This is a genomic window from Comamonas sp. SY3 (assembly GCF_041730275.1).
GTDB classification, from domain to species: domain Bacteria; phylum Pseudomonadota; class Gammaproteobacteria; order Burkholderiales; family Burkholderiaceae_C; genus Comamonas; species Comamonas sediminis.
Map to the genome: position 1 here is coordinate 1 of NZ_JBGTYN010000010.1, position 57,671 is coordinate 57,671.

Genomic DNA, 57,671 nt, shown 5'->3' on the forward strand with positions numbered 1-57,671 from the left:
ACCCCACCAATCCGACCAACCCGACGGATCCTACAAACCCGACCAATCCAACCAACCCTACGAACCCGACCAACCCAACCAATCCTACGGATCCCACGAACCCCACCAATCCGACCAACCCGACGGATCCTACAAACCCGACCAATCCAACCAATCCGACCAACCCCACCAACCCTACGAATCCGACGGACCCTACCAATCCGACGAATCCTACGAACCCGACCAACCCTACGGATCCCACCAATCCGACCAATCCCACCAATCCCACGAACCCGACCAATCCGACGGATCCGACCAACCCTACGAACCCCACCAATCCGACGAACCCCACGGACCCTACCAATCCGACCAACCCTACCAATCCAACTAACCCAACGGACCCCACCAATCCGACCAACCCCACCAACCCCACGGATCCAACCAATCCGACCAACCCGACCAACCCAACGGATCCGACGACTCCTACGGATCCGACGGATGGGCATGGTCTGATCACCTCGGTGGAGGACGTACTGGGCGCGCTGGGCGGTGGCACCTTGGTGGCACCCGTCACGGACCTGGTCAATTCGCTGATCAACCCATCGACGGGAACCCTGGCAGTGGTGACCGGCGTGCTGGAGCAGCTGACCAATACCAATGGCGGTCCTCTGGGCGTGCTGACCGAGCTGGTCGATGGACTGGTCAATATCCAGGACCAGGGGCTCGAGCCACTGGTGGCGACGCTCAACCAGCTGATCGCCGGTCTGGGCGACCCGACCGCTACCGAAGGCATTCCCGGCGTGGTCAACCAGGTGCTGGGCGGCTTGCTGGGTGAGAACAGCCCGCTCGGTGAGCTGCTGGCAGGCGTTGGCGGCCTGCTGGGCGGCTTGCTGGGCGGCGGCTCCGGTACGCCTCCCGGTGGTACGGATGGCCCCGGCATCGTGACCACGGTGCAAGAGGTGGTGGATGGCCTGCTGGGCGGCACCGTGGCCGAGCCTGTGGGCCAATTGATCGACAGTCTGCTCAACCCCAGCGATGGCACACTCGCCACCGTCACCGGTTTGCTCGAAGGCCTGACCAGCGTGGAAGGCGGCCCGCTGGGGGTGCTGACCGAGTTGGTCCATGGCCTCACCCAAGTGGACGGCCAGGCGCTGCAGCCGCTGATCGGCACCTTGAACGAGCTGATTGCCGGTTTGGGCAGCATTGGCGAAGGCGGTATCAGCGGTGGCCTCATTGGCTCGATCGTCGGCAGCATCCTGGGTGGTCTGGTGCCAGGCGGTGGCGCCACTGACGGCGGCGTGGTCACCAGCGTGCAAGACGTGGTGGATGGCCTGCTGGGCGGCACCGTGGCCGAGCCTGTGGGTCAATTGCTCGACAGCCTGCTCAACCCTGGCAGCGGCACGCTTGCCACAGTGACGTCGGTGCTCGAAGGCCTGACCTCGGTCAATGGTGGCCCGCTGGGCGTGCTGACCGAGCTGGTCAATGGCCTGACCCAGGTCGAAGGCCAGGCGCTGCAACCTGTCATCGGCACGTTGAACGAGCTGATTGCCGGCTTGGGCAACGTGGGTGAAGGTGGCCTGGGAGGTGGCGTGATTGGCACCATCGTTGGCGGCGTGCTCGGTGGCCTGGTGCCCGGCGGCGGCGCCACCGACGGCGGCTTGGTCACGACGGTACAGGATGTCGTCGATGGTCTGCTGGGCGGCACGGTGGCCGAGCCTGTAGGCCAACTGCTCGACAGCCTGCTCAACCCTGGCAGCGGCACGCTTGCCACGGTGACCTCGGTGCTCGAAGGCCTGACCTCGGTCGAAGGCGGTCCGCTGGGTGTGCTGACCGAGCTGGTCAGCGGCCTGACCCAGGTCGAAGGCCAGGCACTGCAACCGGTCATTGGCACCTTGAACGAACTGATTGCCGGTCTGGGCACTATTGGCGAAGGCGGTTTGGGGGGCGGCCTGGGCGGCGGTCTGATCGGAACCATCGTCGGCGGTGTGCTGGGCGGTCTGGTCCCGGGCGGCGGCGCCACAGACGGCGGCTTGATCACCACAGCCCAGGATGTCGTCGACAACCTGCTGGGCGGCACCGTTGCTGAACCGGTAGGCCAATTGCTCGACAGCCTGCTCAACCCTGGTACCGGCACCCTGGCGACGGTCACCAACGTGCTCGAAGGCCTGACCTCGGTCGAAGGCGGCCCACTGGGCGTACTGACCGAGCTGGTCAGCGGTCTGACCCAGGTTGAAGGCCAGGGCCTGCAGCCTGTGATCGGCACGCTGAACGAACTGATCGCCGGCCTGGGCAGTATCGGCGACGGCGGTGGCGGCGGCCTCGGTGGCGGCCTGATTGGCACCGTGGTTGGCGGCGTGCTGGGCGGTTTGACGGGCGGCAATGGCGGCTTGCTCGGCGGCCTGACCGGTGAAGGCGGCCTGCTGGGCGGCCTCACCGGTGAAGGCGGTCTGCTGGGTGGCCTCACCGGAGAAGGCGGTCTGCTGGGCGGCCTGACAGGCGAAGGCGGTCTGCTGGGTGGCGTCGTCGGCGGCAACGGTGGCTTGCTGGGCGGTCTGACCGGTGACGGCGGCTTGCTTGGCGGGCTGCTGGGTTCGGGCTCGGGCGGTGCCGACGGCAGCGGTGTCGTAACCACGGCACAAAACCTGATCGGAGACCTGGTCGGCGGCACGGCCGCAGCCCCTGTCAACGTGGTGGCGGATACCTTGCTGGATCCACAAAGCGGGGTGTTGGCCCCTGTGACCAGCGTCGTGGAAAGCCTGACCAACACCGGCAGCGGCCCGCTTGGCGTCGTCACCTCGGCCGTCAATGGCCTGACCCAGGTGCCTGGCCAGGCGCTGGAGCCGGTGGTCTCTGCGGTGCACGAGGTTGTCGCAGGTCTGAGCGAAGGCACGGCAGGCGGCGCAGTCGGCGGCCTGCTCGGTAGCCTCACTGGAGAAGGTGGTCTGCTGGGAGGTCTGACTGGTGAAGGCGGCCTGCTCGGCGGCGGCGTCGGTGGCAATGGTGGCCTGCTCGGCGGCCTGACCGGTGAAGGCGGCCTGTTGGGTGGCTTGACCGGTGACGGCGGTCTGCTCGGCGGCGTCGTCGGTGGCAATGGCGGCCTGCTCGGCGGCCTGACCGGTGAAGGCGGCCTGCTCGGCGGCCTGACCGGTGAAGGCGGTCTGCTCGGCGGATTACTGGGCAACGGCTCCGGCGGTGCCGATGGCAGCGGCGTGGTCACCTCGGCACAAAACCTGGTCGGCGATCTCGTCGGCGGAACGGTGGCAGCGCCCATCAACGCGGTGGTCGATACCCTGCTGGATCCGCAAAGCGGCGTCCTGGCGCCGGTGACCAGCATCGTTGAAGGCCTGACCAACACCGGCAACGGCCCACTGGGCCTCGTGACCTCGGCGGTCGACGGCCTCACGCAAGTGCCTGGCCAGGCGCTGGAGCCGGTCGTCTCTGCGGTGCACGATGTGGTGGCGGGTCTGAGCGGCGGCGCATCGGGTGGCGCGGCCGGCGGCTTGCTGGGCGGTTTGACCGGCGAAGGCGGTTTGCTTGGCGGCGTGCTGGGTGGCGACGGCGGCCTGCTCTCCGGCGTCACTGGCGAAGGCGGCCTGCTGGGCGGCTTGACCGGTGACGGTGGCCTGTTGGGCGGTGTGCTGGGCTCCGGCTCGGGCGGCGCCGATGGCAGCGGTCTGGTGACCACCGCGCAAAACGTGGTGGGCGATCTGGTCAGTGGCACGGTGGCAGCACCGGTCAACGCCGTGGTTGATACCTTGCTGGATCCGCAAAGCGGCGTCTTGGCACCGGTCACCAGTGTCGCCGAGGACCTGACCAGCACCAGCGGTGGCCCGCTTGGTGTGGTGACCTCAGTCGCCGATGGCCTGACCCAGGTGCCAGGCCAGGCGCTCGAGCCGGTGCTCTCTACCGTGCACGAAGTCGTGGCAGGGCTGGGCGGTGCCACCTCGGGTGGCGGCGCAGCAGACCTGGGCGGTGTTGTTGACGGTCTGCTCGGCGGTGTGCTTGGCTCGACCGATGGCACCACGGGCGGCGTGCTGGCGGGCCTGACCGGCGACGGCAGCCTCGTCAGCGGCCTGCTGGGCGACAACGGCGTCGTCGGCGGCCTGCTGGGTGGCAACACCGGCCTGTTGTCCGGCATCACCGGTGAACAAGGCATCGTCGGCGGTCTGCTCGGCGGACAAGGCCTGCTGGGCGGCTTGCTGGGGGGCACGGCAGCGCCGCACTTCGTGGCCAGCAGCGCAGGCAGTGCGCTGCAGCCGGTGGCTACGGCCATCAGCAGCGTGACCAGTGGCGATGCACACAGCGTGCTGCCGCAGGACCTTCTGCACCACCAGGCAGCCTGATGCACAGCGCTCCCCGCGCTGAGCAGTGACCCGCTTGTGCCCCATGGGTTCGCAGCGCTTGCCTGGCAACAGGCAAGCGCCGGGCCCGATCAAGGATTGCCATGTTCAAACATTTACCTCTCTCCGTTGCCGCCGCACTGGCCTTGAGCCTCACCGCCTGCGGCACCAGTTCCACCACCGCCAAACGCGAGGAACACATTTACGCGCTGCCCAAACCGGCGCAAGCACCTGCCCAATCGGGCGTGGCGCCGGTCGTGGCCACCGCACAGCCCGGCAAAAAAGGCCCGGCCGATACCGCCCATATCGTCTATTTCGACTTTGACTCCTACACGGTGCGTCCCGCCGATCGCCCGGTTCTGGAAAGCCATGCCCGCTGGATGCGCAGCAACCCCGGCCAATCGCTGACGTTGCAAGGCCACACCGATGCACGCGGTGGCATTGAATACAACCTGGCGCTGGGCCAAAAACGGGCCGAGTCGGTGCGCAGCAGCTTGCAGACCTTGGGGATCGATCCCGCGCGCGTCGAAGCCGTCAGCTACGGCAAGGAGCGGCTGGCCGATACCGGCACCAGCGAAGAGGCCCACCAGCGCAACCGCCGGGTGGAGTTCGAGTACCGCTAAGCGCCGCACGGCATGGCGCGCAACCGCGCCATGCCGATTCTCTTGTCTCAGCCCCCTGGAGGCCCCGTGTTGGCGCACCAAGCACCCCACCGCTGGAGCACACAGCCCAGCCTGGTCCAGCAACTGGGCCTGGGCCTGGACTACCTGAAAACCCGCACCAGCCCGCTGCCCGAGCCCTTCGGTGATTGCATCCTGCTGCTGAGCGTGGCCACGCCGGGTGAGCCCGTGGCCACCTTCTATGTGCGGCGCGCCACCCTGGATGCCGCGTGGCGCGCAGGCTCGACCCAGGTGCGGCAATGGGCCTGGAGCCGCAGCCTTGACTGCCTGGAGTTGCGCATCGACTGGCCCTTGCAAATCAGCGCGTCGGAAGCCGCCGCCTCCGTTCTACCGGGGCCGCAGCCCGCCGTATCGGCCTGGGCGCTGGCCGATGAGAGCCTGGAGCAGGTCCAGCTGTTACCACCGCAGCACTGGCCTGCAACGGCGTCAGCGCCCCGCAGCTGGCTGGCGGCGGGCGCCCAGCAGCCAGACAGCCTGCCCCGCGCGCACTGGTTGCTGCATCTGCAAGGGCTGTTGGTCAACAGCGAGGGCAGCCTGACACCGTTGCCACGCGCGGGAGCCGGTCCGTCGCGCAGCAGCGGGCCGCTGGAAGCCGCAGCAGCCACTGCCGGCCCCCAGCCGAGAGATCCCAGTCTGGCGATACTGCAAGCACTGGCCGCGCCCGAGCCCGCCTCAGACAGTTGGAGCAGCGAGCGCTTGGACGCCTTTTGCGCGCGGCTTTATGCGCTGCTGCTGGTACAGCACCACTACCAGCAGCAGGCGGACGACGGCCCGGCAATGCCGCAGCGTGGACTGTCCCAACTGCTGGGTCGCGCCGCGCTGCAACTGTGCGAATACATCAGGGACGAACAGGCGGAGCGCGCGCAGCACCTGAACCATGCGCTGTGCCTGCTGGTACTGGCCCGCTATGCGCAGGCCGAGTCCGACGCGCTGGACAGCGTGATGCCCGCAATGGCGCAGTTGGCCCGGCGCATAACAGCCCATCAGCCGCTGCCCGAAAGCGACTTGCAACCCCCGTTGCCCACACCCAAACCGGCCGCACTGGCACCCGCCTGGCGCTTGGTGGCACTGACCGCCTATGCAGGCTGCCTGGGCGCCGCTGGGCCACTAGCTGCGGCAGGCACTGCCGTACCGGCGAGCAACACCGGCCTGCACAGTGACGCCAGCCCCGCCCGCATGGTGGCGCCCGAGATGGCGGCGCTGGAAGCACTGACCCGGCACTGGCTGCAGTGGCATCTGCTCGCCCATGGCGGTGCTTCTGCACCACAACCCGATTGGTCCGTGATTGCCGTGGCCGAGCTGGCCTTGCAACCGGCGATGGCCACCGCACGCCGCCATTTGCAAAGCTGCAGTTGGCTCGCAGCGCTGCGCCAGCCGTTGCGCGCCAACCTGCCGCAACGCATTCACCCGGAAACAGCGATGTTTCTACCGCCCGACACCCGCGAGTACACCGCGTTTATCGACCCCTTTGCGCATGCCGATCCGTCCCAGGCCAGCAGCTGGCGCAGCTACCAGTGGATTCACCATATCGCTGTCCCGCAATTAATCAATTTTTGATTAGCAAGCACTATTAATTTGTTGAACATTTACATAGAAAAAAACTTCAACCACTCCGCTCCGCCAATATTTAATCAAACCCTATATTAAGTATCTGGGCGGGTGACATTTGCCATAAAAAAATACAATTTCTTACCACCTACCATCCGGGATATGTTTGATAAAAATCAAAGTAAATTAGAGCAATGGGTGAACCAAACAGCGGTTGGTTCTACGACTTAATAACAAAAACAAATAAATAGATAAGAGTATTTGTGCAGTGCAGCAGTGGATAGCTGAGAGGAATTGGGAGAGACCTACATGATCGAGTACCTGCTACCCCGCGCCTTGGTGTCACGCACCGAAGCCACGGCGCAGGCCCAGGAGGCCGAAGCGGCGACCGCCAGCCCGTTTGCCTCTGCGATGGCGACTCGTTCGCCCATGCCAAAGGCCATTTGCACCAGGCCGTCTGGCTGTCCCTGCCCATCAGTCTGCTCGGCCTTCTGCCCTCCATCTTCCTGCTGCAGGTCTACAACCGGGTCATTTCACGCGGCGGCACTGCCACACTGACGGCCATGGTCGCCGGCGTGCTGTGCATGCTGGCGCTGGAGCTGTACCTGCGCCGCAAACGCGCCCGTGCGCTGCGGGAAGCCGGCGCCACAATCGACCGCGAAGTCTCGCAAAGCCTGATGCGCTCGATGCTGGGCCACCCCTTGTTGACCTTGGAGCAGCGCTCAGCCACCCAATGGCTGCAGCTGTTCCGCGATGTCGGCGCGATGCGTTCGTGCATCTCGGGCGGCGTGGCCTCGTCGGTGCTGGATTTGCCGATGGCCCTGCTCGCCCTGATCGTGATCGGCATCATCGCCTGGCCGGTGCTGCCGGTGATCGTCGTGGCCATGGTCATCCTGGCGGTGCTGGCCTGGTGGTGGGCCGATGAGGTGCGCAGCGGCCGGGTCGAAGAAGTCGAGCAGGCGCGCCAGCTGGACAGGGGTACGGCCGAGATCTGCAATGCACGCGGCACGCTCAAGGTGCTGGGCTATGACGCAGCAGCCCAGCAGGCCTGGCAGTCCGGCTATGACCGCTGGCTGGCCGAGAGCTTCGAGAAAAACGGCGAGATGGAAAACGCCAAGGAAACCAGCCATGTGCTGCTGACCTTGTTCTCGGTCGCCGTCATCACTGTGGGTGCCTTGGCCATCAATGCGCAGTGGATGAGCATCGGCAGCCTGATGGCCGTGAACCTGTTGTCGGGCAAGGCCTTGGGCCCGATTGCCCAGCTGGCCAGCAACTGGCGTTCGCTGGCCCGCGCCAATGAGGCCACTGCGCGCCTGCAGGATGCGCTGGAGGAGCCGCTGGAGCCCGATAGCCAACGCATCGCGCTGCCCCGGCCACGCGGTGTGTTCCGCCTGGAACAGGCCAGCTTCCAGTACCCATCGGGCCATCTGGCGCTGGACAACGTGTCGCTGCAGATCGGCCCCGGCGGCATCCATGCAATCCTGGGCCGCAATGGCGCCGGCAAATCCACGCTGGCCAAGCTGCTCGCCGGTCTATACCAGCCCACGCAGGGCACCATCTCGATCGACGAATATGACATGGCGCAGTTCCCGCGCAATGACCTGGGCCGCTGGGTCGGCTGCCTCGCGCAGCAGACCTACTGGTTCAGTGGTCCCATCGTCGATATCCTGCGCATGGTCAGCCCCGATGCCGATGACGGCCAGATTCTGGCGGCCTGCCAGCTGTCCGGTGCGCACGGTTTCATCAGCCGGTTGCCTCAGGGCTACCAGACGGTGCTTGGCGAAGGCGGCGCGGGCCTGTCCGCCGGCGAGCTGCGCAAGCTCGGTCTGGCCCAGCTCTTTCTGCGCAACCCTTCGGTACTGATCCTGGACGAGCCCAGCAATGACCTCGATTTCGAGAGCGAAACCGCGCTGCTGCAGACGCTGCGCCAGATTGCGGCCAAACACACCGTCATCATCGTCACCCATTCGCTGCGTGTGGCATCGCTTGCCCAGCATATCTACCACGTGCGCGGCGATGGCCAGGTCGACCAGGGCCAGCCCGAGCAGATGCTGCCGCTGCTCTTTGGCGTCAGCCACAAGCCAGCGGCTGCTGCCAATGAGGCCACCGCATCGCGCAGCGCTGCTGCCGCCGCCAAGCCAACACCGGCATCCGGCCCGGCCCAGGCCCAGGAGTTGGCATCATGACGGCCCGCTCCCTCCACGACCTGCCCCAGGTGCTGCAAAACCTGGAGCGCGCACCCGATCCCGGTACACCCGCACCCGGCCGCAACCAACGCCGTATCGCACTGGCGGCCTTGGCCGTGCTGGTGATGGTGGGCCTGTTCTACCCCGTGGAGAACGTCGTGGTCGCCGCCGGCCAGGTGATTCCGTCGGACCGTGTGCAGACCGTGCAGCACCTGGAGGGCGGCATTGTCACCACCGTGCATGTGAAAGAAGGCCAGGAAGTGCACAAGGGCGAGCCGCTGCTGGAGATTGACCTGGGCGGCAGCAGCCTGAACCTGGAGCAGCTGACGGCCCGCAGCGCCACTGCGCAGGCCAGCCGCACGCGCTTGACGGCCGAGAGCCAGGGCCAGGCACTCAAGGCCTCGGACTTCCCCAAGGAGCTGGAGAACAAGATCGTGCGTGCCGAGCTGGGCGCGTTCTCGTCGCGCGCGCTGGAATACCAGGGCAGTCTCGCGTCCAGCCAGGCCATGCTGCTGCAGGCCAGAGGTGATGTGGCCCAAAGCCAGGCCCGTATTGACGGTCTGCGCAGCAGCCTGGCGCTGCATGAGCAAGAGGCCGCCATCGCCCAGCAGCTGGCGGCCGAGCAACTGATCGGCCAGCTTGAAGTGCTGGACAAGCAACGCGCGCTGACCTTGGTGCGCACCGATCTGGCGGCCGCCACGCAAAGCCTGGTCAGCAACCGTGCCAAGGTCGAGCAGGCGCAGGCCAAGATTCTCGAAACCCAGGGCGCGTTCCGGCGCCGTGCCTCCGAAGAGCTGGCGCAGACCGAGCGCGAACTGCTCAGCCTGAGCGAGGACCTGTCCCGGGCGCGCAACCAGCGCAGCCGCACCGTAGTGCTGGCCCCAACCGACGGCGTCGTCAAAGGGCTGCGCAGCTCGGGTGCGGGCTGGGTGGTCAAGCCTGGCGAAGCCATCCTCGAAGTCGTGCCCGACAAGGACGAGGTCATCGTCGAAGCGCGACTGAACCCGGCCGACCGGGGCTATGTGCGCGCCGGCCAGGCCACCAAAGCCAAGGTCAGTGCCTATGACTACCTGCGCTATGGCTTTGTGCCCGGCAAGGTCACGCTGGTATCGGCCGATGCCGACCACGATCCGAACGTGCCCGATGCGCCTTCGTATTTCCGGATCCAGGCCAGCCTGGCCCAGCCCTGGGTCGGCCGCAAGGACAACCGCATCACCACCGGCATGCAGGCCGAGCTGGATCTGCTGCTGGGCCGCGAGCCCTTTATCTGGTACCTGCTGCGCCCCGTGCTGCATATCCAGAGCGAAGCTTTCCGGGAGCCTTGAGCCATGCGCCTCTTTGCCCCTCTTCTCCCCAGCTGTCAGCCAGCCCACTACCTGGCTGCGCAGCCCCGGCTGGCTTGCCCAGCACGTGCCGAGCCGCAGGGCTCTACCGTCTGGGGAATCGTCTGTGCGCTCACGATGGCCTTGGCGGGCAGTGATCTGCAGGCCCAGGGCTTCTCCGATGGCACCGTGCCCGCGCAGGACAGCAGCCTGCACGATGCCCCGCCGGTGCTGGAGATGCCGCTGCGCGTGCAAGGGGCTGAGCCTGCGCTTGAAAGCCCCGTTTCCGCGCCTGAAATGGCCAGCCATGCGGCACCTACGGCCTCCGCAGCCCGGCCTGCTCCAACGGCAAACACCCCCGTTTCCCCCGCCAACGCCAGCCCGGCTGCCGCATTGCAGATGGCGCCCAAGCTGATGCCCGGCACGCTGGCGGGCAACGCATCCCAACAACAACTGCTGGCCGCGCTCTACGCCATGCTGAGCGACCACCCCGATGTGCGCAAGGCGCGCGCCGCGGTGGAATCGGCGGGCTACGACACCCATACCGCTGAGGGCGCTCGCTGGCCCACGTTCAAGCTCGGCACCTCGGCCGGCAATGCGGCACTGCCCCAGGGTAAGCGCCGCAGCTCCTACACGGCAGTGAATGCCGAGGTGCGCATGAACCTGCTCGACGGCGGCGCCATCAGCGCCGGCATCGAATCGGCGCAGGCGATGGAAGCGGCCCAAGGCAGCGCCCTCTACACCACGCGCCAGAATGTGCTGCTCGACGCATTGTCTGCGTTGCTGGAGCTGCACCGCTTCCAGACCAAGGCCCGCATTGCCGCCGAATCGGCCGAGATCATCGGCCAGCTGGCGCGGGTGGAGGAGCGCCGCGCCGAGTTGGGTGCCGTCGGCCGCAATGACCTGCGCCAGGCCGCATCGCGCCGCGCCAGCGCCCTGGCCCAGCAAAATGCCCTCGAAGCCCAGCGCATCGATGCGCAGGCCCGCTTTACCCGTTACTTCAACTACATCCCCAGTCTGTCGTGGCTGCCCGAGCCCCAGGTGCCCAGCTTCTGGGTGCCGACCAATGAGCAAGCCGCGCTGCTGGCCGCCGAAAACCAAAGCGCCGAGCTGCGCGAGATCGCTCACCTGATCGCGCGCGCCCAGGCCGAGGTGGACCGCAGCAAGGCCCAGCGCTGGCCCACGGTTGCGGCCGTCGTCTCGCACACCCGCGATCCCAAGAGCGTGCTCTATACCGAAGGCACGCGCTATGGCGTCGAGCTGAACTGGAACTTTGGCAATGGCTTTGAGCTGCGCGACCGCATCCTCAAGGCCATCAGCGAGCTGCAGGCGCAGCAGGCCCAGCAAGAAGCCGTGCGCCGCCAGGTGCATGAGGCTGCCTCATCGGCCTGGGGCCGCTGGCAAGCGGGCCGCGCGCGCGAAACCCAGCTGCGCGACGCCTTGCGCGAAGCCAGCGCCGCCTTTGACGGCTACCGGCGCCTCTTGGAAGTGGGCCGGGGCAACCTGTCGCAGGTGCTAGATGCCCAGCTCGACGTACAGCGCCTCATGCTGGACGCCGCCGACGCCATGTATGACCAGCGCATCAATGAACTGCGCCTGACCCGCACCACCGGCCAGTTGCTGCCCCGCGACTTGCCCGAGCACTGGCTGGACCAGCTATTTGCCCAGCGCTCTGCGAATGCCCCCGCGCCTGCCGCTGCGCAGCGCCCCTTTGCCGGCCCTGGCCCCGCGCCCCTGGCCAGCAGCCGCGCAGCCCCTGCCCGGCCCGGCACACCCTCTACCGCCCCCCCTGTTTTGACGGCACAGCACCTGCCGCTGCGCCTGGACCACCGATGGGACGCGCAGCTGCTCAGCCAGCCGCAAGGCCCCGGTGCAGCACGCGCTCTGCGCTGGTAAGAGGTACGGGTTTCCACAGCGACAGGCGCTTGCCCACGCCTGCCACTGTTTTTCAGCTGGGCTATGTAAATGGAGAGCATCATGACCAACATCATCAAGAACTTCTGGAACGATGAAGAAGGCGCGACCGCCATTGAGTATGGGTTGATTGCGGGGCTGATTGCTGTGGCGCTGATTGCAGCGTTGAGCACGTTGGAAGGCGGTTTGAGTAGTCTTTTCAATGCCATCGGTGCAAAACTGAGTGGCATGACGGTCTAATCTCGTCATGGCATCCACTGCCTTCACCTGGATCCTGCTGCTATGGCTCATCGCCATAGCAGTGATGGACCTGCGCAGCCGAAAGGTGCGCAACTGGATGGTGCTGCTCGGCCTGGCAACCGGCCTGGCAGCACTGTTCAGAGGTGTGCAACCGTTCGATCTGTTGCCCTGGCAAGGCTTGGCGGGAATGGCGGTGGCCTTTGCCGCCTTGCTGCCGCTCTATGCCATCCGCTGGATGGGTGCAGGCGATGTCAAGTTTGCGGCAATAGCTGGGCTTTGGTTTGGTCTGTCTGCGCACCTGCTGGTGATCTGGCTCGGAGCCAGCCTGTTGGCCGGTTTCCATGGCATGGCAGTGCTGGCCTGGCGCAGCCTGGTACGCAGTCCCCAAGGGGCCATGCTGCAGGCCAAGCTGCCTGTGCGTTGGGCACCGCTGCTGCAACCCGCTACTACCACTGGAGCAGATGCCGCTGCATCCAACCGCCCATCAGGCCCCGCACGCAGCATCCCCTATGCAGGCTATATGGCGCTGGTGGCTATCGTGCTGCTGATGCGCAATGCAGGCCCCATCACCGGATAAAGGCGAGCAGATATGGCCTTCACACCTTATCCATTTTCCATGTGCTTTGCTGTCGCCCGCTGGGCCGCATGCGCTGCCGCGACAGCAAAGCATATGCCGCGTTCAACCTCCAGGAGCCTCCGACCATGAACCTCACCAAGATACTTGCCGGCCTGCTGCTGGTACTGGCCTTGGCCTTGGGCCTGGGCGCCTTGCTGCTGGGCCGCCAGACGGCCAACCGTCCCGTGGCACCCGTAACCGAGGCCAGCGGCACCTCTGCCAGCCAACCTGCCCCTACCCACGCAGTCGTGGTAGCAGCTAAACCCATTGCCGCAGGCCAGCGCCTGGTAGCCGACGATATCAAGATTGCGCAGTTGCCAGTGGCGGTAGCGTCCAGTTTCTCGACGACCGATGCACTGCTGGGCCGCACCACCACGATGGCTCTGGTGCCCGATGCACCGCTGTTTGAACAGCAGCTGATCAGCGGTTTGGCATTGCAGGTCGAACCCGGCCAACGCGCAGTGTCCGTCGGCATCCGCGAGGCCATGGCCGCTGGCCACCATGTGCGGCCTGGCGATTTTGTCGATGTGTTCTTTACCTTGGATGGCAAGACCGACGCCGCCGAGGTGGACAGCCAGACCCGGCTGCTGCTGGCGCGCACCCGTGTGCTGGCCTATGGCGCAGCCAGTGTGGAAAACCCACCGCCCACCCTGGCCCAGCGCCAGCAGGACGAGCAAGAGGCCGCCAAGACCGGCAGCAGCGCCAATGCGGCCCGGCGCAATACGCAAGATGCCCAGGCGGCGCGCAACGCAGCCACCGCCGTGCTGGCCGTTCCTTTGCAGGATGTCGAGCGCCTGACTCTGGCCGAGAAATACGGCCAGCTGAGCCTGGCGCTGCGCCACCCTGATGACAGCCGCGTGCCCGACCCGGCGCTGTTTGCCGCGCTGCCTACCGTGCTGCAGCCGGTAGCGGGCAAGCTGGCCAAGGGCGAGCAATTGCAGGACATGGACCGCTCCTTTGCCGGCCTGCGCTTCAAGGACCTGGCAACGGGCGCCGACAGCAAACCGGTGCGCCGCCCGCCCGCCGTCACGCACGCCAAGGCGCCTGCGGCACCTGCTGCCCCGTCCGTACCGCTGCGCACGGTAGAGGTCTACCAGGGCGCCAGCGCGCAGACCGTACGTTATTGAGGGCGACCGGGGTTGTCAGCCCCGGCCGTCCGCGCCACCACAGGCGCACACGGACCCGCAGGGCCCGGAACCAGAACGAGACAGACGAGGGAAACGACTATGAGAACCACTGCACTCGCATCCGCCGCCTGGCTGCCCCTGTTGGCCGGCACCTTGGCCGTGCAGGCCCAGCCGGTGGCCCCCGCTGCCATGAACGTGCAGCCCCTGGCACTGGTGCAAGGCCAGCAGCAGCTGTTCAAACCCGGTATCGCCATTGCACGCATCGCCATTGGCGACCCTGCGGTGCTGGATGTGCAGGTGCTGGGCGAACTGCCCCAGACCGGCAAGCCTGCCGCAGGCAAGGCAGCGGGCCAGCGCCCCACCCGCCATGCCGAGCTGCTGCTGACCCCCAAGGCTGCTGGCAGCACGACCTTGATGGTCTGGCCTACGCAGGGCGAACCGCATACCTGGAGCATCGTGGTCAGCGGCCCGCGCCTCTTGCTGGAGCGCCGCCTGCAGTCCCTCCCCGAGCACGCGCGTGCCTCGTCAGAACTGGCCGCCCTGGCCCCCAAAGGCACGCCATTGGCCGACCTGTCCAAGGTGGACGTGCGCAGCAATACCGTGCAGGTGGATGTACAGGTGGTGGAGTTCAAGAAATCGGCCATGCGGCGTGCGGGCGTGCAGCTCAACAGCGGTGGCGCCAATGACCATGGCTTCCAGTTCGGGGTCTACACCCCTGGCAGCAATGGCAGCAGCAGTGGCTCGTCCAGCGGCAGCAGTGGTGGTGGCAACGGCGGCGACAACGGCACCTCGGCCATTGCCAGTGCGATGAACCTGGTGCTCGGCTTTGGCCGCGCCTTCAGCGGCCGGGGCATTACCGCGCAACTGGGCTTTCTGGAAGGCAATGGCCTGGCACGTGTGCTGGCCAAGCCCACCTTGGTGGCCCATAGCGGCCAGACCGCGAGCTTTCTGGCGGGTGGCGAAATCCCCATTCCCGTGCCCAGCGGCGGCAGCAACAGCATTTCCATCCAGTACAAGGAGTTTGGCGTCAAGCTGCAGCTGACACCGACCATTCTGTCGAATGAGCGCATCGCCCTGAAGGTGGCGCCCGAGGCCAGCGACCTGGACTACACCCAGGGCGTCACCATCAACGATATCTCGGTGCCCGCGCTGCGCACCCGCCGGGCCGACACCTTTGTCGAGCTGGCCGACGGCGAGAGCTTTGTCATTGGCGGGCTGGTCAGCCGCTCGACCCTGTCCAACGTCAAAAAGGTGCCGCTGCTCGGTGACCTGCCCATCCTGGGCACCTTCTTCAAGAATCTGGATTACTCCCAGGAAGAGACCGAGCTGGTGATCATCGTCACGCCACGCCTGGTGCAGCCTTTGCCGGCAGGCACCAACCTGGAGGCCCTGCTGCCTGGTGCCCAGCAGGAACTGCCCAATGCTGGCCGCGTGTGGGCGCCCTATGCCGTGGGTGCGCCCTATGCCGACTCGCCCCTGCCCGGCTTTTCGTACTGATGCCATGAACAAGGATTCTCTCGCCCCCCACAGCGCAGGCCCCGCGCCCGAGAGCCCCTCGCTGGCCGACCTGCTGACGCCCCGGCCCGGCCAGGCACGGCCTGCGCCGGCAGATGCCAGCGAGCGCCCCGCGTTGCGCGCCGTGCCTCCCTCGCTGACACAGGTACCCGCGCATGCCGACCACACGGCCGACAGCGCCGCCACGGTGCCACTGCTGCTGGTGCAAGCGCCCGCGCCGCAAGGCGCACTGGCGCTGGTCTGGATGCAGCGACTGCTGGGCGGCGCCCAGCCCCATGTTGCCCCAAGCCTGTACACGGTAGCCGAGCAAGTGCGGCAGCTGCAGCCCCATGCCGTGCTGGTGCAGTTTGATGGCGCCAATGTCGATGCCGCTACGGCGCTGGTGGCGCAACTGCAGCAGGCATTCCCGCATATCCCTCGCCTGGCAATCGGGCATGCGCAGGAGGCCCCATGCCTGCTGGCCGCGCTGCGCGCGGGCGTACAGGATTTTCTGGATCTGGATGCACCGCTGGAGCCGGCCCAGCGCGTGGTCAGCCAGTTGCTGGCACGCCCCGCTGCCGTTGACCACCGCCGCGCGGACACCGCCCCGATCACCGCGCTGCTCTCGGCCCGCGCCGGCCTGGGCTGCAGCCTGCTCGCATCGCACCTGGCCTGGCAACTGCAAGAAGGCCTGAGCCCGGCCCATGGCGCCAAAGCCACAGCGCCCGCCAGCCATGCGGCCGATGCGCAAAGCTTGCACACCTTGTTGCTGGACATGGGGAGCTCGGGCGGGGACTGCGCCATCTACCTGAACACCCCGGGCGAGTTCAGCCTGGCCGATGCGCTCAGCCAGCAGCGCCGCCTGGACAAGCGCATGGCGGCCAGTGCGCTGTCGCGCCACCCCAGCGGCCTGCGGCTGCTGACGATGCCCCGCCATGCCACGCCGCCAGTGGCCGGCGAGATTGACGCGCTGGTCCAGCGCCTGGGCCAGTACTTTGAGCACCTGGTGCTGGATTTGGGCGCCGACACTCCGGTGCCGGTAATGGCCGAGGTGCTGCCGCAGGCCAGCGAGGTGTGGCTGGTTTGCGACCAGAGCGTGGCCAGTGTGGTCTGGACGGCCGAGCTGCTACAGCAGCTGCAGGCCATGGGCGTTGCAGCCGATCGCATCGAACTGCTTGTGAACCGCCATGACAGCCGCCTGGAGCTGGCGGCTACCCATATGGCGGCGCAGTTGCAATTGCCACTGTTGGGCCGCATTCCGGAGCGCCGCCGACCGCTGATGCAGGAGGTCAACCGTGGCCAGCTGCTGCAGGCGCAGCGCCGCAGCGAACCCTATGTGAAGGCCGTCGCCCAGCTGGCTGATCAGCTGCTGGCCGAGCACCACCCACAGCGCCCGGGCCACCGCAGCAGTGCGGCAGGCCCCTTGCTAACCCTTCTCCAGCGCCTGCGCGGCCACTGAACACGACCATGACCACCCCGGACTACACCAACGCCGCCACCGCTACCAGCGACAGCTTGCAGCATGCCCAGCTGCTCGCCGATCTGAAGAACCATGTCTACGAGCATTTGCTCAGCCGCATTGAGGAACTGGGGGCGGAGTTTGGCCGCTGGTCACAGGCGGCAATTGCGCAGTTTGTGAAGCTCGAACTCGACAGCTTTATCCGCCTGCATGCGGTGCCGGTCAACGAACAGGAGGCCCGCCAGGTGGGCGAGGCGCTCAGCCGCGAACTGACCGGCCTGGGCCCGCTGCAGCCGCTCCTCGAAGACCCGAGGGTCGAGGACATCCTCATCAATGGCTACCGGGATCTCTATGTCTCGCGCGGCGGCATGCTCGAGCGCGAGGCCTCGCATTTCAAGGACGACGAGCATGTGCTGCGCATCGTGCGGCGCATTCTGGCGCCGCTGGGCCGGCGGCTGGATGAATCCAGCCCCATGGTCGATGCCCGCCTACCCGATGGTGGCCGTATCAATGTGATCATCGGCCCGTTGGCCATCGACGGCCCCACGGTCTCGATCCGCAAGTTCCGCAAGGATCCGCTGACGCCCAAGGACCTGGTGCAGCTGGGGAGCTTTAACGAAGACATCTGCCGCATTCTGGAGATGGCGGTGAAGGCCCGCTGCAACATTCTGGTGAGCGGCGGCACCAGCTCGGGCAAGACCTCCTTGCTCAATGCGTTGGCCAGCTTCATCCCCAGCAACGAGCGCATCGTGACCATTGAGGACACCGCCGAGCTGGCCCTCAACCACAGCCATGTGGTGCGGCTGGAGAGCCGGCCGGGCAGCTTTGATGGCTCGGGCCATGTGAGCATCCGTGACCTGCTGGTCAACAGCCTGCGCATGCGGCCCGACCGCATCATCGTCGGCGAAGTGCGCAGCGGCGAGGTGCTGGAGCTGCTCCAGGCGATGAACACCGGCCACGATGGCTCCATGGGCACTATCCATGCCAGCTCGCCCCGCGAATGCCTCTACCGCGCCGAGATGCTGGCCGGCTTTGCAGGCTTTCAGGGCAGCGAAGTGAGCCTGCGCCGCCAGATTGCCAATGCGGTGGACTTCATCGTGCAGATCGGCCGCCTCTCCAACGGCCGCCGGCGCCTGTTGTCGCTGACCGAGGTGACCGGCATGACGGACAACATGATCTCCACCCAGGAACTCTACCGCTACGAGGCCCAGATCGGGCCCGATGGCCAGGAGCAAGACCAATGGGTGTCCATGGGCATCTCCCCCCATTCCCCCAAATTGCTGGCCTGGTGGCGCGCCCAGCAGCAGCCCGGCAGCAGCGGAGGGCCACGATGAACATCCACCCCGCCGTCCTGGTCATCGCCGCCCTCGCCTGCGCGCTGCTGGCCCTGGCGCTTTGGCTGTTCTCCCGTGCGCGCCAGCAGCAGGCGCGGCAATCGATTACCGGCCACCTGCAGCGCAGCCGCGATATCCAGCGCGATCTGATGGCAGGCGTTGCGGCAGCACCGATGCCTGGCATGGTGGCCGATCCGCGCGCCTCCACAGCCTTGGCGGGCGCACCCGGCAGCTCGGCGTCAGCACGGCAGTGGCTGTATGACCACCTGGGCTATGGCGCCTGGGGCATCAGCCCGCGTGGCGTGGTGATGATCGCCGGGCTGGGCCTGGTACTCGCATTTGTGGTTGCACTGCAAGCAGGCGCCTTGCTGGGAATGATGGTGCTGGGGGTCTATGCATTGCTGACCTGGTTTGGCATCTGGCACCGGGTGAGCAAGCGCCGCGCCAAGATGCTCTCGCTGCTGCCCGGCTTTCTGGACAATATGGTGCGCCTGATCTCCATCGGCAATTCGCCCCACGCAGCCTTCCAGTTTGCCAGCGGCAATGTGCCCGAGCCGCTGGGCAGTGCCTTGCAGCATGTCAATGCCTCGCTCAGCGTCTCGCCCGACCTGGGCCAGGCGATGACGCAGTTGGAGCGCACCTGGAAACTGCCCGAGTTTGGCCTGCTCGCCGCCGTGTTCCGCATGAGCACACGCTATGGCGGCCGGGTGGACCAGGTGCTGGAACGCGTATCGGCCTATATCCGCGACCGCCAATCGGCCGAACGCGAACTGCATGCGCTGTCGGCCGAGGTGCGTCTGTCCGCCTGGGTGCTGGCTTTGCTACCCATCATTGTCGGCACCTTGATCATGTTGCTCAACCAAGGCTACTTCATGCGCATGTGGAACGACGGCACCGGTCAGAAGATGATTTTTGCCGCAGCCGGCCTGGAGGTATTTGGTTCTTTCCTGCTGTACCGGCTGGCACGCCTGAAGTAAGGAAGGCCCAAGATGTTCCGATCCATTTGCCAACTACACCGCCACGACGCATCTCGGTCTGCGCACGTGTCCAGCGCAAGGAAGTGCCTATGAACGCCGACCAACTGTGGATCGCCAGCCTGGCGCTCGCTGCACTGGGTCTGCTGATGCTTGCCGGCAGGCTGCTGCTGCGCCAGCACCGCGCCGAACGCACCGGACAGCGGGTGGCACAGTTGCTGCAGCAGCGCGAGGCCATGGCGGCGGCGGTAGTACAGCCGTTCCCGATGCCGGGGCTGCAGCCGCTGGTTACCTCGGCAGTTCAGACTGAGCAAGAAGCAGCCCAGCAGGTGCTCGAACGCCTCCAACCACCGGCGTGGCTGGAGACAGGACTGGCCAAGGCGCTGTTCGCCCAAGAGGACCGCAAACTCATGGAGCAGGCGGGCATCGACATTGGCCGAGGTGGTCTCATTTTTGTGGGCTGCCGCACCGTGCTCTGCCTGTTGCTGCCCGCGCTGGTGCTTCTGCTTTTGCAACCGCAAGGTATGAAGGCCGTGTTCTATGGCTTTGCAGCGTTCAGCCTGGGCCTGATGCTGCCCAAATGGATTCTGCGCTCCAAGGCCAATAACCGGCGCAAGCAGGTGGTCGAGGAGCTGCCGCTGTTTGTGGACCTGCTGCGGCTGCTGCAAGGTGTGGGCCTGAGCATTGATCAGAGCCTGCACATTCTGGCGACCGAGTTTGGCAGCGTGCTGCGGGTGCTGAGCGCCGAGCTGGGCCTGGCCAACCGGCTCTACAGTTCGGGCCGCACACGCGAGCAGTCGCTGCAGCGCCTGGCCATGCTGGGGGCCGACGACGACATGAGTGCCGTGGTCAACCTGCTGGTACAGGTGGACCGGCATGGCGGCGCCGTGCAAGAGCCGTTGCGCGAGTTCAGCCTGCGGCTGCGTGAAAAGCGCCAGGCCAGTTTCAAGGAAAAGATCGGCACCATCACCGTCAAGATGACCGGCGTGATGGTGCTGACCTTGCTCCCTGCATTGATTGTGATCACCGCAGGCCCCGGCTTTACGGCGGTGATCCGCTCCCTGTCATCCATTGGAGGGCGATAAGCATGCGCCAGACCCACCGCAACACCCGAACACGGTCCCTACCGCTGCTGGCCTTGGCCGCAACGCTGCTGGGCGGCTGCGCCTCGAAGGGCCCGCAAGGCTATGGCGCTGCCGAGCAAAGCACGGCCGCCCAGGCGCAGCAGCAAATGGAAAAAGCCGCGCAGCTGACCCAGATCGATGCGCAGCAGACCTATCTGAACCTGATCCGCCAGATGCAGCAGGCCAACCAGTGGTATGCGTCGCTGGCACACACGCAGGCCTTTGAGCGCCAGTACGGCAGCCAGCCGCAGATCCGGCTGATGCGCGCCGATGCGCTGCGCAACACCGGGCAAGGCAAATTGGCCGAACAGGGCTACCAGGCCTTGCTGGCCGATCCTGACAGCAGCACGGTCGCACGTGCCCGGCGCGGCCTGGGTCTGCTGTATGCCAGCCAGGGCCAGTACCCCAACGCTATTGCACAGCTGGAGATGGCACGCCAGATCAACCCCATCGATGCCGATGTACTGAGCGACCTGGCCTATGCCCATATGCTGGATGGCCAGACCGAGGCCGCCCATCTGCCGGTGCTGCAAGCGGCGCAGTTGGCCCCCGGCAATGCGCGGGTGCAGCTCAACTTGGCCCTCTACCTGATGGCCAGCGACCAGAAGGCGCAGGCCTCGCAACTGCTGCAGCGGCTGAGCCAGCCCGCGGCCAAGAATGTGCCCGCGCTGATTGATGCGAACTCGATGCAGACCTTGCAGGCCCAGTTGCAGACGGTGCAGACCGCCATGCGCCGGCGCAATGGCGGTGAGTTGCCCTCGCCCACACCGGCTGCTGCAGCGCCATTGGTGGACAGTGCCGCGCTTGCCACCAGCCCGCTGACCGTTCCGGCTGCTGCCCCTGTTGTAACCCCGGCAGCAGCGCCATCCGAAGTGCCAGCGGCGGGACCTGGGCCTGCCTTGCCCACGGCCTTGCGCAGTACGGCCGCTGGCAACGACAGCCAACCCATCACCGCATCCCCGGCACGCCCCATCGCGCCTTAGCACCACCAGGAGTACTCCATGTCTCAGTCTCTTTCTCTCCCCACCTGGCGTTCCGTGCTGATGCTGGGCCTGGCTGCTAGTGCCGGCCTCTCGGCATTCGACGTGCATGCCGAATCCAGCCGCGCTGTGGTATCGGTCGAGGCCGAGGTGCCCAGCCTGGAGATGACACGGCAAGCGCCGGTGGTGCAGATTCCCGAGCGCGCCTCACCCGCCACGCAGCCCTATATCCCGCTGGCCACGGAGAACAGCAACCCGTCGCTGGAAAACCCGGTCATCTGGCGCAGCCGCCCCATCGTCATCGGCAATGCCACCGAGCGCCTTCTGGCCATGCAGACGGCATCACCGGGCGTTCACCCTCGCCCCATTGATGGCGAGCAGGCCAGCCGCAGCTACCAGCGCTATTTGAAGAGCTTCGAGACCAAGATCCCCGAGCGCTTTGAGACCGGCCTGGATGTGAAAAAGTAAGTCCCCGCCGTCCAGGAGCCCGCGATGCGCCCGCACCCCACCTCATCCATGCACCGCTGCAGGCACTCGCGCCAGCAGCGCGGGGTGTATGCGCTTGAGTGGGCCATCATCTTCCCGGTGTTCTTTGCACTGCTCTACGGCATCGTCTGCTACGGGCTGACCTTTCTGGTGCGCCAGTCGATGCAGTATGCAGTGGAAGAAGGCGCCCGCGCTGCGCTGCGCTACCCCAGCTCCACGATCATCGGCAGCAACCCGCCCACCTGGGCCTTCCGCAGCCTGCAGGCGCGCCGCACCACGGCCAACGCGCTCAACTGGTTGCCGGCCGAACTCCGACCGGCCGAGAGCGATATCAACTTCACGCTCTGCCACCTGACAGACACCGCCTGCAACCAGGACACGGCGTTGAACCCGGCGCTCGACTGCAATATCGAGACTCCCTGCCTGGTGCTGGTCAGCTACCGCATCGCCAACTACCGCCAGGGCGCCATTGCGCCGGCGATTCCCGGTTTCGGCCTGTTGCTGCCCGCCAGCCTGCAGGCCCAGGCGAGCCTGTTGGTGGACAGGAGGATGCTATGAAGCAGCTCCGCCTGTATCTGCACACCAGCGCGCAGCCGCGGCGCCAGCGCGGCGTTGCGGCCATCGAGTTCGCGCTGATTGCCGTGTTCATGGTCGTCATGCTGCTGGGCGTGACGGTGTACTGGCGCGCTTTCCAGGCGCAGCAGTCGCTCACCCGGGCAGCGGGCGATGGCGCACGCGCCATTCTGGGCGTGCTGGCAGCGGGGGTCAGCGACCCCTGCCATCCCACGCAGGCAGCGGCCAACCGCGCCACCATCCAGCTGCGGGTGGCGCAATCGGTGCGCTCCAGTCTGGAGCGCAGTGACATACCGGGCACGGTGGCAGACCAATTGACGGTGGGCGCCATCCAATGGCAAGCGGCCTGCCCGAGCACAGGCACCGGCAGTGCCACATTTGAGCTGCGCTACCAGCTCGCGCCACTGTTCGGCACGCAAAGCGCCTGGGTTACCGAACCACGGCAGCTCTATGAAAAAAGCGTGGTGCACTTTGCATCGCTGCTGTGAGGAGGATCAGCACCATGTCCGCCTATAGCGCCCCTTCCCTACGACACCCCATACCTGCGGCCCAGCGCGGCGCCGTGCTGGTGCAGTTTGCGCTGCTCGCTGCCGTGCTGGTCACCTTGCTGGGCACCGTGCAGATCGGCTATATGTACTACGCCAAGCGGGATCTGCAGCGCATCGCCGATGTGGCCGCGCTCGAAGCCGTCAACGCCATCACCTACGGCAACTCTGCGACCTGCGGGCTGGGCCGGACAGCGGCCAACCAAAGCGTGACCACCCAAATGCGCCTGTCGCTGAACAACGAACAGCGCACGATTGACTGCGGCCACTGGGACAGCAGCAAGGCCGATGCGCTGCGCTTCGGCCTCAACAGCAGCCCGATGAATGCCGTGCGCGTGCAGCTCCAAGGCGAGGTGCTGCAGCTGGTGCCTTTTATCGGCTCCCGGGTGGTGGCCGCCGCTGCCACCGCAGCCAAGGACAGCGAACCGGTGGCCGCGTTCTCGATCGGATCGCAGCTGCTGCGCTTCAACAACAATGGCCTGCTCGGGCGCATCACCGCGCTGGTGGGGCTGGATATACAGCGCCTCACCGTGCTCGACAAGGACGGCATCGCCAATGCCAAGATCACGCCCTCGGGCCTGCTCAAGGTGCTGGGGCTGCCCATTGGTGTCAATGACCTGGCGCTGCTCACCCCCAATGACCTGGCCAACGTCAATGCCTCGGTGATCGACCTGATCGACGCCGCGATCCAGGCCGGCAGCGACAGCCTGCTCAATGCCGAGGTGGATATCGCTGCCCTGGTCGATCTGCGCACCTACCTGGCCGCCTTCCAGATCGCGAACGTCAGGCTGCCACTGGGGGGAGACAAGGGCTTGCTGGCGATCATCTCTGCGGGCGGCGCGGCCTCGCCCATCGGCGCTGGGCTCGATGCCGCCATCGGCCTGGGTGACCTGGTGCGCACCCACCTGCTCGCTGCCAATGGCAGCAACAGCGTGGCGGTGGGCCTGGGGCTGCCGGGCATTCTGGATGCCAACCTGACCGTGGTGGAACCACCGCGCAACGCCATCGGCCCCGCCAATGGCCAGACCAAGGCGCGCAGTGCCCAGGTGCGTTTGACCGTCAATATCGGCGAGCAAAAGAATGTCAGCACTCCCGGCCTGCTGACGGCGCTGCTGGGCAATCTGCTGGGCATTCGGGTGCACATCCCCATTCAGGTGGACCTGGTGCGCAGCACCGGCACCCTCGAAGCCATCCAGTGCACGCCAGCGCGCAATGACCGGCGCGCCAATATCTCCGTGCGCTCGGCGATTGGCGATGTCTGCATTGGCCAGCTCGATGCCAACGGCGTGTGCCAAAAGACCGAGCTGGTGGACCTGAACCTGCTCAACCTGCTGGGCGGGCTGCGCGTCCAAAGCAAGCTGTCCACGTCCGTGCTGCAAGGCGCCACCTACTCCTCGGCGCCCAATGCCCAGGCCTGCCCCTACAACAACAGCAATGTGGACGAGTGCCTGGTCGGCATGCAGGTGGATGTGGAGCGCTCCAGCGGCCCCAATGGGCTGCGACTGGGCACCACCGTCAGCAACCTGTTGAAGCAGGTGCCAGGCTTGGTTGGAGACATTCAGAACGCCGAGTACTACGGTGTGCTGGGGGGACTGCTGGGCGGGCTGCTGGGTGGTTTGCTGGGCGGCCTCAATGCGCTGCTCAACGTGGTCGTCACGGTGGTCACTGCGTTGCTCGCCCCGCTGCTCAACACCATCGGCGGCGCACTGGACCTGCTGCTGCAGGGCCTGGGCATCGAGCTGGGCCGCGCCAATGTGGATTTGCTGGGCATCCAGTGCGACACCGCCCAGATCGTGCAATGAGGACAGGAGTGAGCGCAGCGACATGAAGAACCGAGGGAATAGAACGTGAATCAGAACGATTTGGTCATCTACGTCTGGGAAGGCCAAGCGGACATTGCAGAACGGGTGGAGCGCTGCATGGTCAACTTGGATGTGGACGTGGTGCGCGCCGATGGCCTGACCCTGTCGCCCGTGGTGGCACAGGGCGGCAACGCCATTGCCGTGGTCAGTGTGTCGGTGCTGGAAGGAGCGCGATTTACGCGCCAGGGGATCGAGGGCAACTTTGGCGGCATGCCGGTGCTGTGGGTCAGCGCCAAACCGCGTGGCGAAGGACCGGGCACCTATGCCACCGAGTACTCCCATGTGCTGCCCTTTGACTTTACCGGCGCGGAGCTGCGGGCGATGCTGGTGCGCATTGTGCGGCGGCTGCAAAGCACCAGGCACAAGCAGCCCCGTGGCGACGACATCATCGCCGAGGCCGAATGCATGCTGGCGCTGCTGCGCGATGTGGACACCTTTGCCGACTGCGAGCACAGCGTGCTGATCTTTGGCGAGACGGGTACCGGCAAGGAACGCATTGCCGAGCGCCTGCATGAGCGCAATACCCACTACGGCCAGGGGCCCTTTGTCGTCGTCAACTGCGGCGCCATCCCCGATGGCCTGTTCGAGTCGCTGTTCTTTGGACATGCGAAGGGCTCGTTCACCGGTGCAGTGACGGCGCACAAGGGCTTTTTCGAGCAGGCCAATGGCGGCACCCTGTTTCTCGACGAAATCGCCGACCTGCCGCTGTACCAGCAGGTCAAGCTGCTGCGCGTGCTCGAAGAGCGCACGGTGACCCGGCTGGGCGCCACGTCGCCGGTGGCGCTGGATTTCCGCCTGGTCGCGGCCACCAACAAATCGCTGCGCGAGCTGGTGCATGCCGGGCGCTTCCGGGCGGATCTGTTCTTTCGCCTGGCGGTGATCGAGCTGCAGATGCCCAGCCTGGAAGAGCGTGGCGAGGTCGACAAGCTGGCCATCTTCAACAGCATCCTGCGCAAGGTGGTGGGCGAGGAGATGATGGAACGCCTGGGTGGGCCGCCGATGTTCATCCTCGACGCGATTGCGCAAATGTATTTCCCCGGCAATGTGCGCGAACTGCGCAACCTGGCCGAGCGCGTTGGCGTGGCCGCCCGCCAGACCCAGGACTGGCATGCCGGTGGCGCCACCGAGCGGCTGCTGCTGCAGGCCCAGAGCCTGTCGGCCACCACCTTTCCGCTGGAGCCCCATGCCGCCGAACCGCTGCTGGCCGACCGCAGCAACTGGGACCTGGAGGAGCGCAACCGCATCATCGAGGCCTTGCATGCCAACGACTGGCGGCGCCAGCACACCGCGCAGCAACTGGGTATCAGCCGCAAGGTGCTGTGGGAGAAGATGCGCAAGTACCAGATCTCGGACGGTGAACCGCTGGTGCCGCTGGCACCAGCCGCCGCGCAAGCCAACGATAACCTGCCCCTGTGACCCTGCAAACCCAGCCTTTGCCGACCATGACAGACAAACCCCTGATCGTTTTTGTAGGCGCGGTGTACCCGAGCCAGTACAGCCTGCTGTGCAGCTACCTGCGGGCCCAGGGCCTGGCCGATGCGTGGTTCATGACCACGCCCGGCCACAAGGCCAACCATGAGAAGCACTGCGACCACCTGCTGTCCTTCCAGCCCGATGGACTGATCGTCGGCCCCCAGAGCTACTACTACTCGGACAAGGTCGAGCGCTCGGCGCGCATCTGCCGGGGCGTGCTCAAGGCGCTGGAAGACTTCGAGGCCGCGCAAGGCCGCAAGATCGATGTGGTGGTCGCCCATTCGCTGTGGGGCGCGCCCAACTGGCTGTATGGCGAGCTGGACGCCGCCATCATCAGCTACATCGAGTTTCCCAGCTACCTGGCCCACGGCTGGGATGCCGCCTACCCGCCCGACCAGGCGCAGCGCCTGGGCGACCGCAACACCGAGATGCTGAGCTTTCACCAAGTGCTGTGCAGCGACCTGACCATCGTGCCCAGCGCCTATGCGCGCTCGATGTTCCCGGCGCTGCTGCAGGACCGCATTGCGGTGCAGTTCGAAGGCTTTGACATCCAGCCGCCGCTGCGCAATTGGGGCGCGGCCAGCGAAGCAGCGGATGGGGCAGGCCGTGCCGACAAGCCTTTCACGATCGCCTTCTCGGCGCGGGATCTGTCCAGTGCCAAGGGCTTGGAGACCTATATCCGGCTGGTGGACCGCATGGTGCGCGAAGGCGATGGCCAGAACACCCGCTTCATCGCCATCGGCGATGCCAAGGCCTCCACCTACGGCTATGAGCAGCAATGGGTGGAGCGGCGCTACGGCGGCAAGGTGGAGAGCTTTCGCGACCATCTGCTCAAGGTCTACCCGGCAGCCGATGTGATCGAGTTCCCCGGCCACCTGCCCTATGGCCAGTTCTCGGCGCTGCTGGCCGAGGTTGATCTCTTCCTCTACCCACTGCGCTATGGCGTGGCCAACTGGGGCCTGATGGAGATCCTGGCGCGCGGCGGCTGCGTGATTGGCTCCAACTGGGGCTTTGCGCCCGAGCTGATTGCCCACAACGTCAACGGCCTCTTGCTGCCCGACAACGACGACGACTGGATCGACGCGATACGGCAGCTGCGCAACGACCCGGCCCGGCGCCAGCGCTATGCCCAGGCTGCGCTGGAGACCGGCAAGGCCTACCATATCGCCAAGGTGGCGCCCCGCTTTATGGCGCTGTTTCAGCGGGCGATGGCCAACCGCAAGGCGCCGCTGGTGGCGCCGCGCTAGGGCGGCATGGAGGACCTAGGCGCCCTGTGTCCACCTAGCGAAACCCTGGGCGCGCAACGCACAGGCCGGGCATTCGCCACAGCCATAGCCCCAGTCATGGCGCTCGCTGCGGTCGCCCTTGTAGCAAGTGTGGGTGTCTTCCTGCACCAGGGCCGTCAAGGCGTCGCCGCCCAGGTCCTGCGCCAGCTGCCAGGTCGCGGCCTTGTCGATCCACATCAGCGGCGTCTCCACCACCAGCTGCCGGCCCAGGCCCAGGCTCAGCGCCACCTGCATGGCTTTCATCGTGTTGTCGCGGCAGTCGGGGTAACCGGAGAAATCGGTCTCGCACATGCCGCCCACCAGCACCGTGCACTGGCGGCGGTAGGCCACCGCAGAGGCCAGGGTCAAAAAGACCAGGTTGCGCGCCGGCACAAAGGTATTGGGCAGGCCATCGGCCTGGTAGGCCAGTGCGGCATCCGTGGTCAGCGCCGTATCGCTGATCTGGCCGAGCACATCGATGTTCAGCAGGTGGTCATCCCCCAGCTTTGCCGCCCAGTGCGGGAACTGCGCGCGCAAGTGAGCCAGCACCGTGCTGCGGCATTCCAGCTCCACCCGGTGGTTCTGGCCGTAGTCGAAGCCAATCGTTTCCACATGGGCATAACGGCTCAATGCCCAAGCCAGGCAGACGGTGGAATCCTGTCCACCCGAAAAAAGTACCAGCGCCTTGGCGTCTTGCATGCTGCGCTTCTCCATCCATCAAAAATCTAAAAACCGGGCTTGTATGGGCAATGGCTCAGCTGCGCTCACCCCAGGCCGTGCTGGCATCGGTCAGCGCATCGCTGCGCGTGGCCGACAGTATCGCGTCGAGCAGTCCGGGAAAGCGTGCATCGAGGTCTTCGCGCCGCAGCGACAACAGGTTCTCGCGCCCCGCAGGGCGCTGCCAGATCACGCCGCTGCTGCGCAGCACGCGCCAGTGGTGCGTCATCGTGGATTTGGTCTGGTCGCGCAGCAGCGCCGTGCAGCTGCGCTCCTGGCCATCGGCCAGCACGCGCACCACTGCCAGCCGGGTGGGGTTGCCCAGCGCGGTGAGCACATTTTCCAGATGAATCTGCGCAGATTCAGGGTGGTGAGGAATCATCGGAGTCCATGCGCCACGGAGGCGCGCATCGATCGACCCGTCGGGCCGGGTAAAAGGCCGTCATTCTGCCTGGGTCAGCAGGGCTGACAGCCCGATGGGCGCTATTGTCCCCAAACCGCCAATACCCATGACGACAGTACGATTGTCATCGTACTATTAATATCGCTCTTTTCTGGCCCTGTGCCGGTGCTGTCCTGAAGGCACCGGATGTCGCAAAGTGGGAGCGCACAGGGCTGTAACATGCAGCTGAATCCAGCTGATATACCGACCCAAGGAGGTCAACATGGCCCGCCATACCCCCATAGAACGCTATCGCAACATCGGCATCTCTGCGCACATCGATGCCGGAAAAACCACGACGACCGAGCGCATCCTGTTCTATACCGGGGTGAGCCACAAGCTGGGCGAGGTGCATGATGGCGCCGCCACGATGGACTGGATGGCCCAGGAGCAAGAGCGCGGCATAACGATCACCTCGGCCGCGACAACGGCCTTCTGGTCGGGCATGGAACGCAACTTCCCGGCGCACCGCATCAACATCATCGACACCCCCGGTCACGTGGACTTCACGATCGAGGTCGAGCGCTCCATGCGCGTGCTCGACGGCGCCGTGATGGTCTATGACTCGGTGGGCGGCGTGCAGCCGCAGTCCGAAACCGTCTGGCGCCAGGCCAACAAGTACAAGGTGCCACGCCTGGCCTTCGTCAACAAGATGGACCGCATTGGTGCGGACTTCTTCCGCGTGCGCCAGATGATGGTGGACCGCTTGAAGGCCAACCCCGTGCCCATCGTGATTCCGATTGGCGCCGAGGCCGAGTTCTCCGGCGTGATCGACCTGATCAAGATGAAGGCCATCATCTGGGACGAGGCCTCGCAGGGCATGAAGTTCGAGTACCGGGACATCCCCGCCGAGCTGCAGGCCTCTGCGCAGGAATGGCGCACCAAGATGGTGGAAGCCGCGGCCGAAGCCAGCGAAGCGCTGACCGACAAGTACCTGAACGACGGTGACCTGCCTGAGGCCGACATCATTGCCGGATTGCGCCTGCGCACGATTGCGACGGAGATCCAGCCCATGCTGTGTGGCTCGGCCTTCAAGAACAAGGGTGTGCAGCGCCTGCTGGACGCCGTGGTCGAGCTCATGCCGTCGCCGCTGGATGTGCCTGCGGTGACTGGCCACAGTGAAGACGAGAACGACAGCACGGTGCTGACGCGCCGCGCCGACGATGGCGAGAAGTTCTCTGCCCTCGCCTTCAAGCTGATGACCGACCCGTTTGTGGGCCAGCTGACTTTTGTGCGCGTCTACTCGGGCGTGCTCAGCAAGGGCGACCTGGTCTACAACCCGATCCGTGGCCGCAAGGAGCGCATTGGCCGCATCGTGCAGATGCATGCCAATGAGCGCCAGGAAATCGATGAGATTCGCGCCGGCGACATTGCCGCCTGTGTGGGCCTCAAAGAGGTGACGACCGGTGAGACCCTGAGCGACCCGAGCGCGCCGATCATCCTGGAGCGCATGTCCTTCCCTGAGCCCGTCATTGCGCAAGCGATCGAGCCCAAGACCAAGGCCGACCAGGAAAAGATGGGCATCGCCCTGTCGCGCCTGGCCGCCGAGGACCCCTCTTTCCGCGTGCGCACCGATGAGGAATCGGGCCAGACCATCATCGCCGGCATGGGCGAGCTGCATCTGGAGATCATCGTGGACCGGATGAAGCGGGAGTTCAACGTGGAAGCCAATGTGGGCAAGCCCCAGGTGGCCTACCGCGAAACCATCCGCAATACGGTCAAGGATGTGGACGGCAAGTTCGTGCGCCAGTCGGGCGGCAAGGGCCAGTATGGCCATGTGGTCTTTACCCTGGAGCCGATGGAGTCCGGCGAAGGCTTTGCGTTTGTCGACGAAATCAAGGGCGGTGTGGTGCCACGCGAGTACATCCCCGCCGTGGAGAAGGGGGTGCGCGAGGCACTGACGACCGGCGTGCTGGCCGGCTACCCGGTGGTGGATGTGCGCGTGCGCCTGACCTTTGGTTCGTACCACGATGTGGACTCGTCCGAGCAGGCCTTCAAGATGGCGGCCATCTTTGGCTTCAAGGAAGGCATGAAGAAGGCCAACCCGGTCATCCTGGAGCCGATGATGGCGGTCGAGGTGGAAACGCCGGAAGACTATGCCGGCACCGTGATGGGCGACCTGTCGTCGCGCCGGGGCATGGTGCAAGGCATGGACGACATTGCCGGTGGCGGCAAGAGCATCAAGGCCGAGGTTCCGTTGTCCGAGATGTTTGGCTATGCCACGCAGCTGCGCTCGATGACGCAGGGCCGCGCCACCTACACGATGGAGTTCAAGCGCTACACCGAAGCGCCTGCCCATGTGGTGGCGGGCATTGCGACCCGGTCGAACCGATAAGGCCTGGGCCTGCTTTAGCAGGCCACTCAGTCCATAGGCAAGCAAGTCAGCAGGCACATCGCCCCCAAAGCGATGTGCCTGTTTTTTATGCGCCGTCCTCAAAAGCGCCAGGTGGCACCCAGCAAAGGCCCGGCCATCGTCACATCGATGCGCGTGCCGCCCCGGCGGTAGTCCAGGGTCAGCACCCGGTAGCCCAGCGAGACAAAGGCCTGCTCGCTCCACTGGTAGTTGACGGTGGCAGCGACCTGGTGCGTGGCCCGCGACCCTAGGCCAAAGCCACCCACATCGCCATAGGCAATAGCCGACCAGCGCGGCGCAATGGGGATATGGGCGCGCAGGCCAAGGACAGGGTCGACAAACCGCTTCTCGGGCGAGGCCTGCACCAGGCCGCCCGCCACATCGACCGAGGCCTTGACGCTCCAGGCGCGCAGGCCCGCCAGCAGATCCAGGTTGATATCGGCGTTGGAGACCGCACGGTAGCCCGCAGCCAAGGTGGCGGAGGCCTGGCGGAAGCTGCCCGATGCCGGCAGACCAAGCGGCAGCTTGCCCGAGCGCGAACTGGACGAATAGCTGATGTCGCCCAGCAGCACCAGGCGGTCCTTGCGGGCATAGCCGGTCAAAAAGAATGCGGCATCCAGGTCCTTCATTACGTCGGAAAACGACTTGTCCATCGACACCACACTGCCGCCTCGCAAGGGCCGCAGATCACCGCCCACCCCACTGGCCCAGACATAAGGTGTGAGCTGAACAGCCCAGGTGCCGGTGGCGCCCTCCTCTGCCGGTGCAGGCAGCTGCTGCGCCACAGCGGCCAACGGCAGGCCTGCGATGGCGGCCAGCGCTGCAAGGCGCCTCGCATTCGCACACAGGAGCACCCGGGGGTGCAAGGTGGAAGACCCTGGCATCGCTATCCCTCCATCTGCCAGAGCGGGAGGCCAGGGCAGTTTGTTTGATTAATAAAACTACTTATAGATCGAACAAATCATCGCACGGATCGGCGGCCATGCACAGCGATGGCAGAGCCCGGCCACCCCGCCACCCCCCGCCGGTTCGCCGGTTCGCCGGTTCGCCGGTCGCCGCCCCCGCTAACCTACATGCGCAAAGCGCTCTGCCAGCCAGTCGATGAACACCCGTACCCGTGCCGAAGGCTTGCGGCTGTAGGGATGGAGCACCGACACCGGCATGGGCGGCGGAGGCAGCTCGGGCAGCACCTCCAGCAGCTCGCCCTCTTCCAGCGCCCGCGCAATGCGGTAGCGCGGCACCTGCACCATCCCCAGGCCCGCCATCGCAGCACCGGTGTACAGGTCAGCGCCGTTGACGGTGATGCTGGGCTTGAGGCGCCGCTCCACCACCTGCTTGCCCACACAAAACTCCAGTGCCACCGGCCGGCCCGTGGCGCTGGAGACATAGGCCACGGCGGCATGCTGGGGCAGTTCATCCAGCGACGCAGGCAGGCCATGGCGCTTGGCATAGCCACGGCTGACCACGGTCACTTGGCGCAGCGACGCAACCTGGCGCCCGATCAGCGATGAGCTTTGCAGGCTGCCAGCGCGCAGCACGCAGTCCACCCCTTCGCGCACCAGATCCACCAACCGGTCGTCTTCGGCCATGTGCAGCTGCACCTCGGGGTAGCGGTTGGCAAAGTCACCCAGGTGGGGCATCACAAAGTAGCGCGCCAACGTGCCCTGCAGGTTGACCCGCAGCAAGCCCTGCGGCGGCGCGTGGCGAAAGGCGCTTTCCGCTTCCTGCAGATCGGCCAGCAGCCGGGTGCAGCGGCGGTAATAATCCTCGCCCTCGGGCGTCAAACGCACCTGGCGCGTGGTGCGGTCCAGCAGGCGCGCGCCCACGCGGGCCTCCAGCCGCTGGACCAGATTGGTCACCGTGGCGCGCGGAATCTGCAAGTCGTCCGACGCCTGCGCAAAGCTGCTGCGGTCCGCCACACGCACAAATACCTGCATCTCCTGAAAGCGGTCCATGGGCCAAAGGGACGCTGCAGCGTCCGGTAATTATTAAAGTAAACCGAATTATAAAATTCAAATCAGGGCAATGATCTTTTGAATGGAATAGTGAAAAATCCAGCCATTCCATCAACGACAGGAAAACAGACATGACCAAGCCCACATCCATCGCCCTGATCACTGGCGCATCGCGCGGCATCGGCGCCACCATTGCCCGCCGCCTGGCCCAAGAGGGCCATGCCATCGCCATCAACTACGCCAGCAACGCGCAAGAGGCCGAGGCACTGGCCCAGGCGCTGGTGCAAGAAGGTGGCCAGGCGATGGCCATCCGTGCCGATATCTCGCAGGCAGAGCAGGTCCAGGCCATGTTCGGCGCCGTCGAGCAGCAACTGGGCAAGATTGATGTGCTCGTCAACAACGCCGGCGTGCTGACCACCAGCCACCTGGCCGAAACCAGCGACGCGCTGTTTGCCAAAACCTTTGCAATCAACACCCAGGGCGTGTTCAACACCCTGCGCGAGGCAGCCACGCGCCTCAACGACGGCGGGCGCATCATCAACCTCTCGACCACCGCACTGGCGCTGAACATGCCCGGCTACGCCATCTACAACGGCAGCAAGGCAGCGGTAGAGGCTTTTACCCGCGTGTTTGCCAAAGAGCTGCGCGGCCGCCAGATCACCGTCAACGCGGTGGCCCCGGGACCGGTCGCGACCGAGCTGTTCTTTGCCGGCAAGAGCGAAGCGCAGATCGAACACTTTGCCAAGATGCCCCCGCTGGAGCGCCTGGGCGAGCCCGAAGACATCGCCGCCGTGGTCGCATTTCTGGCCAGCAAGAACGCCGGCTGGATCAACGGCCAGGTGCTGCGCGCCAATGGCGGTATTGCTTAAGCCCCAGCGCCAGCTCTCACTGCCGGCCGGTCAGCACGCCCGTGGCTGGGGCAGCGCAGATCACCACTCCGCCACACTGCCATCCGCATGGCGCCAGACCGGGTTGCGCCAGCGGTGGCCTTCGTTGGCGCGCTCCACCACATAGGCCTCGTTCACCTCGATGCCCAGGCCGGGGCCGCCGGGCATCGCCACATAGCCGTCCTGGTAGTCAAAGGCATCGCGGTTGTGCACATAGTCGAGCAGGTCATTGCCCTGGTTGTAGTGGATGCCCAGGCTTTGCTCCTGGATGAAGGCGTTGTAGCAGACCGCATCGATCTGCAGGTTGGCAGCCAACGCAATCGGGCCTAGCGGGCAATGCAGGGCAACGGCAATATCGTAGGCCTCGGCCATCGCGGCGATCTTGCAGGTCTCGGTGATGCCGCCCGCGTGCGAGGGGTCGGGCTGGATGATGTCGACACCGCCCTGCGCAAACACGCGCTTGAAATCCCAGCGCGAGTAGAGGCGCTCACCCAACGCGATGGGTGCAGCGCCGATGGCGGCCAGCTCGGGGATCACCTCCAGGTGCTCGCTGAGCACCGGCTCCTCGATGAACATCAGGTTGAAATCGCGCAGCTCGCGCATCAGCACCTTGGCCATGGGCTTGTGCACCCGGCCGTGAAAGTCCACACCAATGCCGATGTGCTTGCCCACCGATTCGCGGATCATCGCCACATTGGCGACGGCCTGCTCCACCTTGGCGTGGCTGTCGATGTACTGCATCTCTTCGGTGCCGTTCATCTTCACGGCGGTAAAGCCGCGCGCCACCGCCGCTTGCGCCTGGGCCGCCGTGTCTGCCGGGCGATCACCCCCTATCCAGGAGTAGACGCGGATGCGGTCACGCACCTTGCCGCCCAGCAGCCCATGCACGGGCACACCCAGCGCCTTGCCCTTGATGTCCCACAGCGCCTGATCCACTCCGGCGATGGCGCTCATCATCACCGGGCCGCCCCGGTAGAAGCCGGCGCGGTACATCACATTCCACAGGTCCTGCACATTGCGCGGGTCGCGGCCCACCAGGTAGTCGGACAGCTCCTCAACCGCAGCGGCTACGGTGTGGGCACGGCCTTCGACGACCGGCTCGCCCCAGCCGACGACACCTTCGTCGGTGTCGATCTTGAGAAAGCACCAGCGCGGGGGCACGATAAAGGTGGTGAGCTTGACGATTTTCATGGGAAGAAAGAAGAAGAATGGGTGGGGATCAGCGGATGCGGCGGGAGCTCATTCGAAGTCCAGCAGCACCTTCATCGCCTGCGAGCGGTCGGCCGCCAGCGCAAAGGCGCGGGCTGAATCGCGGTAGGACAAGGTGGCCGATATCAGCGGCTTCACATCGACCAGGCCCTTGTTGAGCAGCGCCACGGCAGTGGCGAACTCCTGATGGAAGCGGAAGGAGCCACGCCAGTCGAACTCCTTGGCCACCAGCATGTTGATCGGCAAGCTCATCTCGGCAGCGGCCAGGCCCAGCTGCACGATGGTGGCGCGCGGGCGCAGCACATCGAAGGCCCCGCGCAACGCGTGCGGGTTGCCACTGGCCTCGAACAGCACATCGAACTGGCCCTTGTCGGCCGCGTAACGCGCCAGGCCATCGGGCGATTCGCCCACATGCACGACCTCATCGGCGCCCACCTGCAAGGCCTTGGCCAACGGGTGCGCGCTCATGTCGGTGGCCACAATGTGCTCGGCCCCTGCGCGGCGTGCCGCAATGATGGCCAGTGCGCCAATCGGCCCGCATCCGGTCACCAGCACCATGCGGCCCAGCAGCGGGCCGGCCCGTTGCACGCCATGCAGGGCCACGGCGAGCGGCTCGGCCATCGCGCCCTCGGCATCGCTCACCTGGGGGGCCAGCAGATGGGCCTGGTGCGCCTCGATGACGATCTGCTGGCGGAACGCCCCTTGCACATGGGGGGTGCGCATGGCGCTGCCGTAGTAGCGCATGTCCAGGCAGTGGTTGTGCAGGCCCATCTGGCAAAAGCGGCACTGGCCGCAAGGCCAGCTGGGGCTGACTGCAATGCGCTGGCCCGCAGCGAAGCCCGTCACACCAGCACCCACCGCTTCGATGACGCCCGAGACCTCATGGCCCAGCACCATCGGCTCCTGGATGCGAACGGTGCCAAAACCGCCGTGCTGGTAGTAATGCAGGTCAGAGCCGCAGATGCCGCCGCAGCGCACCCGCACCTGCAATTGGCCAGGCCCGGGCGCAGGCGTGGGGACGGATTGCACCCGCAGATCGCCGGGTGCGTGGATTACAAGCGCTTCCATGTCAGAAGTTCCTCGTTGGCTTGAATGAGAGAAGGTCTCAGCGTTTGCTGTTGCGGTAGCTGGCCAGCGCCGCATAAAACGACTGGGCAAACTCCGGGCCCACCGTCGCCTGGTTCTTGTCGATCACCGGCTGCACCGCCGCGCGGATCTTCTCCAGCTCGGCCGGCGGCATCTCGCCCACCTGCATGCCATGCGACCTGAGCTGGGCGACCACCTCGCCGGCCTGGCGCAGCTCTTCGCTGCGCTGCAGGCTGCGGGCCTTCTCTGCGGACTGCTGCACCGCCTGCTGCTGCGCAGGCGTCAAGGCCGACCACCATTTGTCCGACGCAATCAAGGCCACCGGCGTGTAGACGTGGTTGGTGATGGTCAGGTATTTCTGCACCTCATACATCTTGTTGGCATACATGTCGACCACCGGGTGCTCATAGCCGTCCAGCGCCTTGATCTCCAGCGCCGGGTAGACCTCGGAGAAGGCCATGGGCACGGCATTCATGCCCATGGCATTGAAGCTGGCCAGCGCCATCGGGCTTTGCATGACGCGCACGCGCAGACCTTTCATGTCCGCCAACGAGGCCAGCGGGCGCTTGCTGTTGGACATATTGCGGAAGGCGCCGCCCGCCCAGACCAGGCCGCGCATCTTCATGTCGGCAATGCCGTCCAGCATCTGGCGGCCGATGGGGCCATCGAGCACATGGGCGGCCTCGGCGTCGCTGGCAAACAGAAACGGAAAATCAAAAATCTGCAGCGCCTTCTTGCGCGCGGCGATGGGCGAGAGCGCGCCCATGTACAGGTCCTGCGTGCCGCTTTGCACCGCAATCAGCATCTTGTCTTCGCTGCCCAGGGTGGCGCTGCTGTACACATCGATCAGCACCTTGCCATCGGTCGCCTTGGCCACATCGGCGGCAAACTGCTTCATTGCGATGGCGCGGGGGTGCGAGTCGGCAAAGGAATGGCCCAGGCGTGCACGCTTGCCCTCCTGGGCTTGCGCGGGCGCCAGGCCCAGCGCCGCCAAGGTGGCGAAGGCAAGGCCTGCAACGAGGCTTCGGCGTTGGATCAGTGTCATGGTCGGCTCCTTGTCTTTTTGGGCAAAGCTCGCCCTTGGCGTTTGCGGCTTGCAAGCGCCCAGGGCTCTTCAATGGATAGGTTTGAGGGTAGAGCGTTGGGGCTTAGCGGCTCATCATCTCCAGCGGCCACATGACGATCTGCGGGAACACGACCAGCAGGAACATCACAATCGTCTGGGCGACCATGAACGGAATCACGCCTTTGATGGCACCGCTCATCGGTATCTTGGCGACCCCACAGACGACATTGAGCACGGTGCCCACCGGGGGCGTGACGAGGCCAATGGCGTTGTTCATGATGAACAGCACACCGAAGTAGACCGGGTCGATGCCCGCCTGCTTGAGCACCGGCATCAGCACGGGCGTCATGATCAGCACCGTGGGCGTGAAATCCAGCGCCGTGCCCACCAGCAGCACAAGCACCATCAGCGCAAAGGTCAGCAGCATCTTGTTGTCCATCAGCGGCTCGACCAGCGCGGCCAGCTGCTGCGGGATATTGGCCGTGGTGATGAGCCAGGCCGACACACCGGCAGCCGACACCAGGAACATGATGATGGCGGTGGTCTCGGCAGCGCGGTAGACCAGCGCGAACAGCTGGTTCATCTTGATCTCGCGGTAGATGAACATGCCCACGACCAGCGAGTACATCGCGGCAATGACGGCAGCCTCGGTCGGGGTGAACCAGCCGAACTTCAGACCACCGATGATGACTACCGGCAGCACCAGCGCCCACAGCGACTGGCGCGTAGCGCTCAGGCGCTCGGCCATCGTGCGCTTGGGCTCGGTGACGATCGGGTCGCGGCCAATGCACCAGCGCCAGGCCAGCAAGATCGCCAGCCCCATCAGCAGGCCCGGCACAATGCCGGCGATGAACAGTTTGGTGATGGAAACGCCGCCGGTCACGCCGTACAGAATCATCGCGATCGATGGCGGAATCACCGGCGCAATGATGCCGCCGCTGGCAATCAGGCCGCAGGAGCGGTTCACGTCATAGCCGGCCTTGCGCATCATTGGCACCAGCACCGCAGCGAGCGCGGCGGTATCGGCCACGGCCGAACCCGACAGCGATGCCATGATGACCGCTGCACCCACGGCAACATAGCCCAGGCCGCCACGGATATGGCCAATCCAGGACATGGCCATCTGGATGATGCGGCGCGTCATGCCGCCGGCGTTCATGAACTCCCCCGCCAGCATGAAGAACGGCACGGCCAGCAGCGGGAAGCTGTTGGCGCCATCCCACATGTTCTGCACGACGATCTGCGGATCGGTAAAGCCCATGTAGTACATCAGCGCCAGGCCGCAGCCGATCAGCGCAAACGCAATGGGCATGCCCAGGGCCATCAGCCCCAGCAACGACGAGATGAAAATGAAGATGGTCATACGCGGCCTCCCTGAGGTCCGGACTGCGCCTGCATCGCATGCTCGGCTTCGCGCGCCTCATCCATGCCCTCTTCCTGCACGTCGATCAGTTCGTCATCCGCTACCCTGCCCAGCACCAGGCGCACCAGGTTGGACAGGCAGATGATGCCGATGGCCGCGCCGGTGAAGTAGCTCACGCCATAGACCCAGAGCATGCTCAGTTGCGCCACCGGCGAGGCGTTGCCGGCAATGATGTCGTGCTGCAGCCAGGTGCCGTAGACGATGTAGATGCAGCACAGCAGCATGATGGCCTGGCTCAGCCCCCAGCAAACGCTGCGGCCGGCCAGCGGCATCATCTGCACCATCAGGTCCACCCCCAGGTGGGCGCGCTTGCGCATGCCCACGATGGCGCCCAGAAAGGTCAGCCACACAAAGGCAAAGCGCGGCACCTCTTCCGACAGATCAATGCCGGTATTGAAAAACAGCCGCAGCATCACATTGCCGAACACCATCACCAGCATGACGAGCATGCACAGCACCATGACGATTTCCAGCGCGCGCGTCAGCCCGTCGGCGAGCATTTTGAGTACCTTGCCCATGGCAACACCTTTCCCGGCAGCATGGCCTTGTGCCGTGCCACCACCTGAAGCTTGTAGGTCGATGCCGGCAGCGCCGCGCGATGGGGCGCTGCCAGAACGTTGAAACGAGGGAAACGGGCCCGGCCTCACCGGGCAGGCCCGCTGCCGTTACTGGGCCTTGCGCGCCTGTTCGATTTCGGCAAAGAAGCCCTTGACGAACTCATCGCCGATCTGCGGTGCGAACTTGGCCAGCACTGGCTTGACCTTGTCCTGCATGCGCGCCAGCTCGGCCGCAGGCATGCTGTCCACCGTCACGCCCGCCTTCTTGAAGTTATCGATCGCCTGGCTGTCGCCTTCATCGAGCAGCTTGCGCTGCAGCAGGCCGGCCTCCGTCGCGGCCTTTTGCACGCCGGCCTTGTCGGCGGCCGAGAGGCTGTCCCAGAACTTCTTCGAGGCCACCAGCGCCGACGGCGTGTACACGTGGTTGGTGATGGTGATGTACTTCTGCACTTCCTGCATCTTGTTGGCCCACATGTGCTGCAGCGGGTTCTCCTGGCCGTCCAGCGCCTTGATCTCCAGCGCCGGGAACACCTCGGCAAAGGCCATCGGCGTGGCGTTGGCGCCCAGGGTCTTCCAGGTGTCCAGCGCGACCGGGTTGGTCATCACGCGGATCTTGAGCCCGCTCACATCCTCCGGCTTGGCCACGCGGTGCTTGCTGTTGGACAGATTGCGGAAACCCATGCCGGTCCAGGTCAGACCCACCAGGTTGGCCGGTGCGATCTTCTCGAAAATTTTCTTGGACGAAGCGCCATCAAGCACTGCATAGACTTCGGCCGAGTTGCGGAACATGAACGGCAGATCCCAGACCTGCACTTCCTTGACCCGCGAGGACAGTGGCGCCAAGGTGCCGATGTACAGATCCTGGGTGCCCGACTGCACGGCCTGCAACTGCTTCTCATCGCTGCCCAGCACCGCACTGTGGTAGGCCTGCACCTTGACATTGCCATTGGTGTAAGTCGATGCGAGCTCGGCGAACTTGTTCATCGCCATCGCTTGCGGGTGGCTCTCGGGCATCGCGTGGCCGATGCGTGCCTTGACTTCGGCATAGGCCGTGCCAGCGCCCATGGCCGATGCAGCCACCGTGGCCAGCAGGATGCGGCGCAGTTGGAATTGAGGGGTCATCTGTCTGTCTCCGTCTTTGTTGTGAATCGAAAAAAGCCGGCGCCGCTGGCCCGGCACGCTGGGAATCAGGGGGTTTGCAGGCTCCCGTCGCTCAGGCGCGTCTGCGTCCAGGTGGTGACGGCGCTGCTGCAGGGGTACTTGGCTGCCTCGCGCTCGTCAATGTCCACGCCAAGACCGGGCAGCTCATTGGCGTAGACATAGCCATTGCGGAACGTGGGCAAACCGGGGAACACGGCCAGCAAGGCATCGCGCGGGCCCTTGAGCGCCTGGATCACAAAATTAGGCGGCTCGGTGCCCGACCATTCCTGCACGCCAAAATTGCGCGAGGCCAGGTCGATATGGATATTGGCCGCATGCGCCAGCGGCGACATATCGCCCGGGCCGTGCCAGGCCGTGCGCACGCCGTACTGCTCGGCAAACAGCTGCAGCTTGCGCGCCGGGGTGATGCCACCCACCTGGCTCAGGTGCACGCGGATGAAGTCGATCAGCCGCTCGGCGATGATGCCGCGCCATTCAAACGGGTGGTTGAACAGCTCGCCCTGGGCCAACGGCACATTGGTCTTGTCGCGCAGCTGGCGCAGCCAGTCGCCCTCTTCCAGCGCAATCGCGTCTTCCAGAAAGAACAGCTCGTAGGGCTCGAGCGCCTGCGCAAAGCGGATCGCGTCTGTCGGCTTGAGGCGCTCATGCACATCGTGGCACAGCTCCACCTCAAAGCCGATGCGGCTGCGGAGGGTGTCGAACATCTTCAGCGTCTCGCGCACGTACTTGCGCGCATCGAGGTAAATGCCATTAGCAGCGCCTTGCGGTGCCGTACCGGGCGCCGCGCCAAAGCCGCCGCCGCCATAACCACCGCTTTGACAGCGGATATGGGTGATGCCCTGCTCGCGGTACTTCTGGATGTTGTCGCAAAGCTCCTCCAGATCGCGCCCATCGGCATGGCGGTAGATGGGCACGCCCTCGCGCAGCTTGCCGCCCAGCAACTGGTACAGCGGCATGCCGGCCTGTTTGCCCTTCAGGTCCCACAGCGCCATGTCCACGCCCGAGATCGCATTGTTCTCGATCGGACCGTTGCGCCAGTAGGCGTTCTGGTGCATCAGCTGCCACAGCTCTTCAATCTGGCTGGCATCGCGGCCGATCAGCAGCGGGCGCAGGTATTGCTCCACCAGGCATTGCACCGCCAGATGGCGGTAGGCAAAGGTGGCGCAGCCCAGGCCGTAGAGGCCGGGCTGGTTGGTCTCGATCCTGACGACCAGGAGGTTGATGCCCTCTGGCGCCGTCGCGATGACTTTGACGTCGGTGATCAAGGTGGCCATGGTGACACGCCCGCCTACAGTACCGCCAGCCAGCCGCCATCCACATAGATGATCTGGCCGTTGACATAGTTGGAGGCGCCCGAGGCCAGGTAGATGGCGGTGCCCACCAGCTCATCGGGGCGGCCCCAGCGCTGCGTCGGGTTGCTGGCCTTGACCCAGGCGTCAAACGCCACGTTGTTGACCAGCGCCTCGTTCATGTCGGTGAGGATGTAACCCGGGCCGATGGAGTTGGCCTGGATGCCATGCATCGCCCACTCGGCCGCCATCGCCTTGGAGAGCATCTTGATGCCGCCCTTGGCCACCGTATAGGGCGCGACCGTGGCCCGTGCCGCCTCGCTGGTGAGCGAGCCGATGTTGATGATCTTGCCGCCGGTGCCGCGCTCGATCATGCGGCGCGCTGCCGTGCGGCCCACCACAAAGGCGGCCGTCAGGTTGGTGTTGATGACGCGGGTCCAGTCCTCCAGCGACACATCGAGCAAGGGCTGGCGGTGCTGGATGCCGGCATTGTTGACGACGATGTCGATCGCCAGGCCCTGGGCATCCCACGCAGCAAAGGCGGCCTCCACCGCGGCCTGATCCGCCACATCGAATGCTGCCCCCTGGGCCTGCAGGCCCATGCCCTGCAACTGCGCCACCGCCGCATCCACCGCAGCCTGCTGGCGGCTGTTGACCACCACGGTCGCCCCCGATTCCGCCAGGCCCTGGGCCAGCGCCAGCCCAATGCCGCGCGAGGAACCGGTAATCAGCGCTGTACGGCCCGACAGATCAAACAGGGAACGAGACATGGAATGGCGACCTGGAGAATTTCAGAAGTCGCCATCATCGGTTTATTTGTATGATGATTGAATCCGAGCAAACCCTAGACTTCCGCCGCCCCTGCGCTTTGCGTGACAGCCGTGCCATACCTGGATTGGCAGGCCTTAAGCGGGTGCGCCCCAGCGGGCAATCGTGTCTGCCAGCAACGCCCGCATCCACAGCTGCGCATCGTCGGCGCTGCGCCGCTCAATGGCCGCCAGCACCTTGCCATGCATGAGCAAGCCATCGTTGAACTGCCCGGCCTGCTGCGCGTTGACGGTGAGCAAGGATTCCAACGCCGACGCCACAATGCCGCCCAGCGAGATCAGCAAGGGGTTGCCCGTGGCCTGCAGAATGCTCTGGTGAAACGCCAGATCGGCGACGACCCACTCATCGATCGAGGTCGCCGCCTCCATCGCGGCGAAGGCCTGCTGCAGGCTGAGCAGCTGCGCCTCGGTGTGCATGCGCGCGGCCAATGACGCGGCGGCGGGCTCCAGAATGCCGCGCATTACCATCAGGTGCCGGCCCAGCTGCTGGTCCACCCCCTGGCTGCAGAGCCAGCCCAGCACATCGGCATCAAACAGGCTCCACTGCGCTTGCGGCCGCACGCGGGTACCGGTGCGGGGCCGCGCCTCCAGCATGCCCTTGGCGCTCAGCGCCTTGATCGCCTCGCGCACGGCAGTGCGGCTCACCCCCAGGCGCTCGCACAGCTCCTCCTCATTGGGCAAGGTGGCCCCTGGCCCATACTCGGGGCTGGCAATCAGCCGGCCCAGGCTGTCCATCACCTGGTGGTGCAGACTGCTGCCGGGCTGTGACGATAAAGACATGGCAATCGGTGGTGGTGCAGATTCATTCATCATACAAAACAAAAGGGCTTGGGGCCAGCACTTCTGTGTCGGCGCTACCCCAGTCCGATCATGCCCGTCATCAGCCCGCTGAGCGCGGCACTCACCTTTGCAGTTGGGCAGTAACGCCTGCTGCCCCTGTGCCGCCTTGCGTCTTGCCACCACCTCCAAGGTGCTAAACGGCGTCGTCGGACCCTGCTGCCCGGCTCTCGCGGCCAGCCACACGCACCAGAATATCGGCCCCCCGGTTGGCAGCGGGCAGTCCACGGAACAGAAAACACAGGTTGATGACCGCCTGCAACTCGGCCCAGCCGGCGCCGGCACGGCGTGAAGCGATCGCATGGGTTTCCGCCGCGTCGTTGCCATCCATCAGCAGCATGCCAAACAGCATCAACTGGATGGTCTTGGCATCGATATGCGGGGTGGTCATGGCATGGTTGCGCATGCGCTCTTGCAGGTTGAGCATCTGCGAATCCAGCCCTCCGGTGAAGTTGAGCCGGGACTCCACCCGGTGCGGCAGAAATCCCAGCAAATTGCGGTAGGTATGGGCATGGGTGCATACGGCCGTTTGTGATGCGAGAGAATCCAGGCCTGCAAATTTGGCCAGCGCGGCGGCGTCTAGACTTGAGTTCATATGCAACTGCTTTCAATGGGGGAGATAAAGGCGGCATGGCGCGGTGCCGGCGGTCATGCCTTGCCGGTCTGCATGCCCTGGTAGCGCTGCACGCCATCCGGAAAAGCCCACTCCGCAAAGGCCTCGGCACTGGGGGCAAACTGCCGGGCCACCCAGCTGTCATCGCAGATATCTGCGTCAAAGTCGTATTCAGCAGCGCCCCCGCAGGGGTTTTTGAAGTACCAGAAATAGGCGGAGGACACCGGATGCCGCCCAGGCCCAATGTGGGTCTTCCAGCCCCGGGAGGTCATGAAGAGCCCGCCGCCGAAAACCTCATGGATGTCGCGCACATCGAATGCCAGATGGTGAAAGCCCACCGCATCACCGCGCTGGAGCAGAAACAGGCTGTGGTGGTCTGCCGAACCGGCGGGCCGCAGAAACACGCCGCTGCCGGTATACGAATCGGTGACCCGAAAGCCCAGGCGCTTTTCGTAGAACTCCGCCGTCTCCTGCAGGTTCTGCACCGCATACACCACATGGCTCATGTGGCTGGGGTAGGCACGCGGATAAATCTGCGCTGCAGCATTGATGCGCATCGCATGGCCCGGGGTGTTGAAGACGGTAGCCGGTTGCACCATGGGCTCGACACAGCTGAGCTCGAAGGCAATCGCGTGCCCGGCGGGATCGGTGGTGAGCACCCGTCCGGCCTCATCGGTACGCGTGCTGGCATCCTGGCCGAGCTCGGCCGCGATGGCATCCAGCGCGCGCTGGTTTTGCACACCCCAGACCACCTGCCGCACCGTGGGGCCCGCCACCGGCGCGGGCGCCAGCATGGGATCTGCGAGGCGCCGCACATGCACCTGCGAGCCCTCCGGCGTGCAAAAGATGATCTGGTCGGGTGCATCCATCACGAGCTGCAGTCCGAAATCAGTCCAGTAGCGGCGCGCCACATCGAAGTCCTCCACACCGTACACCACAGAATTCAACCCAACGATTTGCATCACCACACCTCCTTCGATTGCAAATAATTATTATCGATATTTTGGCAATTCATCGACATTGTTTGAGATACCGATGGTGTCCATAAGTATCGGTATGGCTAGAATGCGGCCCTTCTTTGTTCTGAGGATTCCCATGGAAAGCCTGCCCCTGCTGAAGACAGAAAACGAAGGCAGCACCCTGGCCCATTCGCTGGCAGTCCGTTTGCGCACAGCCATATTGAACGGTGACATTGCGCCGGGTGAGCGTCTGCACCTGAGCGCGTTGAAAGCCCGCTTTGGCATCAGTTTCAGTCCGCTGCGTGAGGCATTGACAGGCCTGGCGGCAGAAGGCCTGGTCGTGGCAACAGGCCAGCGCGGCTTCCATGTGGCCCCGGTGTCTGTGGAGAACCTGGACGAGCTCATCCGCCTGCGCTGCATGGCCGAAACCACGGCCATCCGCGAATCGATCCGGTTGGGAGATGAGCAATGGGAAGAGGCCCTGGTCGCCGCGCACTACCGGCTTGGCCGCGTTGCCGCAGCGCCCGTGAACGCGCCAGCCCAGCAGACCTGGGAAGCCGCACACCGCAACTACCATGCGGCGCTGGTGTCCGCCTGCCGCATGCCGCTGCTGCTGAAGTTTTGCAGCACCTTGCATGACATGAGTGACCGCTACCGTCGCCTGTTCCTCACCCAGGCGCCGCGCGACAAAAAGGTGCCCACAGAGCACTTGCAGCTGTATGAAGCGGCCTTGGCCCGGGATGCAGACAAAGCTGCTGCCATCCTGGAAGCACACATCCGCCGAACGGGCGAGAATGCCAAGCGCGCCGTGGTGCCATCACAGGCATCCGCCAGTCCTGCCGCAAGCAGCAAAGAGCTCCGCCTTTCGAGGGCCATGGATCAACGTCGTGGCTGATCGAGCGCGTTGCGGACTACAAAACTCTGCCGATGTGCCTTCCATGCATCCAGCCAGCTGGCCTCCGGCAGCCACCGGCCTGCGGCCAGTAGTGGCTTCCCGCGTCACCCGCGCCCCAAATATCGCCCGCCCCACGCGCAGCACGGTGGCCCCAACGATCGATACCTGCCCGGCGAACAGCTGCCGACCGCGAACGCCAGGAACGGGCGTTACCGCACCATGCCGGTGTCGCTGGTGGCGGCGCCAAGATAGGACGTCATGCACGGCAAGGCTGGCAGGATGGCGCTGGCGGACACCATCCCCAACGCAGCCCGGCAAGCATGGCCAGCACAGGGCCGCTCAGTAGCTGGGCGTGGAGCCGACCGGCGAGATGGCCATGGAAGTGGGCGTGGTCATCATTCAAGCCCTCTCCAGCACCGTGGCGATGCCCTGCCCTCCGCCTATGCATTGGGTGGCCAGCGCGTAGCGTCCTTGCTGGCGCGCCAGCAGGGCCGCAGCCTTGCCGGTGATGCGCGCGCCGGTGGCGCCCAGCGGGTGGCCGATGGCCAGGCCTCCGCCGTCGATGTTCACGGTCGCCATGTCCAGGCCCAAGTCGCGGATGCAGGCCAGGGCCTGCGATGAGAAGGCCTCGTTGATTTCTACGACGTCCAGGTCGGTGACGGCAAGGCCGGCGCGCGCCAGTGCCTTGCGCGTGGCCGGGATCGGGCCAATGCCCATGATGGCCGGGTCCACCCCCACGGAGGCAAAGCTGCGGATGCGCGCCAGCCTCTGCAGGCCGTGGCGTTCGGCAAAGTCATCGCTGGTGACCAGCAGCGCTGCCGCTCCATCGGTCAGTGGCGACGAAGTGCCCGCCGTGACCACGCCATCGGCCCGGAAGGCCGGCTTGAGCCCCGCCAGCGCCTCCAAGGTGGTACCAGGGCGGATGCAACCGTCGGCCTCCACCACCTCGCCATCGGGCAAACGGATGGGCACGATCTCCTCGGCCAGCAAACCTTGGTCGCGGGCAGTTGCGGCTTTCTGGTGGGACTGCAGTGCGAGCAGCTCCTGGTCGGCACGGGTCACGTTCCAGCGCTGCGCCACGTTCTCCGCCGTCTCTCCCATGGAGATGTAGGCATCGCTCGTCGCCTGCAGCTCGGGATGGGGCGAGAAGTTGAAGCCGCCCTGCGGCACCATCGTCATCGACTCCACGCCCACGCACAGGAAAGCATCGCCCATGCCAGCCTCGATCTGCGCCGCTGCGATGTGCACTGCCTGCATCGACGAGCCGCAGAAGCGGTTCACCGTCATGCCGCCCACGGCCTGGGGCAGGCCGGCCAGCAGGCCGACGATGCGCGCCAGATTGTTGCCCTGCGCGACTTCCGGGTAGGCGCAGCCGAGTATCACGTCCTCCAGCAGCACGGGATCCAGATCGGTGCGCCGGAGCAGGCCCTGCACAACCTGCGCGGCCAGCGTGTCGGGCCGCACTTCGGCCAGACGGCCCTTGCGGGCAAAGTGGAATGGCGAGCGCGCATAAGCGGTGATGACGGCTTTCATGGTGGAGGCTCCTTGCAGTGGTCAGTGCACGGCGGCATAGCGGGGCGCGACGGCACTGCTGGACAGTTGGCCTGCCATCGCCTGGCGTGCGGCCTCGTACGCATCCCATTTCTCGCCGGCATGCAGTGAGGGAATGCTGACCTTCTCGCCGCGCTCGAAGCCCAGCAGCGCGGCATCGACCAGATCCTCGGTGCGCATGACGATGCGCTGATCCAGATGCTCGACCGGTAACCCGCCAATGGCCCAGAAATCCGTGGCAGTGGCACCAGGCAGAACCGCCTGCACCTGCACGCCCTTGTCGGCCATCTCATGCTGCAGCGACTGGCTGAAGGCCAGCACAAAGGCCTTGCTGCCGCCGTACACGCCATTCAGCGTCTCTGGCGAGATGGCGACGATGGATGCGATATTGATGATCGCTCCGTGTCCACGTTCCACGAAGCCCGGCACGGCGGCATAGGCCAGCCGCATCGGTGCGGTGACGTTCAATTCGACCATGCGCGTCATCTGTTCCACGTCGCTCTGCAGCAACGGCGTGTGCGTGCCGATGCCCGCGTTGTTCACCAGCAGGGTGATGCTGGCGTCCTGGCGCAGCTTCGCCTCGACCTGCGCCAGGGCGGTACGGTCGTTCAGGTCAGCGGGCAGCACTTCCACCGCGCGGCCTGTGCGGGCGCTGATGTCGCTCGCCAGCGCATTCAGCCGCTCGCGGTTGCGGGCGACAAGGATCAGATCGTAGCCGCGCTGCGCGAGTCGCTGCGCATACAGCGCACCGATTCCGCTGGATGCGCCGGTGATGAGGGCGGTGCCGAGATGGGTCTGTGCCATGGTGAAACTCCTGGAGGGTTGAGAGATGCTGTCCATGGCATGAATGGTCCGCGATCCAGACAATGTCGTAAATGACGTATATAGTTATAAAAAAGGACATATCCCCAGGACACCCTCTATGCACCGCATTGGCTACATACTGCCCGAAGGCTTTCAGGTCATGGCGCTGGCCACCCAGGCCGTGTTCGAGCTGGCCAATCTGCTGGTGGGCCAGCCCTTTTATGCCGTGGAAACCTATGCGCTGGACGGATCGGCACGCGCATCGACAGGCTTGGTGCTGCAAGCCAAGCCGCTCAGCGCGCACCGCAGTGCTGATACGTGGCTGGTAGCAGGCACCATCAAGCCCATGCCTTCGGCCCCCGAATTGATCCGGCTGCTGAGCAAGATCGCCGCGCGCGCGCGGCGCATCGCAGGCTTGTGCACGGGTGCCTTCATTCTGGCCGAGGCGGGTCTGCTCGACGGGCGTCGCGCCACGACGCACTGGTACTGGGCTGAAGTGCTGCAGGAGCGCTATCCCCACATCCAGGTCGAGGCCGACCGCATCTACATTGCCGATGGACCGGTGTGGACGTCAGCGGGCATGACGGCAGAGATGGACTTGGCCCTCGCCCTCGTCGAGAAAGATCTCGGTGCGGACATTGCGCGCTCCGTGGCACACCGCTTGGTCATGCACCAGCGCCGCTCGGGCGGGCAATCACAGCATTCCGAGATGCTCAAGCTAGCGCCAAAGTCCGACCGCATCCAGCAGGCGCTGGAACATGCGCGGCGCAACCTGGCGCAGCCATTGAGCGTCGAAGAGCTGGCCGAAGCCGCCAGCCTGAGCCCGCGCCAGTTCAGCCGCGTCTTCACCGCAGAGACCGGCCAGTCACCCGCCAAGGCCGTGGAAGGACTGCGGCTCGAGGCCGCGCGGCTGATGATCGAAGGCAGCCGGCATCCCCTTGAAGTCGTAGCGAGGGAAACGGGTTTTCGCGACCGGCGCCATATGCGCGAGGCCTTCCTGCGCGGATTCGGCATGCCGCCACAGGCCGTGCGGCGTGAAGCGCGGATCGCACCACCGGCCTAATAGCTGAGACTGGCCACCGCACGGGCAACAGCCTCCAAGGCCAGCTTCAGCCTGGCATGGGAGATGGAGCCCAGGGCCAGCCGAATGGCATGCGGAGGCTGGCCCCCCATGGCATAGGGCGCCGCAGTCGATACCAAGATGCCCTCGCGTTCAAGCCGCATGGCGACTGCATCCGCCCGCACTTCATCGGGCATCGGCAGCCAGACAAAGTATGACGCCGGATGGCGGATGGTCCTGAAGCCTGCGAGCGCCTTGGCCGCGATGGCCTGACGCGCGCCGGCATCGCGGCGCTTTTCCTGCTCCAGCCGCGCCACGGTGCCGTCCTGCAACCAGTTGCAGCACAGCGAGGTCACGAGAGTGGGCGTATTCCAGACCGTGGCACGTATGGCGCGGCTGATCCTGGGAACGAAGGCAACTGGCGCGCATAGGAATCCGAAACGCAAGCCTGCCGCCACGCTCTTGGACAGGCTGGAGACGTAGACGGTGATGTCGGGCGCCATCGCAGCCAGCGGTGGTGGCGCCTGCCTTTCCAGAAAGGCATAGGTGCCGTCCTCCAGCAGCAGCAGGCCATGGCGCCGGGCCACTTCTATCAGCGCAAGACGCTGATTCACCGTCATGACCCAACCCAACGGGTTATGCAGCGTGGGCATGCAGTACATCGCACGCACCTTCCGGGCAAGGCACAACGCTTGCAGTGCATCCAGGTCGGGGCCAGCGCCGCTTAGCGGGATGGCAACCAGTTCCAGCCGACACTGCTCGGCCACGACCTTGATGCCGGGGTAGCTCAAGGCATCAACGGCCACCACGTCGCCAGGTTGCAGCAAGGACATGGCTGCCGTGGCGAGCCCGTGGATGGCACCACTGACGATGAGCACGGCATCGGCAGACACCGGCAGGCCTCGGCTCTTCAGGTGCTCGGCCACAATGGCCCGTTCGTGGGGACGGCCTCCATGCGGCTGGTAGCGCAGAACCGACTCCAATTCACCTGCCGAGGCAAGCTGCTTGAGCGCCGTGCGCAACATCTCCGTCTGCGTGGGCAAGGCTGGATAGTTGAAGGTCAGATCCACCAGATCGTCGCTGGCCGCGTGCATCGCAACCTCCCCGCCCATCGAGATGGGCTCGCGAACAAAGGTCCCGCGGCCCACCTCACCAGCGACCAGCCCCATGGCCTGCAGTTCGGCATAGGCGCGCGTCGCCGTAGCCAGGGAAATGCCCTCCACAGCCGCCAGCTTGCGATGGGGTGGCAGCACCGTTCCGGGCCTCAACCGCCCTTGCCGGATGTCGTCAGCAAGCCGGTCCACCAGTTGCTTGTATCGCGCTTGCGGCATACGAAATTGTATCTATGACAATAATTTGATTGTACTGACAATTGTCCCTAGGATGCCGGCATGGAACTGACTGCCACCACCATCCTCATCAGCTTTGCCGGTGTCTTCTTGATCTGCTTCATGAAAGGTGCGTTTGGCGGCGGCTTTGCCATCATCGGTATCCCATTGCTGTCGCTTGTGATGGATCCGGTCACTGCAGGCGGCCTGCTGGCGCCGCTGTTCATCGCGATGGATCTGTACGGCCTGCGCTACTGGAAGCCGTCTACCTGGTCAAAGCCCGATCTGCTGATGCTGGTACCGGGGCTGGTGGTCGGTATCGGGACTGGCTATCTGCTGTTCCAGATGCTGGATCACCGCGCGATCGCCATCCTGATGGCCATCATCACGCTGGTCTTTGTGGGACTCTGGTTTCTGCGCGGTGGCACGGTCGTGGTGCAGCCACGCTCATCGCCCAAGGCCGTGGCGGCCGGCGTGGCGTCGGGTATCACGACCATGGTTGCGCATTCAGGCGGGCCTCCCCTGGCCATGTACCTGCTGCCGCTGGGGCTGAGCACGCAGGTCTACGCGGGCACCACCAGCATATTCTTCACGGTGGGCAACATCATCAAAGCAGTGCCATGGCTGGCCATAGCTCCGCCAGCGCGCAATGTCTGGATCCTGATGGCGATCTGTCTACCAGCGATTCCCGCAGGGGTGCGGCTCGGCTGGCGTCTGCATGCCAGCTTGGATCAGCGCCAGCTGTACAAGGCCTGCTATGGCTTGCTGGTGCTCACAGCGGCGAAGCTGCTGTGGGATGGTGTCTCGGGGTATTGGCACTGACTGTGCCGCTTACCGGTATCTTTGAGTCCGGCCACCGATGCGGCGGCAACCGTAAGCCACAGGCCTCTGGCCTTTACCCGCGACTGCCCCCTATGCAAGGATGGGCCGAGGTTATCGGCTTGGCACAGCAGGGCAATCGCGGCGCGCTGAGGCCGCCTCCGCGTTCATCAGTCCCGAAGCCCACGCGAAGCAAACCGGCTCTGGCCAGCACGCCGCGCGGCCTCGATCAGTGACGATCCGGCAGGGCTGTCCTTGCCCGCAAAGGCATAGAAGCGCGCCATCGGCAGTGCGGGCAGGCCATCGTCGCGATCCAGCACACGCAAGCCTTCGATACGCTGGCTGTCGGCGATGACGGTGACCGCAAAGCCTGCACGCGCCGCCGAAAGGCAGCCAGCCATACTGCTGCTCTCGAACACGATTCGCCAGGCGCGATCCGTCCGGCTCAGCGCAGCGACAGCGGACTCGCGGTACACGCACGGCTCGGGGAAGACAGCCAGCGGCAGCGGTTCGCCGGCAGCCAAGGGCTGATCCGCTGCGTAAACCCAAACCAGCGCTTCTTCCCACAGGAGTGCGCCGCTGCGCTCGACGCGGCTGCATTGCTTGCCGAAGACCAGGTCCAGCCGGCCACGCTCCTGCTGGCGCAGCAAGTCGGCGGTGATGCCGACCTTCAACTCGACCGTCGCTTCGGGGTGCCATTGCCGGAAGCGTTGGAGCACCTGGGGCAGCCAAGCACTGGCAAAGTCCTCAGAGGCGCCGATGCGCAGCCGCCCGCGCAGCGGTGTGCCACGCAGTTTCGCGCGGGCCTCGCTTTCCAGATCGAGGATGTTGCGGCTGTAGGCATACAAGGTGTCACCGGCTTGGGTCAGTTCCAGGCGACGCGTGGTGCGCGCCAGCAGGCTGGCACCGGCAATTTGTTCAAGCCGTCGCATGTGCCCGCTGACGGCAGAGGGCGTCAGCGCCAGCCGATCTGCAGCGCTGGCGAAACTGCCGCTGTCCACGATTTCGACGAAGGTGCGCAGCAGCACGGTCTCGAGCGGTGGGCCGTCGGCACTGGAAGACGTACTCATTCTGGCATTCATCGCGATAAATCATCAATTATGAATGATTGTTCTCCAATCGAATAGAACTGTCCAGCTACGATGGCGCATCCTGATGATGAGAGACCATCCCATGCAAAACTACCACTGCGCTGTGACCGACCGGCTGGACATCGCCTATCTCGAATGGAACCCGCAGGGTGTGCGAACTGCCATCCTGCTGCATGGTTGGCCCGACAGCCCCGAATGCTGGATGGCAATGGCCCCGGCGCTGGCCGATGCCGGCTATCGCGTGCTGGCGCCAGCACTGCGCGGCTTCGCGCCCACCCGGTTCCGTGATCCCGCCACCCCTCGGAGCGGCCAGTTGTCCGCGCTGGGCCGCGACCTTCTCGACTTCATCGACACGCTGGGGCTGGAGCGCCCCGCCCTGATCGGCCATGACTGGGGGGCACGCGCGGTCGCCAATGCCTGCGGGCTGCGTGACGGCGTGGCTTCGCATCTGGTGATGCTGTCGGTTGGATATGGCACCAACGATCCAAACCAGCCGCTGGCGCTGCCGCAGACACGCAACTACTGGTATCACTGGTACATGGCCACGCCACGCGGCGCCCGCACGGTGCAGGACGAACGCGAGGCGTTCACTCGGATGATGTGGGATACCTGGGCGCCGTCCGGCTGGTACGACCCGGCCGATTTCGACGAGGCAGCACGTGAGTTCCAGGGGAAGGACTGGGCCGAGGTCGTGCTCCATTCTTACCGCCACCGCTGGGGCTTCGCCGAAGGCGATCCAGCCTATGCCGAGGACGAAGCGCGCCTCTGCCCAGCACCGGTGCTGCAGGTGCCAACGCTGGTATTGCACGGCGGCGCCGATACCTGTAACCACCCCGATAGCTCCCAGGGGCGGGAAGCCTTCTTCCAGGGCGGCTACGAGCGACAAGTGCTCGATGGCGTGGGGCATTTTCCGCAGCGCGAGGCGCCGCAGGCTGTGGCTGATGCAATTCTGCGGTTCTGCCTGAAGTAAGCAGCGGGCATCTCAGACGCGCGGCAGCCAAAGCCATTGAAATGGTAGTTGTACCGCAACGCTCCGGCTTCAGTTGGCAACACCGCTACGAACATGCCGTCGCGGTCCACCACGTGGAATATTCTTTTTGGGCGCCAGGGCGCCACGTGCTCGATCGGTCAGCAATCAGCATCTCATGTGGTTTGCCGCCGCAAAAAGATACCGTCACGACAACCGTCAAATGCGCCGGCTTAGGCAAACTGGGTGAGACACCCAGAGACGCCTAAGCCTTTATTGCATTTGGAATTTCCGTGATTTTCAAGCCTGTTCGAGGCAGCGTGAGACGACGCTGTTTCACTCCCACTCGGTCATCAATGAGACTCGCAAGTCCGCATGGTTAAAGGGATTTGCGGTGATCGAAATGGGGCATTACCGTCGCTTTTACCGTCAAAGCAGCTCATCTTTTGCTGGCGCGGGAGATGGAGCGATTTGCGCGGCGTCGACATTTTCAGCCCGATTGTCAATCGCGATACATCTTAGCGCGCTTCATCCAGCCTTGGAACGATCGAGTTTTCTCTCGCTTACGACACCACCCCGAGTGCCCTTGCTGCCTACTCGTTCCCGCCCAAGACGGCATCAGCGGCACGCAGTCAGAAATCTTGCGGCATAGCCGCTACTCGGGATTCAGGTAAACGCAAAATATCTGAAATACAACTAAACGACTGCTACGCTGCACTAGCCGCGCCACCCTCATCCACCCGACTCAACGGTGACTCACGGCCATGGAATGCATGATCACCAGGAAGTGCCCTCGCCCAGGAGAGAGCCTCTTCAAGGTTCAGGTACAGACTTGCATACGCCTTGCGCAGAAGTTCATCGGGCAACGCCCAATCCCACTTCTCGCGCTGTAGGTTGCGGACATCGGCCAGAAGCATGTCGAGCGGCGGAGGCTCATCCACCGCCGCATCGATAAGGGCATCGACGATGCTCTCGACACCCGAATCCCCCTTAGCGACTTCGATGCCCGGGCCGGCCGCATTGGCCGAATAGCCTCGCCGGCGGAGCAGGCAAGCCAGCGCTTCGTTGGCGGCATCCCCGAGCCAGGTCAGCAGCACCACTTCCCGCCCCTGGTCAATCACGAAGTCATTCGCTAGGTTTCGTTCGGCGTAGTTCGCCCTGCCCCCAGCCAGGAACCGCTTGGCCACTTCATCCAGAAACGGCGGCACATCGGAGGACTCGAACAATTGGCGCATTCGCTGGTGAACGCGTGTGTGCGTGCGCCCTGCTCCACCCGAAAACAACGGCGGCGCTCCGCCACCAGAGCGGACGACAAATATGGTTTTTTGCTCCTCGTCGATGTCTTCCACCAGCCAGGTCCTGCCGGCAAACAGAATGCGCTGGCCCACACTGAGCATCTGCGATACCGGCAAAGTGCCGAGCGTTTTCCCGCCGCAGACAATGCGAAACTCCTCATCAGCGGCAAACGCGGCATAGAAGGTGTAATGGTTGACGAACTTCTCGCCGATACGGCCATGCAGCAAAAGACCACTGGACTCCTGCATCAGCAGTTCTTTCTGGCCGAGATGGCGAACGAGTTCAACAAACTCACCTTTATCCAGCCCAACAAAAGGAGTTCCGGAAGCACAGAACATCGCATAGAGCTGCCCGATGGAAGCCCCACCGTTCTGCGCCACATAGGACAGCATTTGTTGAACCAGCGTCGACAGATGAACGCCATGCGCCATGGGTGGCTCAAACCAGCCTTCCAGCAGCAGCGAGATCATCGCCGTCACCTTCACCGTCTCCAGCCGGAGTTCGTCGGCGAGTGAGGGCTTCCCGCCAAGCGCGTTCTCCACGCTGTAGCCTCGCAAGATGGCCGGTTCTCCCTTGCGGCGGCCAGATCGCCCCAGGCGCTGTCGCAAGCTGGCCACCGAAGGCGGCGGGCCGATCTGGGCCACGCTCCTGACGGCACCAATGTCGATGCCCAACTCCAGCGTGTTGGTGCAGATGGCCGTCGCCGGGAACTCCTTCTGCTTCAGGGCAGCCTCGGTCTCCGCCCGTATCTCTTTGGACAGGCTGCCGTGGTGCGGCCAGAACTCGTTCGGCACCTTTTGTTGCTCGCACAGTCTGTTGAGAAGGTGCGTGTAGCGCTCGACCTCACGGCGAGAGTTCGGGAAGACCAGGTTGTTCGTGCCGCGCAAACCCTGGAAAAGATGCAAGGCGATCTTCGCTGGTGTGACGGATTCCAACTCCTCGTCGCCATCCTCATTGCGCACGGCCAAGGGCTCCTCATACCCTTTGACCAGGACTCTCAGTTCACTGTGCGAAGATTTCGACTCCACCAGGGCGACCGATACTCCCTGTCCCGGACGCAGGAAATCGGCTGCCAGGCGCATGTCGCCCAGTGTTGCCGAAAGACCTACGCGCGGCGCCTGGCGCCCGATGACCCGCTCGATACGGTGCATCAGGGATTGAAGCTGTTTGCCACGCTCTGAGCCGATGAAGGCGTGAAGCTCGTCGACAACGAAGAACGCCAGCCGGTCGAACACTGCATTGATTGACGTTCCGCGATGGCACAACATTGCCTCCAGTGATTCCGGCGTGATGAGCAACACCCCTTGCCGTTTCGCCAGGAAGCGCGCCTTGGCCGAGGAAGAAATGTCGCCATGCCAGGGCCAGACGGGGACCTCCAGTTGCTCGCACAGTCGGTCGAGGCGCCCAAACTGGTCGTTGATGAGCGCTTTGAGCGGACTGATGTAGACGATGAGCCCCATCGGCTCCGCCTGAAGCAGATGCGTCAACGCCGGCAGAAATGCCGCCTCCGTCTTGCCGGCGGCCGTGGCGGCTGCCACGATGACGTCCCGGTCCGCCTTGACGATCAACGGAATGGCTGCCTCCTGGGCATCTCTCAGCGACTCCCAGCCTTCGGCCCATATGAAGCGCTGGATGCGCTCGTCGAGCAGGAAGAAGGAAGCGCTGTCGCCGGACATGTGTTCAGGCCGAGACCGTCACATCTTGAACGAGGCGAATTCATCGCTGTCGTCCGCGTCAACCTGCTGATCGGCCACACCGCCGGTGTCCGCAGCGACCTCTATGCCGCCCAGCAAGTCCTGCCATGCCGCGCCAGGGTTCTGTTCGAGCACGGCAAGCATGTTGATGAAGGCTGTGATGGTCGTCCGCGGCGTTCGGAAATACGTATCGCCGATGCGTTTGGAGCAATGCTCCATGAAGCTGAAGATACCTTGGTCCGGCACGAGAAACTTGTCGGCCTCGCCGAAGGCATAGACGAAACGAATCTTCTGCAGCAGGACGTAGAAGTCCTCCGGCGTAAGACTCGACAGCCGGACCACCGGTCCGCTGAAGTCGACCAGTCCATCCGAGGCGAAGGTGTTCTGCGCCAGGCGACTCTGCAAGGCCGGATAGCTGTAGAGTCCCCGCCGGGTGTCCAGCAGAAATTCGGGTGTCCCGCCCAGGACAAACCCAAGGCCCACGGCCGTGCCTTGCAGCGAGTCGTTGAGGATGCGCAGAATTTGTTCGTAGTTCGCATTGCGGGCCTGCGTGTTGGCCAGCTTGTAGAGATTGACCAGTTCATCCAGGCCGACCAGCAGGCCCGCGAAGCCGGCCAGGCGCACGAAGCGCGCCATGAGCTTGAGCTGGTCATAGACCTCGGAATCGTCGACGATGCTCCGCACGCCGAGCGCCTGCCTAGCATCTGTCTTGGTGGCGAACTCCCCCCGCAGCCAGCGGATGGCATCGGACTTCAGCTTCTCGTTGCCCTCTTCATAGCCACGACAGTAAGCCGCGATGACATCCGCGAAATCATAGCCATTCACCAGCTCAGTCAATTGGTCGAGCTTCTGGCGCAAGAGCGCCTCGGTCGACTGGCCCGACGCCTTGGCCTCCGTCTTGGTCGTAGCGATGAACTTCTCGACGATGCCCGCCAGCGCACCCCCATCCGGCTTCGTTCGGGTCGACAGGTTGCGCATGAGTTCGGCGTAGAGGGAGCGGGCCTGACCGCCGCTGGCGTGAAGACGCCGATCCGGGTTCAGGTCGGCCGTCGCCACCACGAGCTTCTTCTCCAGTGCCACGGCACGCACCAGGTTCAGAAAGAAGGTCTTGCCAGCGCCGTACTCACCGATGACGACACGGAATGCTGAACTCCCATCAGCGATGCGGGCGATGTCGGCTACCAGCGTCTCGATTTCCCGGGCACGGCCGACCTGAATGAGGTGCTGGCCGCTGCGGGGCACAACACCCGCGCGCAACGATTGG

The 57,671-nt window shown here is 65.0% G+C and carries 47 protein-coding genes and 1 pseudogene (1 of these 48 running past the window's edge); 27 read left to right on the forward strand and 21 right to left on the reverse strand.

The genetic code is table 11. The features are described from left to right. The 21 genes and pseudogenes from ACCQ08_RS14130 to ACCQ08_RS14230 all read left to right on the forward strand — a co-directional run. The coding region (locus tag ACCQ08_RS14130; RefSeq protein WP_373450175.1) for a hypothetical protein at positions 1–4,322 on the forward strand (4,322 nt) is incomplete at its 5' end. A gap of 101 nt (positions 4,323–4,423) precedes the next feature. Then, positions 4,424–4,942: an OmpA family protein gene (locus ACCQ08_RS14135; RefSeq protein ID WP_312463360.1), complete on the forward strand. Its 519-nt coding sequence runs from the start codon at positions 4,424–4,426 to the stop codon at positions 4,940–4,942. 66 nt (positions 4,943–5,008) lie between these two features. Next, the gene (locus tag ACCQ08_RS14140; protein WP_373450176.1) at positions 5,009–6,556 is read left to right on the forward strand and encodes a hypothetical protein; all 1,548 of its coding nucleotides are present in this window, start codon (positions 5,009–5,011) and stop codon (positions 6,554–6,556) included. 300 nt (positions 6,557–6,856) lie between these two features. Beyond that, a pseudogene (locus tag ACCQ08_RS14145) lies at positions 6,857–8,733 on the forward strand (peptidase domain-containing ABC transporter). Continuing rightward, positions 8,730–10,058: an HlyD family type I secretion periplasmic adaptor subunit gene (locus ACCQ08_RS14150; RefSeq protein WP_373450177.1), complete on the forward strand. Its 1,329-nt coding sequence runs from the start codon at positions 8,730–8,732 to the stop codon at positions 10,056–10,058. Before ACCQ08_RS14145 ends, ACCQ08_RS14150 begins: the two are co-directional and overlap by 4 nt. Before the next feature lie 3 nt (positions 10,059–10,061). Beyond that, positions 10,062–11,951 carry a TolC family protein gene (locus ACCQ08_RS14155; RefSeq protein WP_373450178.1) on the forward strand — a complete coding sequence of 630 codons (1,890 nt, stop codon included), beginning with the start codon at positions 10,062–10,064 and terminating at the stop codon, positions 11,949–11,951. Positions 11,952–12,032: 81 nt separating this feature from the next. Then, a complete protein-coding gene (locus ACCQ08_RS14160; RefSeq protein WP_373450179.1) occupies positions 12,033–12,209 on the forward strand; it encodes a Flp family type IVb pilin in 177 nt (58 codons plus the stop codon). Between the two features lie 7 nt (positions 12,210–12,216). Beyond that, entirely contained in the window at positions 12,217–12,786 is a 570-nt protein-coding gene (locus ACCQ08_RS14165; protein WP_373450180.1) for a prepilin peptidase, read from the forward strand. Positions 12,787–12,911: 125 nt separating this feature from the next. Beyond that, positions 12,912–13,952: a Flp pilus assembly protein CpaB gene (gene cpaB / locus ACCQ08_RS14170; RefSeq protein ID WP_373450181.1), complete on the forward strand. Its 1,041-nt coding sequence runs from the start codon at positions 12,912–12,914 to the stop codon at positions 13,950–13,952. A gap of 99 nt (positions 13,953–14,051) precedes the next feature. After that, positions 14,052–15,449: a type II and III secretion system protein family protein gene (locus ACCQ08_RS14175; RefSeq protein ID WP_373450182.1), complete on the forward strand. Its 1,398-nt coding sequence runs from the start codon at positions 14,052–14,054 to the stop codon at positions 15,447–15,449. Between the two features lie 4 nt (positions 15,450–15,453). Then, entirely contained in the window at positions 15,454–16,905 is a 1,452-nt protein-coding gene (locus ACCQ08_RS14180; RefSeq protein ID WP_373450183.1) for a CpaE family protein, read from the forward strand. Positions 16,906–16,913: 8 nt separating this feature from the next. Then, the gene (locus tag ACCQ08_RS14185) at positions 16,914–18,239 is read left to right on the forward strand and encodes a CpaF family protein (RefSeq protein WP_373450184.1); all 1,326 of its coding nucleotides are present in this window, start codon (positions 16,914–16,916) and stop codon (positions 18,237–18,239) included. After that, positions 18,236–19,216 (forward strand): type II secretion system F family protein, encoded by a 981-nt coding sequence (locus tag ACCQ08_RS14190; protein ID WP_373450185.1) that lies wholly within the window; start codon positions 18,236–18,238, stop codon positions 19,214–19,216. The genes ACCQ08_RS14185 and ACCQ08_RS14190 overlap by 4 nt, the downstream gene beginning before the upstream one ends. A gap of 89 nt (positions 19,217–19,305) precedes the next feature. Beyond that, complete coding sequence (locus tag ACCQ08_RS14195; protein WP_373450186.1) at positions 19,306–20,298, forward strand: type II secretion system F family protein; 993 nt, start codon at positions 19,306–19,308, stop codon at positions 20,296–20,298. Between the two features lie 2 nt (positions 20,299–20,300). After that, on the forward strand, positions 20,301–21,320 hold the full coding sequence (locus tag ACCQ08_RS14200; RefSeq protein ID WP_373450187.1) for a tetratricopeptide repeat protein: 1,020 nt from the start codon (positions 20,301–20,303) through the stop codon (positions 21,318–21,320). A gap of 18 nt (positions 21,321–21,338) precedes the next feature. Further along, positions 21,339–21,785 (forward strand): DUF3613 domain-containing protein, encoded by a 447-nt coding sequence (locus ACCQ08_RS14205; protein WP_373450188.1) that lies wholly within the window; start codon positions 21,339–21,341, stop codon positions 21,783–21,785. A 24-nt stretch (positions 21,786–21,809) separates the two neighbouring features. Continuing rightward, positions 21,810–22,361, forward strand: a complete 552-nt coding sequence (locus ACCQ08_RS14210; protein WP_373450189.1) for a TadE/TadG family type IV pilus assembly protein — start codon at positions 21,810–21,812, stop codon at positions 22,359–22,361. Then, the gene (locus ACCQ08_RS14215; RefSeq protein ID WP_239811755.1) at positions 22,358–22,864 is read left to right on the forward strand and encodes a TadE/TadG family type IV pilus assembly protein; all 507 of its coding nucleotides are present in this window, start codon (positions 22,358–22,360) and stop codon (positions 22,862–22,864) included. The genes ACCQ08_RS14210 and ACCQ08_RS14215 overlap by 4 nt, the downstream gene beginning before the upstream one ends. 14 nt (positions 22,865–22,878) lie before the next feature. Then, a complete protein-coding gene (locus ACCQ08_RS14220) occupies positions 22,879–24,723 on the forward strand; it encodes a TadG family pilus assembly protein (RefSeq protein WP_373450190.1) in 1,845 nt (614 codons plus the stop codon). A gap of 45 nt (positions 24,724–24,768) precedes the next feature. After that, positions 24,769–26,199 (forward strand): sigma 54-interacting transcriptional regulator, encoded by a 1,431-nt coding sequence (locus tag ACCQ08_RS14225; RefSeq protein ID WP_373450191.1) that lies wholly within the window; start codon positions 24,769–24,771, stop codon positions 26,197–26,199. A 26-nt stretch (positions 26,200–26,225) separates the two neighbouring features. After that, positions 26,226–27,503 carry a glycosyltransferase gene (locus ACCQ08_RS14230; RefSeq protein WP_239811752.1) on the forward strand — a complete coding sequence of 426 codons (1,278 nt, stop codon included), beginning with the start codon at positions 26,226–26,228 and terminating at the stop codon, positions 27,501–27,503. A 15-nt stretch (positions 27,504–27,518) separates the two neighbouring features. Here ACCQ08_RS14230 and queC read toward each other — a convergent pair whose 3' ends face one another. Next, positions 27,519–28,220, reverse strand: coding sequence for a 7-cyano-7-deazaguanine synthase QueC (queC, locus tag ACCQ08_RS14235; RefSeq protein ID WP_373450192.1), 702 nt, complete (start codon positions 28,218–28,220; stop codon positions 27,519–27,521). Between the two features lie 55 nt (positions 28,221–28,275). Then, positions 28,276–28,620 carry a helix-turn-helix transcriptional regulator gene (locus ACCQ08_RS14240; protein WP_239811750.1) on the reverse strand — a complete coding sequence of 115 codons (345 nt, stop codon included), beginning with the start codon at positions 28,618–28,620 and terminating at the stop codon, positions 28,276–28,278. Positions 28,621–28,903: 283 nt separating this feature from the next. Here ACCQ08_RS14240 and fusA point away from each other — a divergent pair, with 283 nt between their 5' ends. Further along, a complete protein-coding gene (fusA, locus tag ACCQ08_RS14245; RefSeq protein ID WP_230776467.1) occupies positions 28,904–31,015 on the forward strand; it encodes an elongation factor G in 2,112 nt (703 codons plus the stop codon). Between the two features lie 98 nt (positions 31,016–31,113). Here the strand turns inward: fusA and ACCQ08_RS14250 are convergent, their stop codons facing one another. Together ACCQ08_RS14250 and ACCQ08_RS14255 are read right to left on the reverse strand one after the other, a co-directional pair. Further along, positions 31,114–31,917 carry a hypothetical protein gene (locus tag ACCQ08_RS14250; RefSeq protein ID WP_373450193.1) on the reverse strand — a complete coding sequence of 268 codons (804 nt, stop codon included), beginning with the start codon at positions 31,915–31,917 and terminating at the stop codon, positions 31,114–31,116. 180 nt (positions 31,918–32,097) lie between these two features. Then, complete coding sequence (locus ACCQ08_RS14255) at positions 32,098–32,988, reverse strand: LysR substrate-binding domain-containing protein (protein ID WP_373450194.1); 891 nt, start codon at positions 32,986–32,988, stop codon at positions 32,098–32,100. Between the two features lie 131 nt (positions 32,989–33,119). Between ACCQ08_RS14255 and ACCQ08_RS14260 the strand changes: the two genes are divergently transcribed. Continuing rightward, the gene (locus ACCQ08_RS14260) at positions 33,120–33,857 is read left to right on the forward strand and encodes an SDR family oxidoreductase (RefSeq protein WP_373450195.1); all 738 of its coding nucleotides are present in this window, start codon (positions 33,120–33,122) and stop codon (positions 33,855–33,857) included. Between the two features lie 60 nt (positions 33,858–33,917). On the opposite strand, the gene dgoD is transcribed toward ACCQ08_RS14260, so the two are convergent. From dgoD to ACCQ08_RS14315, 11 genes are all read right to left on the reverse strand, one after another. Then, complete coding sequence (gene dgoD, locus ACCQ08_RS14265; RefSeq protein WP_373450196.1) at positions 33,918–35,066, reverse strand: galactonate dehydratase; 1,149 nt, start codon at positions 35,064–35,066, stop codon at positions 33,918–33,920. Positions 35,067–35,114: 48 nt separating this feature from the next. Continuing rightward, complete coding sequence (locus ACCQ08_RS14270) at positions 35,115–36,152, reverse strand: L-idonate 5-dehydrogenase (protein WP_373450197.1); 1,038 nt, start codon at positions 36,150–36,152, stop codon at positions 35,115–35,117. 37 nt (positions 36,153–36,189) lie between these two features. Continuing rightward, complete coding sequence (locus ACCQ08_RS14275) at positions 36,190–37,215, reverse strand: DctP family TRAP transporter solute-binding subunit (protein WP_373450198.1); 1,026 nt, start codon at positions 37,213–37,215, stop codon at positions 36,190–36,192. Between the two features lie 103 nt (positions 37,216–37,318). Then, positions 37,319–38,599, reverse strand: a complete 1,281-nt coding sequence (locus ACCQ08_RS14280) for a TRAP transporter large permease (RefSeq protein WP_373450199.1) — start codon at positions 38,597–38,599, stop codon at positions 37,319–37,321. Continuing rightward, the gene (locus tag ACCQ08_RS14285) at positions 38,596–39,177 is read right to left on the reverse strand and encodes a TRAP transporter small permease (RefSeq protein WP_373450200.1); all 582 of its coding nucleotides are present in this window, start codon (positions 39,175–39,177) and stop codon (positions 38,596–38,598) included. The genes ACCQ08_RS14280 and ACCQ08_RS14285 overlap by 4 nt, the downstream gene beginning before the upstream one ends. A gap of 147 nt (positions 39,178–39,324) precedes the next feature. Beyond that, on the reverse strand, positions 39,325–40,338 hold the full coding sequence (locus ACCQ08_RS14290; protein ID WP_373450201.1) for a TRAP transporter substrate-binding protein: 1,014 nt from the start codon (positions 40,336–40,338) through the stop codon (positions 39,325–39,327). Between the two features lie 65 nt (positions 40,339–40,403). After that, positions 40,404–41,651, reverse strand: coding sequence for an enolase C-terminal domain-like protein (locus ACCQ08_RS14295; RefSeq protein WP_373450202.1), 1,248 nt, complete (start codon positions 41,649–41,651; stop codon positions 40,404–40,406). A gap of 14 nt (positions 41,652–41,665) precedes the next feature. Then, the gene (locus tag ACCQ08_RS14300; protein ID WP_239811739.1) at positions 41,666–42,436 is read right to left on the reverse strand and encodes an SDR family oxidoreductase; all 771 of its coding nucleotides are present in this window, start codon (positions 42,434–42,436) and stop codon (positions 41,666–41,668) included. A gap of 135 nt (positions 42,437–42,571) precedes the next feature. Further along, positions 42,572–43,273, reverse strand: a complete 702-nt coding sequence (locus ACCQ08_RS14305) for a FadR/GntR family transcriptional regulator (RefSeq protein ID WP_239811738.1) — start codon at positions 43,271–43,273, stop codon at positions 42,572–42,574. Between the two features lie 193 nt (positions 43,274–43,466). Continuing rightward, entirely contained in the window at positions 43,467–43,925 is a 459-nt protein-coding gene (locus ACCQ08_RS14310; protein ID WP_373450203.1) for a carboxymuconolactone decarboxylase family protein, read from the reverse strand. A gap of 53 nt (positions 43,926–43,978) precedes the next feature. Continuing rightward, positions 43,979–44,905, reverse strand: coding sequence for a VOC family protein (locus tag ACCQ08_RS14315; protein WP_373450204.1), 927 nt, complete (start codon positions 44,903–44,905; stop codon positions 43,979–43,981). 133 nt (positions 44,906–45,038) lie between these two features. Here ACCQ08_RS14315 and ACCQ08_RS14320 point away from each other — a divergent pair, with 133 nt between their 5' ends. After that, positions 45,039–45,797, forward strand: coding sequence for a GntR family transcriptional regulator (locus ACCQ08_RS14320; RefSeq protein WP_373450205.1), 759 nt, complete (start codon positions 45,039–45,041; stop codon positions 45,795–45,797). A 399-nt stretch (positions 45,798–46,196) separates the two neighbouring features. Here ACCQ08_RS14320 and ACCQ08_RS14325 read toward each other — a convergent pair whose 3' ends face one another. Further along, positions 46,197–47,330, reverse strand: a complete 1,134-nt coding sequence (locus tag ACCQ08_RS14325) for an acetyl-CoA C-acyltransferase (RefSeq protein ID WP_373450206.1) — start codon at positions 47,328–47,330, stop codon at positions 46,197–46,199. A gap of 21 nt (positions 47,331–47,351) precedes the next feature. Continuing rightward, on the reverse strand, positions 47,352–48,152 hold the full coding sequence (locus ACCQ08_RS14330) for an SDR family NAD(P)-dependent oxidoreductase (RefSeq protein ID WP_373450207.1): 801 nt from the start codon (positions 48,150–48,152) through the stop codon (positions 47,352–47,354). Between the two features lie 118 nt (positions 48,153–48,270). Between ACCQ08_RS14330 and ACCQ08_RS14335 the strand changes: the two genes are divergently transcribed. Then, positions 48,271–49,215 (forward strand): GlxA family transcriptional regulator, encoded by a 945-nt coding sequence (locus ACCQ08_RS14335; protein ID WP_373450208.1) that lies wholly within the window; start codon positions 48,271–48,273, stop codon positions 49,213–49,215. Here ACCQ08_RS14335 and ACCQ08_RS14340 read toward each other — a convergent pair. Next, positions 49,212–50,543: a PLP-dependent aminotransferase family protein gene (locus tag ACCQ08_RS14340; protein ID WP_373450209.1), complete on the reverse strand. Its 1,332-nt coding sequence runs from the start codon at positions 50,541–50,543 to the stop codon at positions 49,212–49,214. The two genes, ACCQ08_RS14335 and ACCQ08_RS14340, sit on opposite strands and share 4 nt — an antisense overlap. 60 nt (positions 50,544–50,603) lie before the next feature. Between ACCQ08_RS14340 and ACCQ08_RS14345 the strand changes: the two genes are divergently transcribed. Beyond that, entirely contained in the window at positions 50,604–51,362 is a 759-nt protein-coding gene (locus tag ACCQ08_RS14345; protein WP_373450210.1) for a sulfite exporter TauE/SafE family protein, read from the forward strand. 167 nt (positions 51,363–51,529) lie between these two features. Here the strand turns inward: ACCQ08_RS14345 and ACCQ08_RS14350 are convergent, their stop codons facing one another. Next, a complete protein-coding gene (locus ACCQ08_RS14350) occupies positions 51,530–52,429 on the reverse strand; it encodes a LysR substrate-binding domain-containing protein (RefSeq protein WP_373450211.1) in 900 nt (299 codons plus the stop codon). 103 nt (positions 52,430–52,532) lie between these two features. On the opposite strand from ACCQ08_RS14350, the gene ACCQ08_RS14355 reads away from it, so the two are divergent. After that, positions 52,533–53,420: an alpha/beta fold hydrolase gene (locus ACCQ08_RS14355; RefSeq protein ID WP_373450212.1), complete on the forward strand. Its 888-nt coding sequence runs from the start codon at positions 52,533–52,535 to the stop codon at positions 53,418–53,420. 704 nt (positions 53,421–54,124) lie between these two features. Here ACCQ08_RS14355 and ACCQ08_RS14360 read toward each other — a convergent pair. Both ACCQ08_RS14360 and ACCQ08_RS14365 read right to left on the reverse strand, forming a co-directional pair. Next, on the reverse strand, positions 54,125–56,389 hold the full coding sequence (locus ACCQ08_RS14360; RefSeq protein ID WP_074923467.1) for a DEAD/DEAH box helicase: 2,265 nt from the start codon (positions 56,387–56,389) through the stop codon (positions 54,125–54,127). Between the two features lie 18 nt (positions 56,390–56,407). Continuing rightward, positions 56,408–57,671: the 3' portion of an ATP-binding protein gene (locus ACCQ08_RS14365; protein ID WP_373450213.1), read on the reverse strand. It continues 41 nt past the right edge of the window; 1,264 of the gene's 1,305 nt are visible here — the last part of the coding sequence; its start codon lies off the right edge, out of view; the stop codon is at positions 56,408–56,410.

Coding starts and splice junctions, on each gene's coding strand:
- ACCQ08_RS14135 (WP_312463360.1), top strand. CDS start 4,424: ATGTTCAAACATTTACCTCTCTCCGTTGCCGCCGCACTGGCCTTGAGC.
- ACCQ08_RS14150 (WP_373450177.1), top strand. CDS start 8,730: ATGACGGCCCGCTCCCTCCACGACCTGCCCCAGGTGCTGCAAAACCTG.
- ACCQ08_RS14155 (WP_373450178.1), top strand. CDS start 10,062: ATGCGCCTCTTTGCCCCTCTTCTCCCCAGCTGTCAGCCAGCCCACTAC.
- ACCQ08_RS14160 (WP_373450179.1), top strand. CDS start 12,033: ATGACCAACATCATCAAGAACTTCTGGAACGATGAAGAAGGCGCGACC.
- ACCQ08_RS14165 (WP_373450180.1), top strand. CDS start 12,217: ATGGCATCCACTGCCTTCACCTGGATCCTGCTGCTATGGCTCATCGCC.
- cpaB (WP_373450181.1), top strand. CDS start 12,912: ATGAACCTCACCAAGATACTTGCCGGCCTGCTGCTGGTACTGGCCTTG.
- ACCQ08_RS14175 (WP_373450182.1), top strand. CDS start 14,052: ATGAGAACCACTGCACTCGCATCCGCCGCCTGGCTGCCCCTGTTGGCC.
- ACCQ08_RS14180 (WP_373450183.1), top strand. CDS start 15,454: ATGAACAAGGATTCTCTCGCCCCCCACAGCGCAGGCCCCGCGCCCGAG.
- ACCQ08_RS14185 (WP_373450184.1), top strand. CDS start 16,914: ATGACCACCCCGGACTACACCAACGCCGCCACCGCTACCAGCGACAGC.
- ACCQ08_RS14190 (WP_373450185.1), top strand. CDS start 18,236: ATGAACATCCACCCCGCCGTCCTGGTCATCGCCGCCCTCGCCTGCGCG.
- ACCQ08_RS14195 (WP_373450186.1), top strand. CDS start 19,306: ATGAACGCCGACCAACTGTGGATCGCCAGCCTGGCGCTCGCTGCACTG.
- ACCQ08_RS14200 (WP_373450187.1), top strand. CDS start 20,301: ATGCGCCAGACCCACCGCAACACCCGAACACGGTCCCTACCGCTGCTG.
- ACCQ08_RS14205 (WP_373450188.1), top strand. CDS start 21,339: ATGTCTCAGTCTCTTTCTCTCCCCACCTGGCGTTCCGTGCTGATGCTG.
- ACCQ08_RS14210 (WP_373450189.1), top strand. CDS start 21,810: ATGCGCCCGCACCCCACCTCATCCATGCACCGCTGCAGGCACTCGCGC.
- ACCQ08_RS14215 (WP_239811755.1), top strand. CDS start 22,358: ATGAAGCAGCTCCGCCTGTATCTGCACACCAGCGCGCAGCCGCGGCGC.
- ACCQ08_RS14220 (WP_373450190.1), top strand. CDS start 22,879: ATGTCCGCCTATAGCGCCCCTTCCCTACGACACCCCATACCTGCGGCC.
- ACCQ08_RS14230 (WP_239811752.1), top strand. CDS start 26,226: ATGACAGACAAACCCCTGATCGTTTTTGTAGGCGCGGTGTACCCGAGC.
- queC (WP_373450192.1), bottom strand. CDS start 28,220: ATGCAAGACGCCAAGGCGCTGGTACTTTTTTCGGGTGGACAGGATTCC.
- ACCQ08_RS14240 (WP_239811750.1), bottom strand. CDS start 28,620: ATGATTCCTCACCACCCTGAATCTGCGCAGATTCATCTGGAAAATGTG.
- fusA (WP_230776467.1), top strand. CDS start 28,904: ATGGCCCGCCATACCCCCATAGAACGCTATCGCAACATCGGCATCTCT.
- ACCQ08_RS14250 (WP_373450193.1), bottom strand. CDS start 31,917: ATGCCAGGGTCTTCCACCTTGCACCCCCGGGTGCTCCTGTGTGCGAAT.
- ACCQ08_RS14255 (WP_373450194.1), bottom strand. CDS start 32,988: ATGGACCGCTTTCAGGAGATGCAGGTATTTGTGCGTGTGGCGGACCGC.
- ACCQ08_RS14260 (WP_373450195.1), top strand. CDS start 33,120: ATGACCAAGCCCACATCCATCGCCCTGATCACTGGCGCATCGCGCGGC.
- dgoD (WP_373450196.1), bottom strand. CDS start 35,066: ATGAAAATCGTCAAGCTCACCACCTTTATCGTGCCCCCGCGCTGGTGC.
- ACCQ08_RS14270 (WP_373450197.1), bottom strand. CDS start 36,152: ATGGAAGCGCTTGTAATCCACGCACCCGGCGATCTGCGGGTGCAATCC.
- ACCQ08_RS14275 (WP_373450198.1), bottom strand. CDS start 37,215: ATGACACTGATCCAACGCCGAAGCCTCGTTGCAGGCCTTGCCTTCGCC.
- ACCQ08_RS14280 (WP_373450199.1), bottom strand. CDS start 38,599: ATGACCATCTTCATTTTCATCTCGTCGTTGCTGGGGCTGATGGCCCTG.
- ACCQ08_RS14285 (WP_373450200.1), bottom strand. CDS start 39,177: ATGGGCAAGGTACTCAAAATGCTCGCCGACGGGCTGACGCGCGCGCTG.
- ACCQ08_RS14290 (WP_373450201.1), bottom strand. CDS start 40,338: ATGACCCCTCAATTCCAACTGCGCCGCATCCTGCTGGCCACGGTGGCT.
- ACCQ08_RS14295 (WP_373450202.1), bottom strand. CDS start 41,651: ATGGCCACCTTGATCACCGACGTCAAAGTCATCGCGACGGCGCCAGAG.
- ACCQ08_RS14300 (WP_239811739.1), bottom strand. CDS start 42,436: ATGTCTCGTTCCCTGTTTGATCTGTCGGGCCGTACAGCGCTGATTACC.
- ACCQ08_RS14305 (WP_239811738.1), bottom strand. CDS start 43,273: ATGTCTTTATCGTCACAGCCCGGCAGCAGTCTGCACCACCAGGTGATG.
- ACCQ08_RS14310 (WP_373450203.1), bottom strand. CDS start 43,925: ATGAACTCAAGTCTAGACGCCGCCGCGCTGGCCAAATTTGCAGGCCTG.
- ACCQ08_RS14315 (WP_373450204.1), bottom strand. CDS start 44,905: ATGCAAATCGTTGGGTTGAATTCTGTGGTGTACGGTGTGGAGGACTTC.
- ACCQ08_RS14320 (WP_373450205.1), top strand. CDS start 45,039: ATGGAAAGCCTGCCCCTGCTGAAGACAGAAAACGAAGGCAGCACCCTG.
- ACCQ08_RS14325 (WP_373450206.1), bottom strand. CDS start 47,330: ATGAAAGCCGTCATCACCGCTTATGCGCGCTCGCCATTCCACTTTGCC.
- ACCQ08_RS14330 (WP_373450207.1), bottom strand. CDS start 48,152: ATGGCACAGACCCATCTCGGCACCGCCCTCATCACCGGCGCATCCAGC.
- ACCQ08_RS14335 (WP_373450208.1), top strand. CDS start 48,271: ATGCACCGCATTGGCTACATACTGCCCGAAGGCTTTCAGGTCATGGCG.
- ACCQ08_RS14340 (WP_373450209.1), bottom strand. CDS start 50,543: ATGCCGCAAGCGCGATACAAGCAACTGGTGGACCGGCTTGCTGACGAC.
- ACCQ08_RS14345 (WP_373450210.1), top strand. CDS start 50,604: ATGGAACTGACTGCCACCACCATCCTCATCAGCTTTGCCGGTGTCTTC.
- ACCQ08_RS14350 (WP_373450211.1), bottom strand. CDS start 52,429: ATGAGTACGTCTTCCAGTGCCGACGGCCCACCGCTCGAGACCGTGCTG.
- ACCQ08_RS14355 (WP_373450212.1), top strand. CDS start 52,533: ATGCAAAACTACCACTGCGCTGTGACCGACCGGCTGGACATCGCCTAT.
- ACCQ08_RS14360 (WP_074923467.1), bottom strand. CDS start 56,389: ATGTCCGGCGACAGCGCTTCCTTCTTCCTGCTCGACGAGCGCATCCAG.